This window comes from Azospirillum sp. TSO35-2, from assembly GCF_003116095.1.
Classification (GTDB): Bacteria; Pseudomonadota; Alphaproteobacteria; order Azospirillales; family Azospirillaceae; genus Azospirillum.
The window spans coordinates 233212-290882 of record NZ_LGRA01000018.1 but is presented as its reverse complement, the minus strand read 5'-3'; the positions used below and the strand labels follow the sequence as shown (position 1 = coordinate 290882).

The following is a 57671-nucleotide window of genomic DNA, read 5'->3' as shown; positions in this document are numbered from 1 at the left end:
CCGCGCTGTGGGACCCGCTGGACGTCCGGCGCCTGATGGAGTTGCTGACCTTGCCGCAATCCCCGATTCCTGCCGGCGTCGCGCAGGCCTTCGCCGACGCGTTGGCGAAGGCGCCGGGGGTCGGCGGCCCGGCTTGGCAGGCGGCGTGGCGGTCCGCGCGCGACCGCCGCCGCGACCGGTTGGAGGCGCGTGGCCTGTCCGGGGCCGAATTGGAGCGCCGTCTCGCCGCCGAGGAGCGGGAGTGGCGCGGCTGGCTGGAATCCCCCCGCTTCGACGAGGCGGACGGCGTTCCGGTCACCACCGCCGTCGCCCTGTGCGGGCGGGTGGCGGCCTGGGCCCGCGCCCGCGCCGGGCAGGGCGACGAGATGCTGGGCAGGGTCGCGGCGCAGGCCGACTGCATGGCGGCGGTGGTCGGGGCGGCCGGCTTGGCGCGGCTTCCCAAACCGCAGCTCGACCGCATGCTGGACGCGGTGATCGGCGATGGCGCCGCCATCCCGGCCGGCGGGGCGGAGGCGGCGCCCTGGACGGTGGTGGACGATCCGGGGCAGGTCTGGGGGGTGGCCGGCACCGTGCTGTGGTGGGGCTTCCTCGATCCCGGCATCATCCCCGTCGCCCAGCCCTGGAGCAACGCGGAGCGGGCGGCGCTCGCAGAGGCCGGCTGCCTGCCGGAAACGCCGGAGGCCGCCCTGCGCCGTGAGGCGTGGTCGTGGCGGCTGCCGGTCCTGAACGCCGCCGAGCGGCTGATCCTGGTGAAGCCGCGCACCGTCGCCGGCGAACCGGCGGTGGCGCACCCGCTGTGGCACGAGATCGAACCGGCCGCCGCCGCCGTCCACAGGGTCCACGCGTCGGCCGGGTTGCGGTCCGACCGGGTGGCCTTCGCCGGGCGCACGGTGTCCCGCGGCCCGCTCGACCGCTGCGACCCGGCGCGGCCCCGCCGGCTGTGGCGCGTGCCGGCCGGTGTGGTCCCGACGCGCGGGCGGGAATCGGCGACCAGCCTGGAACGCCTGCTCGGCTGCCCCTTCGCCTGGGTGCTGCACCACGCCGCCGGCATCCGGCCGGGCGCCCTGCGCGCCGTCCCGGACGGGCCGCAACTGGTCGGCACGCTCGCCCACGCGGTGATCGCCGCCCTGTTCGCGGAGCGGCCCGCCTGGCCGCCGGATGACGCCGCCTGCCGCGCGGCGGCCCTGTTCGACCGCCTGCTGCCGGTCCTGGCGGCGCCGCTGCAGCGCCCGGGGGCGGGGCTGGAGCGGGACCGTGCCCGCGCCGCCGTCGCCGAGGCCGCCGGCGCGCTGGCCCGGCTGGCCGGGGACGCCGGGCTGACGGCGCGCGGCTGCGAGGTCGCGGTCGAAGAAACCCTGGCGGACGGCGTGACGGTGGAGGGCATCATCGATCTGCTGCTGGAAGGCCCTGCCGGCGACGGTGCCGCGGCCGGCGGTGGACGTGGCGGCCAACCGGTCATCCTGGATCTGAAATGGAGCGGCAGCGACCGCCACCGTCGCCGGGACATCGCCGAGGGGCGGGCGATCCAGCTCGCCGTCTACGGGCGGCTGGTCGGGCAGGGGCGGCCGGTGCCCGCCGGCTATTTCATGCTGGCGCAACAGCGGCTTCTCGCCTGCACGCCGGACCCGTTCCCGGCCCACCTCCATGTTCCGGGAAGCGATCTGCCGGCGATCTGGCGCGACGCCTGGGACAGCCGGTCGGCGCGGCTGGCGGCGCTGGCGCGGGGCGACATCCTGGCGCCCGGCGTCTGCGACGACGGCGATGATGATGACGCCGCGCTCGCGCTCGCCCTGGCGCCGCCCTGTGGCATCTGCGAATACGGACGCCTGTGCGGCGTCGGGAGCGTCGGCGCATGACCACCCCCTCTCCCATCGACGCGGTGACGGCCAGCGCCGGAACCGGCAAGACCCACCGTCTGACCGACGCCTACCTCGACGCGGTCGCGGCCGGGCTGGCGCCGGGGGCGATCCTCGCCACGACCTTCACCCGCAAGGCGGCGGCCGAACTGCTGGAGCGCATTCGGGGCCGGCTGCTCGCCGACGGGCAGGCGGACGCCGCGCGCGACGTGCTGACCGCCCGCATCGGCACCGTGAACGCCCTGTTCGGCCGCATCGCCGCGGAGTTCGCGCTGGAGGCCGGGCGCTCCCCGGTCGCCGACGTCCTGGGGGAGGAGCGCGGCGCCGCCCTGTTCGCCGCCGCCGCCGATGACGCCATCCGGCGGCACAGCGCCGCCATCGAACCGGCGGCGTGGCGCCTGCGGGTGGAGGATTGGCGCGGTCTGGTCCAGGACATCGGCGCCCACGCCCGGCAGAACGGGATCGCCGCCGGCGACTTGGCGGCGTCGGCGGAACGGTCGCTGCGCGGCTTGCTGGCCCTGCTGCCGGAACCGCGGGCCGATGCGGAGCGGCTCGACCGGGCGCTGGCCGAGGCGATTGGAGCGGCCGTCGCCGCCATCGACGCGGCCGGGGACACCGGCGTGAAGAAGACCGCGGACGCGCTGTCCACGTTGCGGAACGCCGCGGCGCTGGCCGCCGGGCGTCCGCTGCCCTGGGTGGAGTGGGTGCGGCTGACCAAGCTCGATCCCGGAGCCAAATGGAAGGCGGTGGCCCAGGCGGTCGCCGAGGCGGCGTCCGCCCACCCGGCCCATCCGCGCCTGCACGCCGACCTGCGCGCTCTGGTGGACGGGGTGTTCCGCTGCGCCGCCGACGCCATGGACGCGTATGAGCGGTTCAAGCGCGTCCACGGGCTCGTCGACTTCGTCGACCAGGAGCATGAGGCGCTGACCCTGCTGGACCGCCCCGACGTCCGCCGCCGGCTGGCGGAGCGGGTGGAACTGGCGTTGGTCGACGAATTCCAGGACACCAGCCCGATCCAGCTCGCCCTCTTCCTGACCCTGGCCCGGGTGGTGCGGCGGTCGGTCTGGGTCGGCGACGCCAAGCAGGCGATCTACGGCTTCCGCGGCACCGATCCCGCCCTGATCGGCGCGGTGATCGCCTGGGCTCCCGGCGCAAGCGGCGGCACGGCGGAACGGCTGCCGCGGAACTACCGGTCGCGCCCCGGGCTGGTGGCGTTCCACAACGACCTGTTCGGCGCCGCCTTTCCGCCCACCGGCATCCCCCGCGAGGACGCCCTGGTCCCGGCCTGCGAGCGGACGGACGGGCCGGACCAGCCGCCGCCGCTGGAGGTCTGGACCCTGGCGGGCAAGAGCTGGGACATCGCCCTGGAAGCGCTGGCGCAGGGGGTGGCGTCGCTGTTGGCGCTGCCGGACGCGCATCCCGTCGGCGAGCGTGGGCGGACCGACGGGCGGCTACGCCCGATCCGGGGTGCCGACATCGCCATCCTGTGCCGCTCCAACGAGCGTTGCGCCGCCGTGGCCGGGGCGCTTGCCGCCGTCGGGCTCGACGTCGCGGTCGGCCGCCAGGGGCTGATCGCCACGGATGAGGCCGGGTTGGCGCTGGCGGCCCTGCGCTATCTTGTCGATTCCGCCGACACGCTCGCCATGGTGGAGCTGGCGCATGGCGGGACGGCCAGCGCGGCGCAGCCGGCCTGGCTGGAGGAGTGGTTGCAGCCCGACGCCGCCCGGCGCGCGCGGGAGACCTCCCCGGTGCTGCGCGCCCTGGACGCGGCGCGGGCCCGCCTGCTGCACCTGACCCCGGTGGAGGCGCTGGAGGTCGCCATCGTCGCCGGCGGCGTCGCCGAACAGGCCAAGCGCTGGGGCGACGCGGCCGGACGGCTGGCCAACCTCGACGCCCTGCGCGGGCTGGCCCGGACCTACGAGGACGATTGCCGCGCCCGCCACGGGGCGGCCACCGCCGGAGGGCTGATCGGTTTCCTGGCCGGGGTCGCGAAGGGCGGAGACCAACCGCCCAGCACCGATCCCGGCGCGGTCCAGGTGCTGACCTACCACCAGTCCAAGGGGCTGGAATGGCCGGTGGTGATCCTGCTCGACCTTCAGGGCGGGCCGGACCCGTCCCCCTTCGGCCTGTCGGTGGACGGGCCGGCGGAGGGCGTCGATCCCTGGCGCCCGCTGGATGGGCGCTGGCTGCGCTGCTGGCCCTGGCCCTACGACGCGCAGCGCAAGGGCGTGCATCTCGACACCGCCGCCGACGCATCGCCCGAGATGGCCACGGCGCGTGTCCACGCCCACGCGGAGGCGGTTCGCCTGATGTATGTCGGCATGACCCGCGCGCGCGACTACCTGATCCTGGCCGCCCGCCCGAAACAGACCGGCTGGCTCGACGCCCTGGTGGACGGCGGCGGCGCGCCGATCCTGTCCCTGCCGTCCGGCGACGGGCCCGCCGACCTCCAGGTCGGCGACCGGCCGCACCGCGCGGTGGCCCGGATCCTGGCGTCTCCCGCCGACGGGGTGGACGCCGGGCGGGACGCCGCCCCGGACATCGCCGTCTTCACCATGCCCACGCCGCCCGACACGGAGCCCCCGGTCGTCCACCCGCCGTTGCGCGTGGCGCCCAGCCACTGGACCGGAACGGGACAGGCCGCCCCCGCCGCGGTGATCCGCCGGCGTATGGCGCTGGGCGAGCGTCTGCCGCTGCCCGGCGGTGTGGACATGACCCGGCTGGGCGAGGCCATGCACGGCTTCCTCGCCGTCGACCGGCCCGACATCCCGGCGGACCGCCGGCTGGCCCAGGCCCGGCGCCTGCTCGACCGCTGGGCGGTGCCCACCGCCCTGGCGGCGGCCCTGGTCGAGGCCGGCGACCGGCTGTGGCGCGTCCTGGCCCAGCGCTGGCCCGGCGCCACCTGGCGCACCGAGGTCCCCGTGCACGGGCGGCTGGGGCTCCAGCGCGTCACCGGCCGGATCGACCTGCTGCTGGAAACCGCCGACGGGGTGGTGATCGTCGATCACAAGAGCTTCCCCGGCCCCCATGACCAGTGGACCGCCCGCGCGCTGGAACACGCCCCGCAGCTGGCGCTCTACCGCCACCTGGTCGAAGCCGCGACGGAGCGCCCGGTGACCGGCACCGTCATCCACATGCCCGTGGTCGGCACGCTGCTGGAGGTGGCGGAGATATGAGGCGGCGGGACTGCGAACAGGCGCTGAAAAGAAAATCCCCCTTCCACCCCCTATATTATCTACATAAACCAGAATCCTTGTTCCAAATGTCAAAAGCGTGTACCGTCGCATCTTAGTCGCGGGCGGTGGCTTGGAAATTCAACGCCCGCGACCAGACTCTTGCCAGGAGGCACGTATGCGTGACCCGCAAACGCGAACCCACGCCTTATTAGGTTAGGCCGTTATCTCCGCAGTGCGTCGATCGCACTGCGGAGATAACGGTCGCTATTTTCTTTGAATCGCTACGCGATGTAAAGACCTACCCAGCATGTCCGGACATACGACGGCTGAGGAAGTGCCGGACACAGTTTGCACGCCTTAGATGCTTTACATGCTTCAACGAGGCCTCAGCCGACTTGCCAAGTTTAGAGAATTGTACAGGTTTCGGCAACAGGAAACCAAACCAAACCAAACGGTGGAAGCCTAACGTTCTCGTTAAATCATTTAAATAATTTCAAACAGAGGTTGCCCCATGACCCTGACCTACGCAGCGCTCACGCAGGCGGTTGCCAACGATTCCGCGTTCCGTCGTCGTCGCCGTCTTCAGCCGGTCGGTGGGCCGGGTGACAAGCTTCACCCGCCGACCTATCCCGGCGAGGGCAAGAACAACCCGCCGCCGCGCCACGCCTTCGAACGGCGGCGGATCGGCGAGCGCGAGGTGTGGTGTGTTCTGATCGACAGCGTGCAGTCGCAGGCCAACCGGATGGAGGAGGCGCTGCTGGAGGCGGCGCGGGCCGGGCGTATTCCCCTGCCGCGCCTGTCGGTCGATTTCGCCGCCGCCGGGCTGAACAGCATCGGCGAGATCACCTCGCTCGACGCGCCGCACCGGGTGTTCGACGCCATCCTGCGCGACAGCCTGCTGGACGGTAAGCCGTTCCAGAAAAGTCCGCTGGGCGAGCGCCTGAAGCAGGCGACCTCGAAGGATGCGACCGCCATCCTGGAGGCCTCGCCCTCCGCGCTGCTGTTCGGGGTGTGGAACTCCACCGGCGAGGGCGGCGGGCTGGGGGCCAAGTTCCCGCGCGCCGTGGTGTCGGAAATCATCGGCATCGATGTGCCGGTGGACGGCGCTGCGGCAGGAATTCCCGGTATCAATATCCGTACAGTAACGATAAGCGATACGTCGCAGGTGCATAATGCTGAGACATTGATTTCGAGAATTGCGGGCACTGTGCCGGACTCCCGAACGGGCGAGGTCGATGTCCGCACCTCGGCCCGCCGCACCGGCAGCCGCATCGATCCGCTCGGCGTTCTGCGCGGTGTCGAGGTCTTCAAGGGCGACAACGGCTGGGACACCACCGAGAAGAGCGCCGGCAAGGGCGCCAAGAAGGTCCGCCCGTCGGAAATCAACCATGGCAACATCGCGCCGAGCGTGGTCGCGCTCGGCGTGACCTGCGCCTACGCCGAACATTCGGCGGTCATCACGCTGGCCGGTTTGCGGCGCCTGCGGTTCGGCGGTTCGCCGGAGCGCGATCTCGCCGGGCGGGCCCTGATCGCCGCGCTGGGGCTGGTCGCCCTGACCGAGCAGGACGTGCAGGGCTACGCGCTGCGGTCGCGCTGCGATCTGGTGTGCGAGGGGCCGGCGCCGCTGGAGAGGGTCGCCTTCGACGGCACGGTCGAGGCCGTCACCCTGTCGCGCGACGACGCACGTGCCCTGTATGAGGAGGCCTACGCCGCGGCGGTGCGGGCCGGTTTCGCCCTGAACGACCGCCCGGTCGTCCTGCAGCCGCAGGACAAGCTGGTCCACATCGTCCGCGAGAGCATGAGCCGTGCGCTGAACGACGAAGGCGGCGAGAGCGAGGCGTCATGATGCTGGCCATCGAGGTCGAGTATCTGATGGGCGTCGCCTTCGCCGCGCGGACGAGCGATGGCGGCCCCGACTGGCCGCCGCAGCCCGACCGGCTGTTCTCGGCCCTGGTGGCGTCCTGGGGGGCGCGGGGCCAGTCGCCGCTGGAGCGGCGGGCACTCGAATGGCTGGAGGGAAGGCCGGCTCCGCGCATCCAGTGCGGTGCGGCGTACGAACGGGCCCTGGTCGAGGTCTATGTTCCGCCGAACGACTCCCGCAACCTCGGCGCCGTGCCGCAATTCCGCAAGAACCGGCAGCCGCGGCGCTTCCCGGCGTCCCTGCCGCACGCGCCGCTGGTCCGGTTCCTCTGGGCGGAGGCGCCGGAGGCGGCGGTGCTGGACGCCCTCGACGCGCTGGCACGGGACACCAGCTATCTCGGCCATTCCGCCTCGCTGGTGCGGTGCCGGGCGGTGATGGTCGACGCCCCGTCCGGGGAAACCCGCGCGCCGCGCCGTTGCGCCTACCCCGGCCGGCTGGCCGAGCTGGAGCGTTGCTTCAACGCCGACAAGCGGCCGCCCGAGGGCGCTGTGCCACCCGCCGCACCGGCCGCCGCACCGCAGGCCGGGAATGGCGCCGCGTCGGTCTTCGGTTCGGACTGGATCGTGTTTGCCGCCACCGGCGGGCGGGAGCCGGACCCGGTGGCCGCGGCGGTCGCCGCCAAGCTCCTCATCAAGGCGGTTCAGAAGGGCTATGGCGAGCACCGGGCGCCGGCCTGGGTGAGCGGCCACAGCCCGGACGGTGCGCCGTTGACCAGCCCGCATCTGGCCGCGGTCCCGCTGCTGGACGCCGGGTGGCGCTGGTCGCAGGGGCGGCTGATGGGCATGGCGCTGGTGCTGCCGCGAGGGTTGGAACTGGCCAGCCGGCGCGCCCGCGACCCGATGGCGCCCTCCGTCGCCCCCGGTGACGCCGCCGCGCTGGCGGACGAGGAGGACCTGTTCCGCGCGCTCGGTCGCATCCGGGTCGCGGACCGTCCGGGGGTGACGTTGCGGTTGCACGCGCCCGACGTCGGGCTGGATTGGGAGATGCGGCACGAGCCCTCGCCGGCCAAGGCCTCGCTGCGGCCGGAGCGCTACGCCCGGCCGTCCCACCTTTGGGGCAGCGTGACCCCCATCGCGCTCGACCGCCATCCCAAGGCGGACGGCGACCTCGGCGCCATCATCCGCGACGCCTGCGCCCGCATCGGTCTGCCCGAACCGGTGGAGGTGGTGCCGGGCAAGCATTCGGCCTTCACCGGCACCGCCCCGGCGCGCGCCCGGGCCGGCGCCCCGGACTGGACGCGCTGGCGCCAGCCGGGCGCGCTGAAGGGCCGGCCGCTGACCCACGCCGTGATCCGCTTCGCCGAGGCGGTGGCCGGCCCGGTGATGCTGGGCGCCGGCCGCTTTGCCGGGCTGGGCCTGTGCCTTCCCCTCGACCATGGGGACCGCTCATGAGAGACCGATCATGACCCTGCCGCCGCTCTCCCCCGCGGAGTTCCCCGCGGTCTTCGCCGCCATCCATGGCGTGCCCTCTCCCTTTCCCTGGCAGGCCCGTCTGGTCGCCCAGGTGGTCGAGCGGGGCTGGCCGACGGCGCTTGCGCTGCCGACCGGGTCGGGCAAGACCGCCGCCATCGACGTGGCGCTGTTCCATCTGGCGCTGGACGCCGACCGGGGGCCGGACCGCCGGGCGCCGGTGCGCATCGCCTTCGTCGTCGACCGCCGCCTGATCGTCGACGAGGCGTTCGAGCGCGCCGAGCGGATCGCCGCCGCCCTGGAGCGGGCGGCCGGCGACGGTCCGCTGGCCCGCATGGCGGCGCGGCTGCGCTGGCTGGGCTGCGGCGGCCGGCCGCTGGAGGTCGCCCGGCTGCGTGGCGGCATCCCGCGCGAAGACGACTGGGCGCGCACCCCGGCCCAGCCGACCGTCCTGTGTTCGACGGTGGATCAGGTCGGGTCGCGGCTGCTGTTCCGCGGCTACGGCGTGTCCGACGGGATGAAGCCGGTCCATGCCGGGCTGCTCGGCAGCGATTGCCTTCTCCTCCTCGACGAGGCGCATCTGGCCGCTCCGTTCACCCAGACGCTCGACCGCGTCGGCCGGCTCGGCCGTGCGGCGCAGGATGGTGAACCGAGGCGCTGGCAGGTTGTCGGCCTGTCGGCGACGCCGCAAGGCGGCTCGGCCGATCCCTTCCGCCTGCTGGACGACGACCACGCCGACCCGGTTCTCGGTCCCCGTCTGGTGGCGGCGAAGCCGGCGGTGCTGCACCGGCTGGAGCTGTCGGCCAAGGAGGACCCCGGCCCGCACGCCGACGCCTTCGCCAAGGCCGTTCTCGGCCTGCTGGCGGAGCGGCGCTCCGCCGGTGGCGGGGCGTTGCGGCCGCTGGCGGTGGTGGTCAACCGCGTCGCGCTGGCCCGGGCCGTGTTCGACGCGGTGCGCGTCAGACTTGCCGCGGACGAGGCCGCCGCGGGGACGGACACCATCCTGCTGACCGGCCGGATCCGGGACCTGGACCGCAAGGCTCTCATGGATCGACACGCGGAACGCCTGCGGTCCGGTGCGGAGCCGGCCGACCCGCCTCTGATCGTGGTCGCCACCCAGACCATCGAGGCCGGGGCCGACTTCGATTTCGACGGTCTGGTCACCCAGATCGCGCCGCTCGACAGCCTGCGCCAGCGTTTCGGCCGGCTGAACCGCCTGGGCCGTCAAGGCGCGGCGACGGCGGTCATCCTCGCCGCCAGGGACGAGGTTGCGGCGAAGGCCGACGACGCGGTCTATGGCGACCGCGCCCGCAAGACCTGGGACTGGCTCGTCTCCATTGCCGAAAGTCCGGCGTCGGCGAAGGCCGGTGGCAAGGGCAAGGCCGCGTCGGTCGATCCCCGGGTGGATTTCGGCATCGTCGCGATGGATGCGCGGGTCGCCGCCCACGGCGGCGTGGCGGAGCTGTCCGCCGAAAAGCCGGATGCCCCCGTGTTGCGTCCCGCCGATGTGGAGCTGCTGTCCTGGACCGCCCCGATCCCGCACATCGATCCGGAGTTGGCGCCCTTCCTGCACGGACCGAAGACCGGGCCGGCGGACGTCCAGATCGTCTGGCGGGCCGACATCGCGCCGCAGACACCACCCGCCGCCGTTGGCGAACTGCTGATGCTGGTCCCGCCGCACGCGGGGGAGACGCTGGCGGTTCCCATCTGGGCGGCCAAATCCTGGCTGGCGAGGGCCGGCCACGGCCCGGCCACGGCGGTCACCGACCTGGAAGGTGTCCCGGACCCGCAGGCGGGCGAGCGCATCGCCGGCGGGCGCCGGGCCTTCCGCTGGGCCGGGCTGGACACCGCCGCCGTGTACGCGGGCAATCTGCGGCCGGGCGACGTCATCGTCGTGCCCGCGACCTACGGCGGCTGTGACGACCACGGCTGGAAGCCGGCGTCCGCCGAGCGCGTGTCGGACCTGGGTGATGAACGCCCCTGTCCACCCCGGCCGGTGATGCGGGTGCATCCGGAACTGGTGGCGGACGGGCTTCGCGACGGGCTGCTGGCTCTGCTCGGCAACCAGGATCTGGGCGATGACGAACTGCTCGACGCGCTGAAGGCGAAGGGGATCATCGAGGCGACGGAGGGCTGGACCGTCAGCCGGCCGAGCGGCTATGGCGGCCGGATCCTGACCGGCCGGCGGTTGAAAGGCCGGCGCAGCGCGGTGTCCGCCACCGAGGACGACGAGAGCGGAACGCTCACCGGCGACGGCATCGGCCTCGCCCGGCATGGCGAGGATGTCGGCGTGAAGGCGGCGGCGTTCGCCGAGGCCGCCGGCCTGTCCCCGGCACGGGTCGCCGACGTCGCGCTGGCCGCGCGCCTGCACGACGAAGGCAAGGGCGACGCCCGGTTCCAGGCGTGGCTGCGTGGCGGCGACCGCCTCGCGGCGACCATCGCGTCCGACACGCCGCTGGCCAAATCGGCGCGCCGCATGACCGGGCACGAAAGCCGCGCGGCACGCCGGTCGGCGGGGCTTCCCGATCCTTGGCGGCACGAGGTGGCGTCGGTGACGCGGGCGCTCGCCGACCCCAGGCTGGCCGCCGCGCCGGATCCGGAGCTGGTTCTCTGGCTGGTCGGCGTCCACCACGGCTATGGCCGCCCCCTGTTCCCGCACGACGACCCACGGGAGGCGCCCGGCCAGCCGGGGCCGCAGCGTCCGGACTTCGAGTTCGGTGGCCGCGACTGGCCCGGCCTGTTCACGTGCTTGAAGGAGCGGTACGGGCTGTGGGGGCTGGCGCGGCTGGAGGCGGTTCTGCGGCTGGCCGACCATCGCGCGTCCGAAGACGAGGAGAAGGACCGATGACCGCAACCCATCGTCTGGTCGGGCTGGAACCGGGGAACCTGCTCGCCTTCCTGGCGCTGCTGGGAACGCTGCGGGCGCTCGAGGCCCGGGTGCCCGACTGGCGCCCGCGCGTCCACTGGGACGGGGCGCCGCTGCGCCCGGTCCTGACCCTGGCCGCCGCGGCGTCGCAGGAGGACGTCGTGCGGGAGGTGGCCGGGGGGTGCGCCGATCTGGCCCGGGACCATGACTTCGCCGGGGCGTCGGATCTCACCTTCGACCGCCAGCGGGCCAGGGTCCTGCTCGCGGAGGCGTCGGACCATCCCCGGCGCGCCGCGCTGCTCGACGCGCTGTTCACCGACGGCGCGCTGAAGGACGATGGCCGCATCATCGCCTCGCCGCTGTGCGCGATGTTCGGCCAGGGGCATCAGCATTTCCTGACCCGGCTGGCGGAGGTGCCGAAGGGTGTCCTGCCCAAGGGGCTGGCCAAGAAGCGCAACCCGCCCGACCTCAACGCGCCGGGCAAGATCGCCGAGGCGCTGTTCGCCCCATGGGCACGGACGGACGGAACCGACAGCTTCCGCTGGGATCCGGCGGAGGACCGGCGCTACGCCCTGCGCTTCGCCGATCCCTCGACCGACCCCGGCCGCACCGTCCATGGCGCCAACCGCCTCGCCGCCATCGGCCTTGCCGCCCTGCCGGGGGCGGCGGTGGAGCGGCGCGGCCGCACGCGCTTTCTCACGCTCGGCACCACGGTGGACGGCAAGGGCGGTATCGAGCTGCGCTGGCCGATCGGGCGGATCCCGATGTCGCTCGGCGCCTTGCGCGCGGTGATCGCCCATCCGGCGCTGGCCAAGTCGCCACCCGACCGGTCGGCGCTCGCCCGGTTGGGCGTCGTCGAGGTGCGGCGCGCCCGCCGGATCTCCGTCGGCAAATACTTCAACTTCACCCAGGCGGAGGCGCTGGTGCCGGAATAGCCGGGCCGGCGACCTCCTCCAGCCGCGCGACCAGCCGGTCCGCCAGGGCACCGATGTCGGCCGCCCGGAAGCGCGCGCCGGCGTGTTCGAGCCGCAGGGTCAGCGTGTCGCGCGGCACCACCACCAGCGTCAGCGGGTAGCTGGTCCGTCCCCGGTTGCCGACGTCGCGGAAGGACAGGGCGCCGCGCTCGCTCTGCCGCAGGGCGTCGTCGACCGGGTAGTTCTCGAACACCATGACGCTGTCGAACGGCGCCGCGGCCGGATCGGTCCAGCATTGCAGGGCCGGCGGTGGCGCGTGCTCGTGCTGGCGGGCGGCGATGTTGTCGGCCAGCAGCCCGCGCAGCCACGCGCCCTCATCACCCCCATCATCGACCGCGCACACCACCGGCAGGGTGCCGACCAGCAGCCCGGTGACGCCGTCGATGCCCGGCATCTCGATGGAGCGGCCGGACATGGTGGCGCCGAAGGCGACAACGCGCTGCCCGGTCCGTTCGGACAGCGCGCGCAGCCAAGCGGCCTGCACCAGCGTGTTGAGCGTCACCTTCTCCGCCCCGGCGACACGCTGGAGCCGGCGGACGGTGGCCTCGTCGATCAGCCGTTCCACCGCCCCGTCTGGCTCCGACCGGTCCGGCGCGGACAGCACGGCGGACAGCAGGGTCGGGGCGGGCAGGGTCGCCAGCCGGTCGCGCCAATGGGCATGCGCGGCGGCGCGGTCCTGCGCCCGGTTCCAGGCGACCACGTCGCGGCAGCGCGCCGTCGCGGCCGGCACCGCCTCGCCGTCATAGAGGCGCAGCACCTCGCCCAGCAGGCGCGACATGCTCCAGCCGTCGAGCAGCGCGTGATGCCACGTCCACAGGAAGCGGTGGGTCGCCGGCCCGGTGCGGGCCAGCGTGACCCGCATCAGCGGCGCCTGCGTCATGTCGAAGCGGCGGCGGTGCTCGCGGTCGCACAGCGCATCCCAGGCGGCGTCGGCGTCCGGCTCTCCCCGCCAGTCCAGCACGGTGAAGGGCATCTCCGCCATCTTGCGCACCACCATCAGCGGCTCCGGCAGCCCGTCCCAGGCCATGCCGCCGCGCAGCACGTCGTGGCGGGCGACGACGCTGCGCCAGACCGCCGCCAGCCGCTCCACCTCCAGCCCGTCGATGGCGGCCCAGACCTGCACCGTGTAGGCGTCCGACGCCGGGTCGGCCAAGCCGTGGCGCAGCATCGCCGCCTGCATCGGCGTCAGCGGGACGAGATCGGCGATGGCCGGGGCGGGCACCGGTAGCCCGTCGAGCTGCGCCTGGGTCAGCCCGGCGAGCGGGAAGTCGGACGGCGTCGCCTGCCCCGGTTCGGTCGCGGCGCAATGGGCGATCAGCGCCGCCAGCGCCGCCTCGCACGCCGCCATCAGCGCGTCGATCTCCTGATCGGCGAACAGGGCGGTGCTGAAGCGGGCGTGCAGGGTCAGCGCGCCGTCCATCACCTGCCCGTCGATCGACAGCAGGGCGCCCAGCGGCGCGTCGGGGTCGGTGCCGGCGCCGCATTCCTCGGGCGCCGGGCGCCAGGGGCCGTCGGCGGCGGTCGCATCGAACTGGCCGAGATAGTTGAAGGACAGCGCCACCGGCCCGGCCGACAGCGCCGCCCGCGCGTCGGCCGGCCCGAGATGGCGCAGCAGGTTGAAGCCGATGCCGGCGTCGGGCACGGCGCGCAGCGCCTCCTTGACGTGGCGGATCGCGCCATCCCAACCGGGCGGCGGGGCGAGGCGCAGCGGATAGACGCTGGTGAACCAGCCGACCGTCCGGCCGATGTCGAGGTCGGGGAACAACTCCTCCCGGCCATGCCCCTCGACATGGATGGTGACGGCGTCGAGCGACCAGCGGCGGGCGACTGTGCCGGCCAGCGCGGTCAGCAGCAGCGTGTCGATGCGCGTGCGGTAGGCCGCCGGCGCGTCGGTCAGCAGCGCGCGGGTCCGCGCCGGGTCGAGGCGCAGGCTGCGGGTCGCGGCGTGGCGGCGGGTGTTGGCCGCCAGGGACCCCGCCACCGGCAGCGGCGGGCTGTCGAGCGCCGCCCGCCAGCGCGGCAGTTGGTCGAGGAAACGCGGCGTTTCCGCCAGCGCCGCCAGCCGCCGCGCCCACAGGGCGAAGGGCGTGCCGGCCGGCGGCAGCGCGTCGAGCCTGCAGGGGCCTTGCAGGGCGGCCTTCAGATCCTCCAGCAGGATGCGCCAGGACACGCCGTCGACCACCAGATGATGGGCGACCAGGAACAGCCGCTGCCCGCCATCTGCCTTGCGGATCAGCAGCGCCCGCATCAGCGGCCCGCGCGCGAGGTGGAGGTCCGCTTGCGCCGCGTCGCACAGCCGGGTGACCGCGGCATCGTCCGGCGCGTCCGCCTCCTCCAGCGGGATGGTGGCCGGGCCGTCGGCGTGGGTCTGCCGCCACACGCCCGCGGCGTCGCGGGCAAAGCGCAGGCGCAGGGCGTCGTGCCGGCCGGCGACCATGGCGAGCGCCGACGCCAGCCGCGCCGCGTCGACCGGTCCGGTGGCGGCGAGCAGCACCGACTGGTTCCAGCGGTCGCGGCGCGGGATCGGCTGGTCGAAGAACCAGGCCTGGATCGGCGTCAGCGGCGACGGGCCGGCCGGCGCCGCGGCGGTCGCGCCGCGGTCGGCCGGGGCGATTTCCTCCGCCACCAGGGCCAGCGCGGCGATGGTCTGGCGTTCCAGCAACTGCTTGGGCGTCACCCGCAGCCCGGCGGCGCGGGCGCGGGCGACGATCTGCAGGGCGATGATCGAATCGCCGCCGATCTCGAAGAAATTGTCGGTGACGCCGACCCGCTCCGCCCCCAGCGCCTCCCGCCACAGCCGGGCGAGCAGCGTTTCGGCTGGGGTGCGCGGCGCCGCCTGGGCGGCCGACTCCCAGCGCGGCACCGGCAGGGCGGCGCGGTCGAGCTTGCCGGTCGGCGTCACCGGGATGGCGTCCAGCAGCATCAGGCGCGCCGGCACCATGTGGGCGGGCAGCCGCGCCGCCAGCGCGGCGGCGACGGCGGCCGGGTCGGGGCGCTGGCCGGCGACCGGCACCAGATAGCCGACGAGCCGGGTGACGCCGTTCGTCTCCCAGGCGACCACCACCGCCTCGCGCACGCCGGGTTCGGCCGCCAGATGGGCCTCGATCTCGCCCAGCTCGATGCGGAAGCCGCGCAGCTTGACCTGATGGTCGCGGCGGCCGAGGAACTCGACCGTGCCGTCCTCGCGCCAGCGGGCGAGGTCGCCGGTGCGGTAGAGCCGGCCACCGGCGGCGCCGAAGGGGTCGGGGATGAAACGCTCCGCCGTCGCCGCCGGGCGGCCGAGATAGCCGCGGGCCAGACCGCCGCCGCCGATCCACAGCTCCCCGGTCACGCCGATGGCGACCGGGCGCAGGTCGTCGTCCAGGATGTGGGCGCTGCGGTCGCCGACCGGTCGGCCGATCGGCACATAGGCGCTGTCGGGCAGGCTGGCGCCGTCGCCCTTCCACACCAGCGGCGTCACCACCGTCTCGGTCGGGCCGTAGCCGTTGATGGCGTGCCGGGGCCGCAGCGCGCGGAACAGCCGCTCCAGCCCTGCGCGCGGCATCGCCTCCCCGCCGAAGGAATAGAGCTGGACCGGCGGCGGCTCGCCACCCTGCTCCTCGGCCCAGGCGGCAAGCTGTTGCAGGTATTTCGGCGGGAAGCCGGCGTGGGTGACGCGGTGGCGGCGGATGGCGTCGTAGGTCTGCTCGACCGTCCACAGGCTGTCGTCGCGCAGCAGGATGGCGCCGCCGCTGGCCAGCGCGGTCATCCAGCGCTCGTGCGCGCCGTCGAAGGTGAAGGATAGGAAATGCAGCTCGCGGCTGTCCGCCGTCATGTCGTAGACGGCGCCGGTGGCGACGCAATGCATGGCGAGCGGCCCATGCTCCACCGCCACACCCTTCGGCGCGCCGGTCGAGCCGGAGGTGTGGATGACATAGGCGAGGCTGCGCGGGAGGATCGTCACGCCGGGGTCGCCGCCGGGCTCGTCTGTGTCCTCGTCCGGGTCGACCGTCGGCAGATCGTCGAGCGGCGCGCGGGCGATCAGCAGCGACAGGCCGGCGGCATCGCGGATGACGCGCTGGCGCTCAGCCGGGTGGGTGGGGTCGAGGGGTACGAAGGCGGCGCCCGACTTCAGCACCGCCAGGAAGGCGACGATCAGGTCGGGCGAGCGTTCCAGGCAGACGCCGACCCGCCGCTCCGGCCCGGCGCCGCGCGCGATCAGCCGGCGGGCCAGCCGGTTGGCGCGGCGGTCGAGGTCGCCCCGGCTCAGCACCGTCTCGCCGAACAGCACCGCCGGGGCGTCCGGCCGGTCCGCCGCGAGGCGGGCGAGCAGGACCGGCACCGGGTCGGGGGGCGGGTTGGGGGTCGGGCCCGTCCAGGCCGGGTCGAGGCTCCAGCCGGCGATGGCCCGGCTCTCGTCCTCGCTGCGCGGGTCGAAGGCGCGCAGGCTGCGGTCGGGATCGGCGGCGATCTGGGCCAGCAGCCGCAGCCAGCGCCGGAGGATGCGCGAGGCGGCCGTGGCGGTGCCGCGGTGGGCCAGCCGGACCAGGATGGAACCGTCCGGCCGCTCGACGCTGCCGAGCGCCAGGGCGAACTTGGCGGTGCGCACCGGCAGGTCGACCGGCTCCACCGTCAGCCCGTCCAGCCCCTGGAACAACGGCGGCGCCGGCCGGTGGTCGAACATCACCTGCACCAGCGGATGGCTGCCGCGCTCCGGCTTCAGCGCCTCGACGATGCGCTCGAAGGGGAGATCCTGGTGGTCCTGGGCGTCGGCCATCGCCGTGGCGACGCCGTCCAGCCACAGCCGGAACGGCTGCGGCCCGTCGAGGCGGAGACGCAGAGGCAGGGTGTTGACGAAGCAGCCGATCAGCCCTTCGGTCTCGGGTTGGCGCCGGCCGGCGGCCGGCACGCCGACCACCACATCCTCCTGGCCGCTCATCCGTCCCAGCAGCAGGGCGTAGGCGGCGAGCAGCAACGTGAACAGGGTGCAGCCCTGCCGCGCCGCCAGCCCCTTCAAGGCTTCCGCGAGGTCGGGCGGCAGGGTCGCCACCTCTTCGCCGCCCTGGCCGCCCGAATGGCCGCCCATCTGGCCATCGCCACCGCCGCCGGGCAGCGTCAGCAGGGCCGGGGCGCCGGCCAGGGTGGTGCGCCAGAAGGCGGTCTGGCGCTCCGCCTCGCCGGCGTCGAGCCACGCCGCCTGCCACGCCGCGACGTCGGCGTATTGCACCGGCAAGGCGGGCAACTCTGGCGGTTGGCCGGTGGCGGCGGCGCGGTGGGCCTCGACCAGATCGGCCATCAGCAGCGCGATGGAGGCGCCGTCGGCGGCGATGTGGTGCAGCGTCACCACCAGCCAATGCTCGTCCGGCCCCAGCCGCAGCAGGTCGGCGCGCCAGGGCTCCGCCTTCTCCAGGTCGAAGGGGGCGGCGGTCAGGCGTTCGGCCAGCGTCCGGGCGTCGGATTCCCGCTCCACCGCCGGCCGTTCGCGCAGGTCGTGACGGCCGAGTCGCAGCGGTCGCCGCGGCAGCCGCACCGCCTGCGGGGTGCCGTCCGCCCCCTCGCGGTAGGCGGTGTGCAGGATGTCGTGGCGGTCGGCGACGGCGGTCAGCGCGGCCTCCAGCGCCGCGACGTCCAAATCCCCGCGCAGGCGGAAGACGCCCGGCATGTGGTAGGCGGCCGACCGCGGGTCGAGCCGGTGCAACGTCCACAGCCGGCGCTGGGCGGGCGACAGCGCGGCGCGGTCGGCTGGGCCGTCGCGGCGCGGCACCGGCAGCCGGGAAAAGGCGATGCCGCGCGCCCGCAGCGCGTCGAGGAAGGCGCGTCGCTTGTCCGTCGGCAGGCGGGCGAACCCCCGCGCGATGTCGTGCGGGGTGGGGTGAAGCGTGTCGGCCATGGACGCGGAACCGTCTGTCGTGAAGGGGATGCCGGCCGCCGGTTAGGCGGCGGCCCGGTCGAGCCGCCCCGGCTCCGCCTCGCCGTCGCGCAGCGCGCGGGCAAGGGCGGCCGGAGTCGGGTGGTCGAAGACGATGCCCGGCGGCACCTCCACCCCCAGCCGCTCGCGCAGCCGGGCGACCAGCTTGATGACCAGCAGCGAATGGCCGCCGAGGTCGAACAGGTTGTCGGCCATCCCGACCCGCTCGCGCTCCAGCAGCCCGGCGAACAGGCCGGCGATCAGCGATTCCAGCGGCGGTGCCGCTTCGCCGTCCTGCGCCGCAACCGTGACCGGCTCCGCGACCGGCTCCGGTAGGGCGGCGCGGTCGATCTTGCCGTTGCCGAGCCGTGGCAGCCGGTCCAGCACCACCAGCGCGGCGGGGATCATCGCGTCGGGCAGGCGGTCGCGCAGCCCCTGCCGGATCGCCGCCGGGTCGGGCGTGACGCCGGCCGCCGGGACCAGATAGCCGACCAGCCGCTTCTCGCCCTCGCCCCACAGCCGCACCGCGGCCTGGGCGACGCCGGTGACCGCCAGCAACGCCGCCTCGATCTCCGCCGGCTCGACGCGGAAGCCGCGGATCTTCATCTGGTCGTCGACCCGTCCGGCCAGCAGCAACCCGCCGCCGGGCAGCAGCCGGGCGCGGTCGCCGGTGCGGTAGAGCCGCTGGCCCGGCGCCTCCGGATCGGGGCGGAAGGCCGGGTCGTCGGGGCGGTCGAGATAGCCGCGGGCGACCTGGGCGCCGCCGACGAACAGCTCCCCCATTGCCCCCACCGGCACCGGGCGGCCGGCGTCGTCGAGCAGCCGCAGCCGGCTGCCCGCCAGGACTTGGTCGAGCGGCAGGCGCTCCGGCAGCGGCGCGTCCGGCGGCAGCGCGTGGACCATCACGCCGACCGTCGTCTCGGTCGGGCCGTAATGGTTGAAGACACGGCCGCCGGGGGCGACGGCGCGGATGGCCTCCAGCAGTGGCCGGGTGGTCGGCTCGCCGCCCAGGACCAGCGTGCCGGGCAGCGCCGGCGCCGGCGTGTCGAGCAGCGCGGCCAGATGCGACGGCACGATCTTCACGCAGTCGATCGCCGCGTCGGCGATGAAGCGGGCGAAGGCGGCGCCGTCGCTCATCGTCGCCTCGTCCGCCACCACCAGACAGCCGCCGGCCGCCAGCGCCCCGAACAGCGTGGTGTTGCCGAGATCCGCCGCGACGGTGGAGGTCAGGGCAAAGCGCCGGCAGGAGGCGAGGTCGAGCGCCTCCGTGACGGCGGCGGCGTAGGCGGCGAGCTGCGCGTGCTCCACCACCACACCCTTCGGCGTGCCCGTCGAGCCGGAGGTGAACAGGACATAGGCGGCGTCCCGCGGCGCCGGGGCGGGCAGGGCGATGTCGGGTGCGGGTTCGTCCAGCAGGGCGGCGATGTCGTCCGGCGTCAGCACCCGCTGCGGCCGGGCCGCCTCGATCACCGCGCGGCGGCGGGCGTCCGGCCAGTCGGGATCGACCGGCACGGCGGCGCCGCCGGCCCGCATCACCGCGTGCAGCGCGATGACCAGCAGCGCGGAGCGCGGCATCGCCAGCGCCACCCGCCGTTCCGGCCCGACGCCGGCTTGGCGCAGATGGTGGGCCAGCCGGTCCACCCGCCGGTCCAGCTCGCCATAGCTCCAGCACCGCGTGCCCTCCGCCAACGCCGGGGCGTCGGGCTGGTTGGCGGCGAGGTCCGACAGACGCGCGACCAGGGTCGGTCTGGCGGCTGCCGGCGCCGGTCCGGTCAGCGCCGCGTGGTGCCGGCGGTCGCGGTCGCTCAGCAGCGGCAAGGCGCCGACAATGCCGGTGCGATGGCCGGGCAGGGCGGCCAGCGCGGTCAGATACTGGTCGAGCAGTCCCTCCAGAGCCACCGTGTCGAAGCGGGCCGGGTCGCCGTGCAGCGCCACCGCGGTCGGCCGGCCGTCGGCCTGGACGATCTCCAACGTCAGGCCGCAGGGTGGGCGCGGCGCCGGCTGCGCCCGCACCGTCCAGCGCAGCCCGCCGGCGCTCAGCGGCACCGGCTCGTCGGTCAGGGCGAAGGCGACCGCGCCATCCGTCAGGGCGGTGTCCGGGCGATGCTCCTGCGCGTCGCGGTGGGCGTCGAGCGTCGCGGCAATGCCAGCCAGGACGGTGTCGACCGTGGCGTCGGCGGGGATGCTCAGCGTCAGCGGCAAACCGTCCTCGAAGGCGCCGATGCCGTCGGCCAGCATGTCGTAGTCGCGGCGCGGGTCGTTGAGCCACAGCCCGCGGAACGCCTCCTGCCCGGTGATGCGCGCCACCGTGATCCACCACACCGCCTGCAGCGCCGCCTCCACCGGCACGCCGCCGGTCGGTGCCATGGCGGCCAGCGCCGCCGCGACCTGCGGTGGGATGGCGCGGCGGACCGGGGCGGCCTCGTCGGCGGGCCGCACAGGGGCCGGGTAGGGCAGCCGCGGCACGGACAGGCCGTCCAGGCCCAGGCCCGCCCAGTAGGCGCGGCCGTCCGCCGCCTCCTCCGACCCGGCCAGCTCCTCGCGCCACGCGGCGAAGCGGGCGAGGCCGATGCCATCCGCCGGAGTTCCGCCCCGGTAGAGGGCGGCGAGCGCCGGAACCAACCGGGCCAGTCCGCCGCGGTCGCAGACCAGCGGCGACACCGCCAGCGTCAACGTCGCGCGGTCGGCGGCGACGTGGCGCAGCCGGGCGCGGAAGACGCGGCCGGCGGCGTGGTCCAGCGGCTCATCCCCGGCATCGTCGTCCGCCCAACCCGGCCGACCCTCGGCCCGCAAGCCCTGGCGCGGCGTGCGGAAACCCGCCACCGGCAGGACGGCGGTGCGCAGCGCGTCGAAGCGGGCGGCGGCGTCCTCCACCGCCCGGTGCAGCCGGTCACGGTCGAGCGGACCGTCCAGGTCGATGACGATCTCCAGCGGGGCGCCGTCGGGCGCGCCGTTGGCGATGGCGTCCAGGATGTCGCGCTGGCGCGGCGTCAGGGCGATCGACTCCTCCATCACGCCACCTCCACCGCGTCGCGCGGCGCCATGACCGCCTGCCGTTCGACGATGGCGCCCATCGCGACGACGACGCGGCGCGGGCCTTCGAAGGGGTCGCGGGCGTGGGCGGTCAGCATGTTGTCGACCATCACCACGTCGCCGGTCTGCCACTGGAAGCGCAGGGCGCAGGCCTCATAGACCACGCCGATCAGCGCCATCGTCGCGTCGGGGATCGGCTCGCCGTCGCCGAACAGCACGTTGCGGGGGAAGCGGTCGATGCCCGCCAGTTCCAGCAGGTCGGCGCGCACGTCGGGCTCCAGGCAGGCGGGGTGGTGCAGCTGCATCTGGTTGAAGAAGCTGCGCTCCCCGCTCATCGGGTGGCGGATCACCGCCGGGCCGCGGGTGCGGGTCTGCGGCGTCTCGGGGTCGAGCCAGCGCAGGTCGATCCCGCCGGCCGCGCAGCGCACCGCCACCGCGGCACGGTCGTCGGTCTTGAAGAAGTCGCGCCAGCCGACATCCAGCCGCGGGGTGAAGGTGCGGACATAGAGCAGCCCGCGCCGCTCCAGCGTCGCCACCAGATCGGCCGGCAGCCGGCGCAGCATGGCGCGGCAATCGACGATCGGGGTGCAGCCGCCGACCGGGGCGACCTGCTCGGCGAAGAACCACTGCTTGCGCGGCCAGCGGTCGAGATGGCTGCTTTCGTTGTGGTAGAGGATCATCTGCCGCTCCGGATAGGGCGTCGAGCGGTAGGTGTTGCGCCCGCCCTCCTTCTTCGGCAGGTCGCCGTAGGCGCCGAACAGGCCGGTCGGCTCCATCGCCTCGGCGAAGCTCTCGAACGCCTGCGGGCCGGGCAGGGCGAAGCCGCGGAACAGGATCGCGCCGTGGCGCAGCAGCAGATCGTCGATCAGCCCGCGGTTCGCCTGCGCCCAGGCGACCGGGTCGAGGTCGGCGGCCGTCGGTTCGATCACGAGGGGGAACTCGGACCCCGGCGTCAGACAGGAGCGGCGGACCGGTTCGCGGTCGGCCGGCCGGCACGGCGCCGCCGGGCCGCCAAGGCGGGAGAGCTTGCCGGCGCCGGCGCGCCGGGTCGGTTCCACGGGTGTGGTCTGGTCCACGGGTGTGATCTCCTGGACGGTCGAAGAGGGGTCGGCGACGGCGCGTTCCAGCAGCGCCACCCAACCCCGGTGGAGCCGTTGCACGGTCGCGGGCTCGAACAGCGCGGTGGCGAACACCCACTCGACGGTGAGGGACGCGCCATCCGGTTCAAGAAAAAGCGCCATGTCGAATTTGGAGTGGCGCTCCGGCGGCGGCGCCTGGGTGACGGTCAGGCCGGGCAGCTCCAGCGGTCCGCCGGGCACGTTCTGGAGGACGAACAGCGCCTGCACCAGCGGGTTGCGGCCCCGGTCGCGCGGCACGCCGACCGCCTCGACAATGCGGTCGAAGGGCAGGGCGTCGTGCTCGAAGGCGTCCAGCGCGGTTTGCCGGGTCTGGTCGAGCAGCGCGTCGAAGCTCAGCCCCGGCGCGTGGCGGGAGCGCAGCGGCACGACGTTGACGAAGAAGCCGATCAGCCCCTCCAGCTCGCGGGCCGGGCGGCCGGCGGTGTCGGTGCCGACCAGCAGGTCGTCGGCCCCGGTCTCGGCGTGCAGCAGCGCGTTGAAGCAAGCCAGCAGCGCCATGAACGGGGTGGCGCCACGCCCGCGCGCCCACGCCCCGACCCGCGCCACCAGCGCCGGGTCCAGCCGCAGCCGCAGCGCGTCGCCGCGGGTGGAGGCGACCGCCGGCCGCGGCCGGTCGGCCGGCAGCGCCAGCGTCGTCGGCGCACCGGCCAGCCGGTCGCGCCAGAAGGCGGTTTCCCGCTCCAGCCGCGCTCCCGACAGCAGCGCCCGCTGCCACACCGCATAATCGGCGTACTGCACCGGCAGCGGCGTCCAGTCCGGCGCCACTCCCGCCTGCGCCGCCCGGTAGGCGGTGGCGAGGTCGCGGCCGAGCACGCCGACCGACCAGCCGTCGGCGATCATGTGGTGCATGGCGAACAGCAGGCGGTGCGTCCGCCCGTCCATCCGCAGCAGCCGGGCGCGCAGCAGGGGGCCGGCGGCGAGGTCGATCGGGCTGCGGGCGTGTTCCTCCTCCAGCGCGCGGGCGCAAGCTTGCCGCTCCTCCGCCGGCAGGCCGGACAGGTCGTCGAGCGGCAGCGGCACCGACATCGCGGCGACGGCGACCGCCACCGGCTCCTCGTCCTGCTCGGGGTAGGCGGTGCGCAGGATCTCGTGGCGGGCGACCACCGCGTTCAGCGCGGTTTCCAGCGCCGCCGGGTCGAGGTCGCCGGTCAGGGTCAGCGTCGCCGCCATCAGGTAGGCGGCACCGCCGCCGGACAGCCGGTCGACCAGCCACAGCCGTTGCTGCGCCGGCGACAGCGGCATCGCCGCGCGCCGTTCCACCGGGCGCAGCGGCGGGTCGTCCGACAGGGCGGCCTCGCCCACCGCGTCGAGCCGGGCCGCCAGCGTCCGCAGGGTCGGCGCCTCGAACACCGCGCGCAGCGGCAGGCCGGCCCAGCCCGCGCGCCGCAGCCGGGCGACCAGCCTTGCGGCGAGCAGCGAGTGGCCGCCGAGCGCGAAGAAATCGCCGTCGCGGCCGACGACCGCCTCCGGCAGCAGCTCCCGCCACAGCGCGGCGAGCCGCGTTTCGGTGTCGGTGGCCGGTGCCTCGGCGGCGGTTTCCGCGCCGGGCGTCGGATCGGGCAGCGCCTTGCGGTCGAGCTTGCCGTTGGCGTTGCGCGGCCACACCGTCACCCGCACCCAGCGGCTGGGCACCATGTAGGGCGGCAGGCACCCGGCGGCGTGGTGGGCAAGATCGGGGCCGAGGTCCGGATCCGGGACGGCGCCGTCGGCCGGCTCCCACCAGGCGGTCAGATGCTCGGCGCGGAGCTGCACCACGGCGCGGCGGACGGCGGGATGACGCTCCAGCGCCGCCTCGACCTCGCCGGCCTCGATGCGGAAGCCGCGCAGCTTCAGTTGGAAGTCGCGGCGCCCGGCCCACTCCAACAGCCCGCCGGCCGACCAGCGGCCGAGGTCGCCGGTGCGGTAGAGCCGGGCGCCGGGCGGCCCCTGCGGGTCGGGAACGAAGGCAGCGGCGGTGCGGCGCGGGTCGCCGAGATAGCCGCGCCCGACGCCGATCCCGCCGACGGCGATCTCGCCGACCGTGCCGACCGGCACCGGGTTCAAATCTCCGTCGACCACCCGCAGCTCCGCCCCCGCCGTCGGTCGGCCGATCGGGATGACCGCCCCGGCCTCGGGCGCGGCGTGGAGCGGGTGGAAGGCGACGTCGTCGGCGCATTCCGCCGGGCCGTAGGCGTTCATCAGCGGGATGGCGGGGTAGGCGTCGAACCACGCCCGCGCGTCGGCGGCGCCCAGCGCCTCGCCGGTCGGCAGCACCCAGCGCAGGGCGGGCAGCGGCCGGGGGCGTCCGTCCGCACCGCGGCTGTCGGCCAGCGCCCGCATCAGCGACGGCACCGGTTCGACCAGCGTCACGCCGGCCGCCGCCAGCCGGTCGAGCAGCGCGTCGGGGTCGCGCACCACCGCGTCGGGGATGATCTCCACCACGGCCCCCAGCAGCGGCGCGGTCAGCGTCTGCCACACCGAGATGTCGAAGCAGGACGGCGCCGTCTGGGCGATGACGTCGCGCTCGCTCAAGCCCAGCGGCTCCAGCTTGGCCAGCATGTTGTTCAGCATGCCGTCGCGGCTGACCATCGCCGCCTTCGGCGTGCCGGTGGAGCCGGAGGTGAACAGCACATAGGCGCGCTGGTCGCCGTGCGCCGGCGCGGTCGGCAAAGACCCGTCGTCGGCGCGCGCCAGCAGGTCGGCCGGGGTCAGCGCCGGCAGGGCGCAGGCGATGGACGGATCGCGGACGACCAGCGGACGCCCCCTCCGCTCGGCGGCCTGCTCGACCAGCTGGGCCCAGCGCGCCGGCGGGTGGCCGGGGTCGAGCGGCAGCCAGGCACCGCCGGCCCGCAGCACGGCGACCATCAGGCACAGCAGCTCCAGCCCGCGCGGGGCCAGCAGCGCGACGGCGTCGTCGGCCCGCACACCGCTGGCGACGAGGCCGCGCGCCAGCCGTTCCGACCGCTGCCACAACACGCCATAGCTCAGGCTGGCGCCGTCGCAGCGGGCGGCGACGCGGTCGGGATGGGCGGCGACCCGCGCCGCCACGCGTTCGACCCAGCCGGGCGTCAGGGCGTAGGGCGCCGGGTTGCGGCCCCAGCCGCGCAGGCTCCGCGCCTCCGCCTCGCCCATGCGGGGCAGGGCGGCGAGCGGCGTCCCGGCGCCCTGGGCGAGGGCGAGCAGCGCGGCGCGGAAGCCGTCGGCCAGCCGGTCCAGCGCGTCGGCGTCGATCCGGCGGGCGTCGGCGTCGATGGTGGCGCTCAGCCGACCACCGGATTGGTCGCCGGGGAATACCTCCACCGTCAGGGCGTAGTGGGTGCGTTCGACATTGGCGCGCTGGCGCAGGTCGAGCGCGCCGACGCGGCGGCGCCGGCCCTCCTGCATCGGCAGGTTCTGGAACACCAGCAGCGTGTCGAACAGCGATCCCACGCCGGCCGCGGCCTGGATGTCGGCCAGCGCGCTGTGCTCATGCTCGCGCATCGCCGCGTTGTCGGCCTGGATGCCGCGCAGATAGTCGCCGAGCGTCCGGTTGCCCGCCGCCCGGACCCGCAGCGGCAGCGTGTTGATGAAGACGCCCAGCATGCGCTCGGCGCCCTCCAGCTCGGCCGGCCGCCCGGCGGAGGTGACGCCGAACAGCACGTCGTCACGGCCGGCGCGGGCGGCGAGCACCAGCCCCCAGGCGCCCTGCAGCAGCGTGTTCAGCGTCACGCCCAGCCCGCGGGCGGCGGCGGTCAGCCTCGCGGTCTCCGCCTCGTCGAGCGTGACGGTCCGGCCGAGCGGGATCGCTGGTGCGGTCTGCGGGGCGGCCCCCAAGGCAACCTCGGCCAGCATCGGCAGCGGCGTGGTGCCGTCCACCCCATCCAGGAAGTCGCGCCAGAACCGGGCGGATTGCCGGCCGTCCTGACGCTCCAGCCAGGCGACGTGGTCGCGGAAGGGGCGGCGGGTCGGCAGCGCCGGCGCCTCTCCGGCCAGCCGGGCGCGGTAGCGCTCCAGCACCTCGTCGACCAGCAGGATGGAGCACCAGCCGTCGACCACCAGATGATGGCGGCTCCACACCAGCCAGCGGCGGTTTGGCCCGGCCCCGATCAGCGCCAGCCGCATCAGCGGCGCGCGGTCGAGCGTGAAGCCGCGCGCCCGGTCCTCCACCAGGAAGGCGGCGAGCGCGGCCTCGCGGGCGTCGTCGGGCAGGTCGCTCCAGTCGCGCCGGGCGACGGGCAGCGCGGCGGCGCGCTCCACCAGTTGCAGCGGCCGGTCGATGCCCTCCCAGCGGAAGGCGGTGCGCAGGATCGGGTTGGCGGTGACGGCGTCCTGCCACGCGGCGGTGAACAGCTCGGCATCGAACGGCCCGTCGGCTTCGATCACCAGCTGGTTGATGTAGGCGCCGTCCGCCGGATCGAGCAGGCTGTGGAACAGCAGCCCCTGTTGCAGCGAGGACAGCGGGTAGGCGTCCTCCAGTTCCGGCCGTTCGGTGTGCAACGCTGCCAGCGCTGTCGCGTCGAGGCCGCTCAGCGCGAAGGGCGCGGCATCGGACGGTGCAACCGGAGCCGCCGGTCTGCCGGCCGGCAGGGCTGCAACCATCGCCGCGATGGTGCGTTTCTGGAAGAACAGCTTGGGCTTCAGCGCCAGTCCCTTCGGCCGTGCCTTGGCGATCACCTGCAAGGCCAGGATGGAATCGCCGCCGATGGCGAAGAAATCCTCGTCCACCCCGACCGAGGGCCGGTTCAGCACCTCGGCCCAGACGGCGGCCAGCGCCGCTTCGGCGGGCGACAGGGTGCGGTCGGTGGCGGCGCTGGCGGTTGCGGCTTCGGCGTCCTCCGGCAGCGCCTTGCGGTCGATCTTGCCGTTGGGCAGGCGGGGCAGCGCGCCCAGCGCCCGCAGCGTCGCCGGCACCATCGCGTCCGGCAGCTCGGCGGCCATGGCGGCGCGCAACGCCTCGCCGTCCAGGCTTGCCGGAGTGACGAACGCGGCGAGCCGCAACCCGTCGCCGGTTTTGGCAGGGCGGGCGACGGCGACCGCCTCGGCGACGCCGGGCTGGCGGCGCAGCCACGCCTCGACCTCGCCCAGCTCGACGCGGAAGCCGCGGATCTTCACCTGATCGTCGGCGCGGCCCAGAAACGCGATCCGCCCGTCGGTGCCCATCCGCGCCCGGTCGCCGGTGCGGTAGAGCCGGCCGCCCTGCCCCCACGGATCGGGCACGAAGCGGTCGGCGGTCAGCGCCGGGCGGCCGAGATAGCCCGCCGCGACGCCGGGGCCGCCGATGGCCAACTCGCCCACGACGCCCAGCGGAACCGGGTCGCCGTGGCGGTCCAGCACCACGGCGCGGACGCCGGGCAGCGGGACGCCAATCGGCATGGTGGTGGCCGGCACGGCGGCGGCGGGATCCTCCGGCGCCTCGGCGGTCAGGCAGCCGACGGTGGTCTCGGTCGGGCCGTAATGGTTCAGCACGCGGCAGCCGGGGGCCAGCGCCCGCAGCCGGGCGACGAAGCCGCCGTCCAGCGCCTCGCCGCCCAGCACCAGGCAGCGGCGCGGCAGCAGCCGGGCCGGGTCGGCGACCGCCATCAGGGCGGCGAGGTGCGACGGCACGATCTTCAGCGCGTCGACCGGCCGTTCGGCGAGGTGGCGGGCCAGCGCCTCGGGATCGTCGGCCAGCGCCGGGGCAATCACCCGCAGCGTCCGCCCGCCGAGCAGGGCGCCGAACCACGCGGTGTAGCCGAGGTCCGCCGTCACCGAGGCCAGCGTCGCCAGCGTGGCGTCGTCCGGCAGCGCCATCGCCGCCAGCACGCCCCGGGCGTAAGTGGCGAGGTTGCCCTGGGTGACGACCACGCCCTTCGGCGCCCCGGTGGAACCGGAGGTGTAGATCAGGTAGGCCGGCAGCTCGGGCAACGCCGGCACGGCGCCGGCCGCAGGGTCCGGCGACGCGCCCCCGGGATCGCCGGCGATGTCGAGCCACGCCGCCGTCCCCAGCCAGTCCGGCGCCGCGCCCGGCCCGACCACGGCACGGGCACCGCTGTCGGCCGCCATGTAGGCGAGCCGGGCATTTGGCAGCGCCGGGTCGAGGCAAAGATAGGCCGCCCCCGCCTTCCACGCCGCGATCATGCCGACCGCCAGCGCCGCGCCGCGCGGCAGCCACAGCCCGACACGGTCGCCGGGCCGCAAGCCCGCCGCGCGCAAGTGTCGCGCCAGCCGGTCGGCCGCGGCGTCGAGGTCGGCGTAGCTCAGGCGGCGGTCGCCGTCCTCCACCGCCGTACGGCCGGGGTGGTTGGCGACGCCGGCCTCGAACAGCGACAGCGCCGTGGTGGGTGCGGCCTCCGCGGGGGCGTGGCGCAGCGCCCGGTCGGCCTCACCGGCGACCGCCTCCAGCCGCGAGATCGGCGCCTCCGGATCGGCGAGCGCGCGGTCGAGCAGGGCGAGGAAGCCGCGCCGCATCCGCTCGGCCGTGTCCGGGGCGAACAGCGCCGGGTCCTGGCGCCACTGTCCGGTCAGCCGGTCGCCGCCATCCACCCAGCGCAGGTTCAGCGCGTTGGCGGCGCCGCGCTGGTGGGCGAACAGCTGGCGCCGGACATGGCGGTTGACGGCGGTGCGCTCGCCGACCGGCACATAGGTCGTCATGTGGTGGAACAGCGGCCCCGGGGTGCCGGCCAGCGCGGTGATGCGGGCCAGCGGCAGCCGGCGGTGCCGCAGCAGCGCCGTCAGCGTCCGCTGCGCCTCGCGCGCCACCGTGGCGAAGGCCGGGTCGCCGCGGAGATCCGCCGGCCAGGGCAGGGCGTTCAGCGTGTAGCCGATCATCGCCCGGTCCGCCGCCCCCTGGCGGCCGGACACCGGCGTGCCGATCAGCACGCGGTCCTCGCCGCTCCAGCGGTGCAGGAAAACCTGGAAGACCGCGGTCAGCAGCGGAAAGACGCCGACGCCCAGCCGCTCCGCCGTCGCCCGCAACCGCCCGGTGGCGGTCTCGTCGAGCAGGAGGTCGGTTTCCGCCGTCGTGTCCGGCCGGACGATGCGGTCGGTCGGCAGCGCCGGCGGCGGCGCCCTGTCGGCGAGACGGTCGCGCCAGAAGGCCTCCAGCCTCGCCGCCTCCGGCCCCGATTGCCGGGCGCGCTGGCGCTCCAGCCACGCCCGATAGCGCCCGGTGGGCGGCAGGGCGGGTGCAACGCCGGCGCTCAGCGCCTCATAGGCGGTGAAGGCCTGGTCGCACAGGATCTCGAAGGACAGGTAATCGCCGGCGATGTGGTGCAGGACCACCAGCAGATGGAGCCGCTCCCCACCATCGCCGCTGCCGTTGCGCTCCGCCAGCAGCCGCACCCGGCAGGCGACGCCCTGGTCGAGCGGCAGCGGCGCATCGGCCTCGCGCTCCAGCCACGCGCGGCGCGTCTCGTCGGTCAGCGGCGGCACCTCCTGGACGGTCAGGTCGGGGGCGAGGCCGGTCCGCAATTCCATCACCGGCGTGCCGTCGTCGGCCTCGCGGTAGGCGCTGCTCAACGCCTCGTGCCCGGCGATGACCCGGGCGAAGGCGTCAGCCAGCCGCCGCGGGTCGGTGCCGGGGGCCAGCTCCGCCGCGTAGGTCATGTTGTAGGCGGGATCCCCCGGCGCCAGACGCCAAGCCGTCCACAGCGCGCGCTGCTCCTCGCCGAGCGGCACGGTCATCGTCATCATGCTGTCCATCGCGGCGGCCCCCTCACGCTGCCGGAAGGTCGGGGGAGCGGACCGGGTCGGCCATCGCCACCACCACCTTGCGTGCGCCGGAGAAGGGCTCCCGCCCATGGGCGGCCAGCATGTTGTCGAGCATCATCACGTCGCCCTCCTGCCACGGGAAGGCGCGGGTGCAGCCGTCCAGCACGGCGCGGATGTGGTCCAGCGCCGCATCCTCGATGGGGGAGCCGTCGCCGTAGAAGACGTGGCGCGGCAGCTCCGACAGGTCGTCGACCACCGCCAGCAGGCTCTCGCGCACCGCCGGCGGCAGGTTGGAGACGTGGAACAGGTGGGCCTGGTTGAACCACACCATCTCGGCGGTGTCGGGGTGGCGGGCGATCGCTTGGCAGATCTGGCGGGTGCGCAGCTCGCCATCGTTGGTCCATTCCCAGGCGATGGCGTTGGCGCGGCAGAACCGCTCGACCTCCGCCGGGTCGTCGGTGTTGAAGGCGCGCTGCCAGGGCAGGTCCAGCCCGTTGCCGTAATTGCGCACATACATCAGCCGCTTGGCGGCGAAGCGGGCGCGGATGTCCGGGTCGATGCGCTGGTAGACCAGCCGGCTGTCGGCGATCGGCGTCGCCCCGCCGGTTGCGGCGGCCGTCACGCAGTGGAACCAGATCGTCCGCGGCCATTGCAGGGTGTAGGCCTGCTCGTTGTGCAGCGGGATCGACTGGTGCGCCGGGTATTCGGTGGAGGTGTAGACGCCCTTGTCCACCGCCGACCGCGGGGTCGATCCGAAATCATAGTCGAGCAGCGTCCGGCCGAAGCTCTCGGCGAAGGCGCGGAAGGGCGCGTCGCCGTGCAGCCCGAAGCCGCGGAACAGCAGCCCGCCGGCCCGGGGCAGCCGTTCGCGCACCACGGCGTGGATCGCCGGCAGCAGCGCGCGCCAGCCGTCCTCCCCGCCGTTCAGGGCCGCCGCCGGAACGCCGTCAGCGGGGGTCACCAGCAGTGGCAGGTCGCTGCCGGGAAGCAGCGGCCGCACCGTCAGGGCATCGGGCTGTGCGAGGGGGCTCAGGGTGGGAAGACGCTGGTCCATCGGTCGATTCGTTCCGTCCGTTCGAGGGAAGGCGGCAGAAACTTCTTTACTGAGAGTAAGAATCGTTCTCAATCTGTGTGGCCGCGTTGCGCCTGCCGATGGGGGTGGCGGCAATCGCGGCGGGCGTACTGGCGGCTGTGGGTGCGCGCCAGGGGAGTTGGCGAAAGACGCCACACACGGTGCGGGTATAGCTCCGCACCCCCTGCATCCGAACCGGACGTTAGCGTACAACAAATCGACTTGCAAATGAGAATCAATCTCATTATGCAAGAAAGCGCGGCGCGATCTTCCCGACGCGCTTTCTCCCAACAGCATCCCCTCCCGCGACCCAAAGGAGCTTCGGCATGAGCTGGGACAGCCCCGACACACGCTTCCACGTCGTCGTGAACGAGGAGGAGCAGTACTCGATCTGGCCGGACCACAAGCCGGTCCCGGCGGGTTGGCGGACGGTCGGCGTCAGCGGCCCGAAGGAGGACTGCCTCGCCCACATCGAACGGGTGTGGACCGACATGCGCCCGCTCAGCCTGCGCCGCGCGCTGGACGAGGCCGCCGCCTGATCCCCCATCACCCGAGGGAGCGCTTTCCATGATCGACGCGACGAACGCCGTACCCGGCGCCGCACTGGGCGCCTCTGCGGCCCCCTTCGGCCTCGACGGTTTCCGCGCCCAGCCGCCGATCCGCCTGCGCGACGACCCGATCCTGCGCCGGCAGGAGGCGCGCGAATCGAACGCGCGCTCCTACCCCCGGCGCATCCCGCTGGTGCTGACCGAGGCGCGCGGCGTCTACCTGCGCGACAGCGCCGGGCAGCTCTACATCGATTGCCTGGCCGGGGCCGGCACGCTGGCGCTGGGCCACAACCACCCGGACGTGGTCGCGGCGCTGCGGGCGACGCTGGACAGCGGGCTGCCGCTGCACACGCTGGACCTGACCACCCCGGTCAAGGACCGGTTCGTCGAGGAGCTGTTCGCCGCCCTGCCGCCGGCCTTCGCCGGCAACGCCCGCATCCAGTTCTGCGGCCCGACCGGCGCCGACGGGATCGAGGCGGCGATCAAGCTGACCCGCACCGCCACCGGGCGCCGCACCATCGTCGGTTTCTCCGGCGGCTACCACGGCATGACCCAGGGCGCGCTGGCGATCATGGGCAATCTGGGGCCGAAGCGGCCACTGGGCGGCGTCGGCGGCGACGTGCACATGCTGCCCTATCCCTACGACCACCGCTGCCCCTTCGGGCTGGGCGGCGAGGCCGGGGTGGACGCCGGGCTGGCGCTGGTCGAGCAGATGCTGAGCGACCCCGAATCCGGGATCGTCACCCCCGCCGCCGTGGTGGTGGAGGTGGTGCAGGGCGAGGGCGGCGTGGTGCCGGCGCCGGTGCGCTGGCTGCAGGGGCTGCGCCGGCTGACCCGCGCCCACGGCGTGCCGCTGGTGATCGACGAGGTGCAGACCGGGCTGGGCCGCACCGGCCGGCTGTTCGCCTTCGAACATTCCGGGATCGAACCGGACGTGGTCGTGCTGTCCAAGGCGATCGGCGGCGGGCTGCCGCTGTCGGTGGTGGTCTACCACGCCGATCTCGACCGCTGGGGCCCCGGTGCCCACGCCGGGACCTTCCGCGGCAACCAGTTGGCGATGGCCGCCGGGCTGGAAACCCTGCGCCGCATCCGCGCCGACCGGCTGGACGAGCAGGCCGCCGTCCTGGGCGCCCGGCTGACCGGGCATTTGCGCGCCATCCAGGCGGACCATCCCTGCCTGGGCGACGTGCGGGGACCGGGGTTGATGATCGGCGTCGAGATCGTCGACGAGCGTCGGCCGCCGTCGCGGCTGGGCGCCCGTCCCGCCGACGGCGACCTCGCCCGGTCCCTGCAACGTCATTGTCTGGAACAGGGCGTGATCCTGGAGCTGGGCGGCCGCCACGGCGCGGTGGTGCGCTTCCTGCCGCCGCTGATCGTCACCGCCGCCGAGCTGGACGAGGTCGCCGACCGCTTTCGCACCGCCCTGCGCCTGGCGCTCGCCGACCGCTCGGCCGGCGTCCGCGCCGCGGCGGAATAGGCGGGCCGAACAATGCGAGTAAGTCTTAATTGCATCATAGGGAGGCCGGCATGAGCGACACGCTGCGACGGGCGGCCCCGGCCCCGGGCATCGAGCGGACCGCGCCGCTGTCCTTCGCGCAGGAGCGGCTGTGGCTGCTTCAGCGCCTGGACCCGGCCGACACCGCCTACAACCTGACCCGCGCCTTCCGGCTGAGCGGCGCGCTGGACGTGCCGGCGCTGGAACGGGCGCTGGAGGCGCTGGTCTGGCGCCACGCCATCCTGCGCACCCGTTTCGAGGAGCGCGACGGCGCGCCGGTCCAGGCCGTGCTGTCGCGTCCGACGCTGGGCCTGACGCCGGAGACGGGCGCCCTGGACGACGAAGCCCTGGCCCGGCGGATCCGGACGGAGACGCGGCGGCCCTTCGACCTCGCCGCCGGACCGCCGCTGCGCGCCACCCTGCTGCCGCTGGCCGGCGGCGACGCCGCGCTGGTGCTGGCGATGCATCACATCCTGTCGGATGGCCCGTCCAACCCGATCCTGGCGCGCGACCTGCTGACCGCCTACCGCGCGGCCCTGCTGGATGAGGACGCGGCCCCCGCCGCCCTGCTGCCGCCGCTGCCGGTGCAATACGCCGACTACGCCGTCGAGCAGCGGGGCGACGCCGCGCTGGCGCGGACCGAACGGGCGGTCGACCGGGCGGTGGCGAGCCTCGGCACCGGCATCCCGGCGCTCGACCTGCCGACCGACCGGCCGCGCCCGGCGGTTCGCGGCAGCGACGGGGCGCGGGTCGAGTTCCCGCTGTCCGCCGCCATCGTCCGCGACCTGCGCGCCCTCGCCCGCGCGGAGAGTTGCACGCCCTTCATCCTGCTGCTGGCGGCGTGGCAGGCCCTGCTCGGCCGCTGGTCGGGACAGAGCGATTTCGCCGTCGGCGTGCCCAACGCCGGCCGGGCCGACGAGGCGTATGAACCGCTGGTCGGCTTCTTCGTCGACACCCAGATCTTCCGCGCCCGGCTGTCGCCCGGTCTGACCGGCCGGCTGCTGTGCCGGCGCCTGCGGGCCGAGGCTTTGGCGGCGCTCGACGACGGCGCCGCGCCGGTCGAACGGCTGCTGGAACGGCTGGCGCCGGCGCGCGATCCCGGCCGCACGCCGCTGTTCCAGACGCTGCTGAACGTCCGGATGGAGGCGCCCGCCCGCCTGCGCCTGCCGGGACTGACCGTCGAGGCGATCCCGGTGCCGGAGACGACGGCCAAGGTCGATCTGGCGCTCGACGTCGCCATCGGCGAGGACGGCGTGCTCTGCGCGCTCGATTACGCCACCGACCTGTTCGACGCCGCTACGGTGGAGCGGCTGGCCGCCGGCTTCCGCACGTTGCTGGCCGGGCTGCTCGCCGACCCTGACGCCGCGCTGGCGGCGCTGCCGCTGCTCGACCCGGCGCCGCGGGAGGCGGAGCTGACCGACTGGAACCGCACCGCGCTGCCGCTCGACCCGGCGGAGGACATGCTCGCCCGCTTCGAGCGGGTTGCCGCCGACCTGCCGGACTGCGTCGCCGCCGTCTTCGGCGAGACGGCGCTGACCTACCGGGCGCTGAACGCGCGGGCCAACCGGCTGGCGCGCTGGCTGGCGGCGCGCGGGGTGACGACCGACCGCCTGGTGGCGGTGGCGCTGCCGCGCGGGGCCGACCTGCTGGTGGCGTTGCTGGCTATCCACAAGGCGGGCGGCGCCTATCTGCCGCTCGACCCCGACCAGCCGGCGGCGCGCAACGCCCCCATCCGGGCGCACGCCGCCCCCACCCTGGTGATCGACACGCCGCTGGACGAGTGCGCCGTCGGATTCGAGCGCCTGGACGACGGCAACCTCGGCCGGCCGGTGCACCCGCGCCAGCTCGCCTACACGCTCTACACCTCCGGCTCGACCGGCGTGCCGAAGGGCGTGCAGATCGACCGGCACGCCTTCGCCAATTTCCTCCACGCCATGCAGGAGCCGGTCGGGCTGACCGCCGACGACCGTTTGCTGGCGGTGACGACGCTGGGCTTCGACATCGCCGGGCTGGAGCTGTTCCTGCCGCTGGTCACCGGCGCCCGCGTCGTCGTCGCCACGCGGGAGGAGGCGCTCGACCCGCAAGCGCTCGCCCGGCTGATCGAGCGCCACGGCATCACCACGCTGCAAGCCACGCCCGCCACTTGGCGCATGCTGCTGGACGCGACCGAACGGGGTGGGCCGGCTGTCGGGCCGGGCCTGCGCGCGCTGTGCGGCGGCGAGGCGCTGGGCGCCGATCTGGCGCGCCGGCTGCTGGCGCGCGGCGTCGGCCTGCTGAACCTCTACGGCCCGACCGAAACCACGGTCTGGTCAGCGGCGTGGCCGGTGGAGCGGGTGGGGGAGGGCGAGGCGACGATCCCGATCGGCCACGCCATCGCCAACAACCGCCTGCACATCCTGGACGACCGGCTGGAGCCGGTGCCGCCGGGCGTCGTCGGCGACCTGTGGATCGGCGGGCTCGGGCTGGCGCGCGGCTATGGCCGCCAGCCCGCCTTGACCGCCGCGGCCTTCGTGCCCAACCCGTTCCCGGACGCCGACGCTCCCGGCTGCGGGCCGGGCAGCCGGCTGTACCGCACCGGCGATCGCGCCCGCCGCCGTGGCGACGGCGCCATTGAGTTCCTCGGCCGCCGCGACCACCAGATGAAGGTGCGCGGCTTCCGCATCGAGGCGGCGGAGGTCGAGGCGGCGCTGGACAGCCACCCGCGGGTGCGCCAGTCCGTCGTCGTCGCCCACGGCTCGGCGGTCGGCGAGGCGCTGCTCTGCGCCTATCTGGTGACGGCGGACGGCACCGAGCCGCCCGACCTGCGCGCCCATCTGGCGGCTCGCCTGCCCGGCTATATGGTTCCCTCGGTCTGTGTGGTGCTGGACCGGCTGCCGCTGAACGCCAACAGCAAGATCGACCGCAGGGCGCTGCCGGCGCCCTCCGCCGCCACGTGCCCCGCCGCCTTCGAGGCGCCGGCCACCGACACCGAAGCCCGTCTGGCCGCGCTGTGGGAAGAGGTGCTGGAGTGCCGTGGCCTGGGCGCCACCGACGATTTCTTCCGGCTGGGCGGCCATTCGCTGCGGCTGGTCCGCTTGCAGACCCGCATCCGCAGCGTCTTCGGCCCCGACCTGCCGCTGGGTGACCTGCTCCGCGCCCCGACCGTCCGCGCCATGGCCGCGCTGATCGAGGCGGCGGGCGTCGCCGACGACGCGGCCGACCTCGCCTTCATGGCCGGGCTGCTCGACGCGCCGGACGCCGCCTCCGGTGATGGCGAGGCGGCGCGATGAGCCTGCTGCTCCCCCTTCTGCGCCGCTTCCGCTGGCGCATGCCGCTGGCGTTGCTGCTGGGGGCCGCCGGGGCGCTGGCCGGCCTGTCGGTGATCGCGCTGGTCAACCGGCTGATCGCCGGCACCGCCGCGCCCGACGCGCCGACCCTGGCGCTGATCGCGCTGCTGCTGGCGGCGGTGTTCGGCTGCGGCTTCGCCGCCCAGGCCATCCTGACCGCGCTCGGCCACCGGGTGGTGTGCGAGATGCGGACCGGCACGGTCAAGCGGCTGCTCGACACCGATGTCGAGCGGCTGGAGGCGATCGGCGTCCCGGCGCTCTACGCCACCCTGACCAAGGACATCACCGCGGTCGGGCAGGCGTTCAACCGGCTGCCCTTCGTCTTCTGCAACGCGGTGCTGGTGCTGGGCGGCTTCGCCTATCTGGCGTGGCTGTCCTGGCAACTCGTCCTGCTCAGCGCCGCGGTGATCGGGCTGGGCGTGGCGGTGGCCTATGGCTGGGTGTCGGCGATGCGCCGCCTGATGATCGAGGTGCGCGAGACCGACGACCGTCTGTTCGCCGGCTACCGCGGCGCGGTGGAGGGCCGCAACGAGCTGGCGCTGAACGCCGCCCGCAAGCGGGTCTTCCACCGCCACGACGTCACCGCCGCCGCCGAGCGTGCCCGCGCGACCGAGACGCGCGCCGACCGCTATTGGGTGATGAGCCTGAGCTGGACCGCGCTGGTCATCCTCGGCCTGATCGCCGGCATCTTCGCCGCCGGCGCGGCGCTGGGCCTGCCGCGCGAGCACACCGCCGGCTTCGTGCTGGTGCTGATGTTCCTGCGCATGCCGCTGAACGATCTGGTCGGCACCCTGCCGATCCTGCTGTCCGGCACCGTCGCGCTGGCGAAGGTCGAGGCGCTGCGGCTGGAGCCGCACCGGGCGGATTTCGGCCCCGGTCCCGGTGGGCTGGCGGCCCTGCACCCGGTGCTGCCGGTCCGCGGCGCGCTGCTGAGCCTGTCCGGCGTCGTCCACGACCACCCGGCGCAAGGCGACGAGCCCGGCTTCCACCTCGGCCCGGTCGACCTGACGGTGGAGGCGGGGGAGACGCTGTTCATCGTCGGCGGCAACGGCGGCGGCAAGTCGACGCTGCTGACCCTGCTCGCCGGCCTGCGCCGCCCGACCGCCGGCACCATCCGCCTCGCCGGGCTGGAGGTGACGGAAGAACGGCGCGGCTGGCACCGCGAGCAGGTCAGCGCCGTCTTCTCCGCCCCGCACCTGTTCGAACGGCTGGTCGGTCCCGGCGGCCGGCTGGACGAGGAGCTGGCGCGGGCCTTCCTGCGCCGGCTGCGGCTGGACCGCAAGGTGACGCTGGACGGCGACCGGCTGTCCGACATCCGGCTGTCGCAGGGGCAGCGCAAGCGTCTGGCCCTGCTGTCGGCGGTGGTGGAGGAACGGCCGATCCTGCTGCTCGACGAATGGGCCGCCGACCAGGACCCGGTGTTCCGCCGCTTCTTCTACGAGGAGCTGCTGCCCGAGTTGAAGCGCGGCGGCCGCACCATCGTCGCCGTCAGCCACGACGACCGCTACTTCCACGTCGCCGACCGCGTGCTGCGCTGCGACGCCGGCGTGCTGACGCCCTGGTCGCCGGCCACCGCGTGGTCCGATCCGGCGGAAACCCCGCCCCGCCCGGCGCGGGCGGTCCCCTGATGCCGAGTGTCCTGATTCCGGCCGCCACGCCATCCCGCTCAAACACCCCGGCCGTGCCCATCGCGGACCGGCCCAAGGAGGCGCCTTCGATGACCGCCGATCCCATCCTCACCACCGCGCCCGGCGGCGCCCCGGCGCTCTGCCGCGCGCTCGGCCGCCCGTTCCGTTCCTCGTGGAGCGGGGCGGAGCTGACGGTCCGGCTGGACGACGCCGTGCAGCAGCGCTGGCGGCTCGACCGCGACGGCGCCGCCCCGGCGCTGACGCTGGTCGAGGACGTCGCGGCGGGCGACACCCGGCGGCTGGCGGCGCTGGCCGCGCTGGAGGCCGCCTTCGTCCAGGCCGATGACCCGGCGACCCTGCGCCTGCTGGCGCCCGACGCCCTGGCCGAGGCGCTGTGCCGGGACGGCGTCGCTCAGGAGGATGCGGGCGGGGCGCCGCTGGCCGCGGCCGCCACGCTGTTCCAGCGCCCGGACCTGTGGCTGCTGGGGGCGGGGTCGACCGGCTATCCGCAGACGCACGTCGTCTCCAACGGCCGCTACCACCCGCGCCGGGCGCCCAAGCCGCGCGGCACGCTCTACGCCCGCCACATCCCCTGGCTCGACCGCACGCTGTCCTTCCGCGTCGTCGACCTCGACCAGGATCTGGAGCGCTTCCATCGCTGGCAGAACGACCCGCGCGTCGCGGTCTTCTGGCAGGAGGAGGGCGATCTCGCCAAGCACCGCGCCTATCTGGAGGCGCAGTTGTCCGACCCCCACACCATGCCGCTGATCGCCAGCCTGGACGGCGAGCCCTTCGGCTATTTCGAGGTCTATTGGGCCAAGGAAAACCGCATCGGCGCCTTCTACGACGCGCAGGATTACGACCGCGGCTGGCATGTGCTGATCGGCGAGGCGCAGGTGCGCGGCCGGGCCCATGTCAGCGCGTGGCTGCCGTCGCTGGTGCATTTCATGTTCCTCGACGACGCCCGCACCCAGCGCATCGTCGGCGAGCCGCGCGCCGACCACCACCAGCAGATCCGCAACCTCGACCGCTCCGGCTTCGCCAAGGTCAAGGAGTTCGACTTCCCGCACAAGCGGGCGATGCTGGTCATGCTGCTGCGCGAACGCTTCTTCGCCGACCGGCTGTGGCTGCCGCGCGCCGACCCGGTGGTGCCGCCCTCCGCCGTTCCATCCTCCGTGGCGCGGGGGGCCTGAGCCATGCACGGGATCCCCGCGCTGATCGGCGGCGGCAACACCGGTGACGGCGCCTGCGCCCTCGTCGGCGTCGGCTTCGGCCCGTCGAACCTGGCGCTGGCGGTGGCCCTGCGCGAGGCGGGCGTCGACCTCGGCTGCCGCTTCCTGGAAAAGCGCGACCGCTTCGTCTGGCACGGCAACATGCTGCTGCATGGCAGCCGGATGCAGATCTCCTTCCTGAAGGATCTGGTGTCGCTGCGCGATCCGACCAGCCGCTACAGCTTCCTCAACTACCTGCACGGCCAGGGCCGCCTGCAGGACTTCATCAACCTGCGGACCTTCTATCCCAGCCGGCGCGAGTTCAACGACTACCTCGCCTGGGTCGCCGCCGACTTCGACGACCAGTGCGAGTACGGGCTGGAGGCGACCGCCGTCGAGCCGGAACGGACCGGCGAGGGCGTGTCGCGCCTGCGCGTCCACGCGCGCGACCGGATGGGGCGCGAACGCTCCTGGCTGACCCGCAACGTCGTGATCGGCGCCGGCGCGACGCCGAAGGTGCCGGAACCGTTCCTGGAGCTGGTGGGGAAGGCGGCGTCCGGCGGGCCGCTGGTGGTCCATTCCAACGACTATCTGGCGGCGGCCGACGCGCTGGCGCGGGCCGGGCGGGTGGCGGTGATCGGGCTGGGGCAGAGCGCCGCCGAAATCTTCCTCGACCTGCACGGCCGCGGCGTCGCGGTGGATGTGATCGCACGCGGTCCGGCGATGCGGCCGGCCGACAGCAGCCCCTTCGCCAACCAGGTCTTCGACGCCGGCTACACCGACTATCTCTACGGCCTGCCGCCGGGCGAGCGCGAGGCGCTGCTGCGCGCCTTCCACAACACCAACTACGCCGTCGTCGATCCCGAGCTGATCGACGCGATCTACGGCATCCTCTACCAGCAGAAGGTCGAACGGTCGGACCGCCACCGCATGCTGACCCGCCACGACATCCTGGCGGCCCGTGCGGACGCCCGTGCGGACAGTGTGGCCGGCGTCGTGCTGGATCTCGCCGGCCTCGACCATGGCGGGCGCGACAGCCGGCGCTACGGCGCGGTGGTGCTCGCCACCGGCTACCGGCGGCACATCCACCGCGACCTGCTGCGACCGATGGAACCCTGGCTGACCGACGGCGAGGTCGGGCGCGACTACCGCCTGCCCACCGTGCCCGGCTGCACCGCCGGCATTTATCTCCAGGGCTGCTGCGAGGCCACCCACGGGCTGAGCGACACCCTGCTCTCCATCCTGCCGATCCGCGCGCAAGAGATCGCCCAGGGAATCGCCGCGGGCCTGACGGGGGGCCGCGGCATGGACATCCGCACATTGATGAAGGGGGACCATCGGAATGAAGACCATCGGGCAGCCCGGGCGCCTTGAGAACAACGACAGGGGACGCGTCCGCCTGCTGGGGTCGGTTGCCGCCGCAGCCCTGCTGCTGCCGGCCATCGCACTGGCCCAATCCACCACGCCGTCGACGGGGTCGGCCGGCGGGACCGCCGCGACGTCGGACAGCATGACGCTGCCGGCGATCGACGTCAGTGCCGACCGCCAGCGCGACGCCAACCCGCCGACCACCGTCGGGTCCAAGCTGCCGCTGGCCCCGCGCGAGGTGCCGCAGACCGTCACCACGGTGCCGCGCGAACGCATTGAGGAACAGAAGCTCATCACGCTGGAGGACGCCCTGCGCCAGACGCCGGGCGTGACGGTGGAGCCGATCGACGGCAACCGCCTGAACTTCTACGCGCGCGGTTTCGAGATCACCAACCTGCAGTTCAACGGCGTGCCGACCACGCTGGACGACCGCATCTTCGTGCCGCCCGATCTGGCGATGTACGAGCGGGTGGAGGTGCTGAAGGGACCGGCCGGCCTGCTGAACGGCATGGGCGGGCCGGGCGGCGCGGTCAACCTGGTGCGCAAGCTGCCCAAGAAGACGCTGGAAGGCTATGGCGAACTGACCGCCGGCACCTATTCCAACTACCGGGGCGAGGGCGACATCACCGGTCCGCTGAACGAGTCCGGCACGCTGCGCGGCCGGTTCGTCGGCGCCTACCAGGACCGCAACGGCTTCCAGGACTGGACGGAGCAGCGCCGCGGCCTCGGCTATGGCAGCATCGCCGCCGACCTGACGCCGGACACCACGCTGACCGCCGGCGCCTGGTACCAGCGCATGAGCTACAAGGGCGCCTGGAACCTGCCGGCCTACGCCTCGGTCGTCGGCGGGAAAGCGCAGCTGAAGCTGCTCGACGTGCCGCGCTCCACCTCGCTGGGCGAGGACTGGAACCTCGACGTCTTCACCACCAAGGGCGGCTTCGCCGACCTGGAGCACCGCTTCGACAACGGCTGGGCGGTGAAGCTGGCGACCCACTACATCGACAACGACATGGACCGGACGATGGCGTACGCCTACACCCCGGTCACGCCCGGGGTGAACCGGACGACGCTGTACGCCCAGAAGGTCCGCTACGACCAGCAGCAGATCGGCGCCGACCTGTCGGCCACCGGCAATTTCGGGCTGTTCGGCCTGAGCCACGAGGCGGTCGTCGGCGCCAACTACGAGCGGGTCAAGTTCCGCAACCGTTCGGCCAACGCCGTCGGCAGCTGGTCGGCGACGCAGAACATCTTTTCGCCCGACGCCTCGGTCGCCGAGCCGGCGTGGCGCGACTGGCAGCGCGACAACACCACCGTCACCGACAGCTGGGGCACCTACGGCGTGCTGCGCCTGCGGCTGGCCGAACCGCTGCGCCTGATCGCCGGCGGGCGGATGAACTGGTGGCAGACCAAGGTCGACACCGACATCCCGGCCGGCACGGCGGACAGCAGCGCCTCGGTCCGCGGCAAGGTCACGCCCTACGCCGGCCTCGTCTACGACGTGAACTCCACCTACGCGCTCTACACCAGCGTCTCGCAGGTCTACGAGCCGCAATCCTACGTCGACGCCGCCGGCAAGGTGCTGGAGCCGCTGAAGGGCCGCCAGTACGAGGCCGGCATCAAGGCCGATTACCTCGGCGGCCGCCTGCACGCCACCGCGTCGGTCTTCCACATCGAGGAGGAGAACCGCCCGCAGGCCGACACGCGCTACCCCAACCAGTCGATCTACGTCTCCGGCGGCAAGGCGCGCAGCCGCGGCGTCGAGCTGGACCTGTCGGGCGAGATCCTGCCGGGCTGGGACGTCTACGCCGGCTACACCTTCACCCGCGCCAAGAGCCTGGACAGCAGCGAGAACGCGGCCAGCGCCTTCACCGCCATCGCGCCGACGCACCAGGTGAAGCTGTGGACCAACTACCGCCTGCCGGAATCGATCGACGACAAGCTGAGCGTCGGCGGCGGCATCAACGCCCAGACCTCAATGTACAACGAGTTCCCGTCGCTGAACTACGCCCGCCTGACCCAGGGCGGCTACGCGACGGTCGACGCCCGCATCGCCTATGACGTGACGGAGAAGGTGACGACGGCGATCAACGTCAAGAACCTGTTCGACCGCACCTATTACCAGCGCATCGGCACGCCGCAGTCCGGCAACATCTACGGCGAGCCGCGCACCGTCCTGCTGACCCTGCGGGCGAAGCTGTGATGGCAACGGGCGTGACGGCGACCGCCGGCACCACGCGGGGGCGCTCGCGCCTCCGCGCCGCGCTGCGGGTGACGGCGGCGGTCTTCGGCGCCTACGCCTTCGCCTGGGGCATCGCCGCCTTCGGGTCGGCGCTGGGGGCGCTCGCCGGCCTTGCCCCGGCGGAGGCGGTGACGGCGGCCAGCCTGCTGGCGCTGCTCGTCCTGCCGGTGGCGGCGTTGTGGGCCTTCGCGGTGCCGCGCGCGGTCATGGGCTGGGTTCTGCTGGGCGGCGGCGGGGCGCTGATGACCGGCGTCGCCTGCGCCGTGCGGATGGCGCTGCCATGAGCCGGGTCGGCGGGCCGAACCGTGGGACGCCGAGGAAAGGCAAGCTGATCAGCCCGGCCCTGCGCGCCGCGATGCTGTGGCCGCACACCTGGGCGGGGGTGACGCTCGGCGGGTTGCTGATGCTGGTCTTCTTCATGGGCTCGCTGGCGGTCTTCGCGCAGGAGATCGACCGCTGGATGATGCCGGCGACGCGGGTGGAGGCGGCTGGCGTGCCGATCTCGCTCGACCATCTGTCGCTCGACCGGGCGGTGCGGCCGGTGGTGGAGCGGCTGGCGGCGGGACGGGCGGTGCGCGACTGGTACGTGCAGTTGCCGGAGCCGCGGCGGCCGGTGATGGCGCTGCGGGTGCGCACCGACCAGGGCAACGCCGGCGGCATGGCGACGGTCGACGGCACGCTGCTGCCGCCGGTGGGGACGCTGGGCGCCAGCTCCTTCTTCTACCCGCTGCATTACAGCCTGCATCTGCGGGCCGGCTTCGTCGGCTACTGGATCGTGTCCTTCGCGTCGGTGGCGATGCTGGTCGGGCTGATCTCCGGCGTCATCATCCACGCGCGGATCTTCAAGGACTTCTTCACCTTCCGCAGCTGGGGGCAGGTCCGGCGCTCGCTGCTCGACCTGCACAATCTGACCGGCGTGCTGGTGCTGCCCTTCCACCTGATGATCACCGTCACCGGGATCGTCATCATCCTGCCGATCGTGCTGCCGGCCGGGGTGCAGACGCTTTACGGCGGCGACATCGACCGGTTCTACACCGACGCGCTCGGCGGTTACGAGCGGCCGCGCACCGGCATCCCGGCGCCGCTCGCCCCGCTCGATCCGATGGTGGCGGAGGCCAGGCGCCTGTGGGGCGGCGGCGAGCCGGCGGTGATCTTCGTCCACAACGCGGGCGACGCGGCGTCCTACGTCCGCATCAACCGCGACACCGGCGACCGCATCAGCCTGGACGTCGAGCCGGTCTATTTCGACGGCGTGACCGGGGCGCTGCTGCAGCACCGGCGGCCGGGGCCGATGGTGGCGACGCACCGGGTGCTGTCGGGGCTGCATTTCGCCGCCTTCGAGCATTGGCCGCTGCGCTGGCTCTATTTCCTGTTCGGGCTGTCCGGCTGCGTCCTGATCGGCACCGGCATGCTGCACTGGATGGAGAAGCGCCGCGTCGCGCACGGCGTGCGGCCGGGGGTCGGCTGGCGCACCGTCGCCGCGGCGACCTGCGGCACCACCACCGGCCTGCTGATCGCCACCCTGGCGATGATGCTGGCCAACCGGCTGCTGCCGGCCGCGGTGCCGTCGCGCGAGCTGGTCGAGGTTGCCGTCTTTTTCCTGAGCTGGATCGGGGCCGGCCTCCACGCCGGCGTGCGCACCGTCGGCAACCCGCCATGGAGCGGCCAATGCACGGCGGTCGCCGGGCTGGCGGCGGCCTGTGTGCTGCTGAACTGGATCACCACCGGCGAGCATCCGGTCCGGGCGCTAGCCGGGGGGGACTGGGCGATCCTCGGCGTCGACGGCGTGCTCGCCCTGACCGCGCTGGCGTCGTGGCGGGTGGCCCGGCGCCTTGCCCATCGGCCAATGCGGATGGTCGCGCCGACGAACGCCGAGGTGTCCGACCATGCTTGACGGGCTTTTGCTGCTGGCCGGGTTCGTCCTGGCCTATCTCGGCTTCGCGGCCGTCGCCCTGACGCTGGAGCGGCACTGGCGCGACCTGATCGACCGCCGGCGTGGGCCGTTGCGCCGCACCGTGGTCCGCCTGCGGCTGTCGGGCACGGTCTGCGCGGTTGCGGCGCTGGTCGTCGCCATCCAGCGCGACGGTGCCGCCTTCGGGGTCTTGCTGTGGCTGCTGCTGCTGACGGTGGGAGCGCTGGCGGTCGCCGCCACCATCACCTGGCGGACGGCGCCGCGCCTTCAGCCGGACGGCCGCCCCGCATCCTCCCCCCGCGCCGGCCGGGGAGAGGGCCGCTTCGGGAGCCGGAGCCCCTGAAGCGGCGGGGTTGCGCGCCGGCCGGTTACGCCGCGCTGTCGAGATGAACGCCCTCGACGCCGTGCCCGTGCATCGGGTCGAGATGGAGCGTCTGCACCGTGTGGGCGAAGTCGTCGACCGCCGACACCACGTCGGCGTTCGTCGTGACGGCGCTGTCGACGGCCGTGTGCTGCATCAGGTGATGCTGCCACAGGGCGGTGCCGTCGCCGCTGGTGCCGGCGGTGGCGGTGGAGCCGTCGGCCGACGATCCGGACTGCGCCGCGAGACGGTCGTGCCAATGGCTCGGCGCATCGCCGGCCGTGGCGTCCGCGGTGCTGGTGGCCGTCGTCGTGGTGGCCGTCGCGGTGTCGGTCGAGGTCTGCGCGCCGGCGCCGTCGCTCCTGTGCTCCTGGTGGAGCACGGCCTGGATCTGATGCAGGACGCCCTGGACGGTGGCGGTGGTTTCACCGGTGGCGTCGGCCAGGATCTTGACCAGCGGGTCGGCGGGCGGCTGATGCGCCGCCTTGTCGTCCACCTTGTCGTCCGCTGCGTTCGAGGCCGTGTTCGAGGCCGTATCGGAGGTGGTCGAGGTGGTGTCGGACGACGCGGTGGTCGTCGCGTCGGTGGTGGTCGTGTCCGTCTTGGCGTCGGCGATGGCCTTTTCCACGGCGGTGTAGGCGGCCTTCAGCTCCGCCACCGCGCTGTCGGACAGGGTGGGCAGGGTGGCCGTCGGGTGTGTGGCGCTGCCGGTGGTGTCGCTGGACGCCGTGCCGGTCCCGGCGGTGTCCGGCTGGGTGGCGTGGTGAAAGGGCTGGTGGGACCGGAACTCGGCGACTGCGCTGTCGGCTGTGGTGGTTTCGGACGCCGTGTCGGCGATGGCCTTGGACATCACGGTTTTGAGCGGATCAGTAGCAAAGTTGGTAGCCATTGGAAGTCTCCAAGCATTTCAGCCGAACACCCGATGAAGACGACGGGACGCATCCTGCGTCTTCCTTGTCGACATCAGGCCATCGCTTGCGATGGTCTTCAGCTCTCGTCTGCAGCCCTTGTCAGGCCGCCCGGTGACGATATGCGGGGTATTTGCGACAGATAAATCGGAATCTTCGTTCGGCTGATCTTTGCCACCGCTTGTGACGATGATCGGACAGAGTGCGTGACACGAAGTGGATGTCTTGATAGATCAAGTAAAGACTTGCCGGATTGGCGCACTTCCACATTCATTCTACGGCGCACGACGAGATTCCTGCGCGAAAATTTTGTGGTGCCGGAATTGTCACCGCGGCGTGACTAACCCGTTTTTGCAGTGACACCCGACCGGTGGTCGGCGCCATGCCGTGGGACGTGAACTTCTTCACAGACGGGACCCGCATCGGTCGACCAGGATGGCGTCTCACCCCAGCGCACGGATCGCCACCATGCTCCAGCCGATCGTAAAGAACGCCATCGTCAACGGAAAGCGCACCAGCCTGAAGCTGGAAGCGCCGATCTGGGACGCCGTGGACGAGATTTGCCGGATCGAAGGCCTCACCCCGTCCGAACTGTTCTCCGGCGTGGCCGAGCGGTCGGGCGAGAATCTGGCGTCGGCGGTGCGGGTGCTGGTGATGGTCTATTTCCGCCAGGCCGCGACCGAGCGCGGCCATCGGGATGCCGGCCACGGCGCCGGCGACCCGCTCATCGGCTGGCAGGCGGACCGACTGCCGAGGGGTGGAAAGGCGACCGACGGCACGGCCGAGAGCCTTCACCTGTAGGTCGGCAAAGGCCGGGGCGGTCGTCTCGGCAAAGGAAGTCGCGCAGGTGCTGGTCCGCTGACGCCGGTTCCCGTCCGCCGTCGGGGTTGGACGGCGGACGGGAACCGTGATGTCAAAGCGCCGGCCAGGTTTCCGCCACCAGCCGGCGGACCTCGTCGGCGCTGTCGGCCATCAGCGCCGCTTCGGCGACGCGGCGGCAGTCGTCCAGCCGCAGGGTGCGGATGAAGGCCTTCAGGTCGGCGATCACCGCCGGCGTCGCCGACAGCTCCGTCACGCCCAGCCCGATCAGCAGCGGCGCGGCCATCGGGTCGGAGGCGGAGCCGCCGCACACCGCCACCATCCGGCCGAGCCCCGACGCGCCGGCCACCGTCTGGCGGATCAGCCGCAGCACGCCCGGATGCAGCGCGTCGAGCTGGGCCGCGACGTGCGGGTTGCCGCGGTCCATCGCCAGCACATACTGGGTCAGGTCGTTGGTGCCGATCGACAGGAAATCCGCCACCGTGCAGATGCGGTCGGCGATCAGCGCCGCGGCCGGCACCTCGATCATCGCGCCGACGTCGATCGGTTCGGCGCGGCCGAGCGTCGCCCGCTCCTCGTCCACCATCGCGCGGACGGCCTGGAGTTCCGAGGGGGAGGTGATCATCGGCACCATGATGCGGCAGACGCCGACCGGCTTCACCCGCAGGATGGCGCGGATCTGGGCGCGCAGCAGCTCCGGCTCGCGCAGGCCGACGCGGACGCCGCGCAGGCCCAGCACCGGGTTCTCTTCCTTCGGCAGCGGCAGGTAGGGCAGCGGCTTGTCGCCGCCGACGTCCAGCGTGCGGATGATCACCGGGCGCCCACCCAGCGCGTCGGCGATCTGCTGGTACTGCCGGTGCTGCTCGTCCTCGGTCGGGGCGGACTGGCGTTCCAGGAACAGGAACTCGGTCCGCAGCAGGCCGCAGCCCTCCGCCCCCTCGGCCACCGCGACCGGGGCGTCGCTGACCCGGCCCAGGTTGGCGAAGACCTCGATGCGGGTGCCGTCGGCGGTGCGGCAGTCCTCGCTGGCGGTGCGGCGGTTGACCTCGCGCCGGGCGATGCGGGCGGCGACGGCCTTGCGGGTGGTGTCCAGCGCCTCCTCGGGCGGGAAGACGTGCAGTTCGCCGCGGTTGCCGTCCAGCACGACGGGGGCGCCGTCCGGCACCCGTTCCACCTGCCGGCCGAGCGCCACGATGGTCGGCACCCCCAGCGCCGCCGCCAGGATCACCGCGTGGGAGGTCGGGCCGCCGTGGACCATGCCGATGCCGGCCAGCCGTCCCGCCGGCACCCCGGCGAGATCGGAGGGCAGGATTTCGTCGGCGAGCACGACGCTGCCGGCCGGCAGTTCCGCCAGGCCGACGCTCGGCGCCTTGCCGGCCAACGCGGCCAGCACCTGCTGCTCCAGGTCGCGCAGGTCGGCGGCGCGCTCCGCCATGCGCGGATCGGCCATGGCGGCCAGCACCTCGGCCTGGCCCTGGGTGACGCGCTGCCACGCCCATCCGGCGCTCTTGCCGGCGCGGATGTCGGCGAGGGCGCCGTCCAGCAGTTCGGGGTCGTCGAGCAGTTCGCGATGCGCCTGGAAGATGGCGGCGTGTTCCGGCATCCGCCGGGCGGCGTCGGCGAGGCCGGCGATCACGCTGTCGAGCGCCCGGTGCAGCCGCGGTTCCTCGACCGCCGGGCCGTCGCCCTGTTCCACCACCCGGACCGCGGTGCGGAACCGGCGGACGGCGGTGCCCACCGTCACGCCGGGGACCGCGATGGTTCCCTTCACCAGCACCTCTTCCCCGGCGGCGAAGGGCGGGCCGATCTCCTCCTCGGCGGGAGCCGGAGTCGGGGCGGATCGCGGCGCGGCGGCCGGTGCCGCGGCGGCGCCCTCGACGACCGGGTCGCCCAGGCCGCTGCCGATCAGCCCGGCGATGGTCTCCACCACGCCCTGGGCGCCGGGGCCGGCGGCGCGCACCGTCAGCTCGTCGCCCAGCACGGTGCCCAGCCCCATCAGCGCCACCACGCTCTTGGCGTTGACGCTGCGGCCGCGGCACAGGATCGTCACCGCGCCGGGGTGGGCCTTCGCCGCGGCGACCAGGGCCGCGGCCGGGCGGGCGTGCAGCCCGTGGGCGATGGGCAGCCGCACCGTGCGCTCGGCCGAGTCGGCCGAGGACGCGCCCACCGGGGCCTCGGACGGGGCGGCACCGGCGCTGCCGCCATGGACGGTCATCACCGGGACGCCGGCCGCGACCTCGCGGTTGACGGTCTGGCCGTCGACGGTGAAGCCGTCGTTCACCACCACCATCATGCTGACGAGGCTGTGGGCGCGGCGTCCCACCGTGTCCATGTCGAAGGAGATCAGCAGGTCGCCGGTCTTCACCGCCTGCCCGTCGGCGGCATGGGCGGTGAAGCCCTCGCCGTTCAGGCCGACGGTGTCGACGCCCAGATGAAGCAGCACCTCCGCGCCCGTGGTGCTGCGCACCGTGCAGGCGTGGCGGGCGCGGTGGATCGACAGCACGACGCCGTCGCAGGGGCTGCGCAGCTCGTTCACGGTCGGGTCGATGGCCATCCCGGTGCCGACCAGCCCCTGGGCAAAGGCGGGATCGGGCACCTCGTCCAGCGGCATGGCCCAGCCGGCGAGCGGTGCGGCAAGCGTGATCGCGGTCATGATGGTCTTTTCCTCTCCGGTGACGGTTCGACCCAGACGGGTGCCCTTCCGTGCCATTCGACGAGCGTGCGCAGACGTCGCATATCCCGTGTGCGATCGAAGTTATAGATTGTCAAAGGTCTCCTGCGGGGAAAGCCGATCGCCCTGCGGCCAATCGGCGCTGCCGAGACGCTTTTGGGATAGGCTGCATGTCAACCCGCCTATGCCCTGAAACCTCAGGGGATCTGTGTTGTAGTCTCGCTTGCGGCCATATGGTCGGGCCGTCGGACAACTCGCGGGAGACCCGCCATGGTATTGGACCCCTTCGCCTTTCTGCAAAAAATCGGCAAATCCCTGATGCTTCCGGTGGCGGTGTTGCCGGTGGCCGGCCTGCTTCTCGGCATCGGCGCGGCCAATTTCGAGTGGATGCCGCCGCTGCTGTCGATGCTGATGAAGAATTCCGGCGACGTGATCTTCGGGAACCTCCCGCTGATCTTCGCCATCGGCGTGGCGCTCGGCTTCACCGAGAATGACGGCGTGTCGGCCATCGCCGCCACCATCGGCTACATCGTGATGCTGGCCACGCTGGGGGTGATGACCGGGGTCTGGGGCATGGAGCCCAAGGTCATCATGGGCATCAAGTCGATGGAGACCGGCGTCTTCGGCGGCATCCTGGCCGGCGGTCTGGCGGCGGCGATGTTCAACCGCTATTACAAGATCGTGCTGCCACCCTATCTGGGCTTCTTCGGCGGCAAGCGATTCGTGCCCATCATCACCGCGCTGGCCGCCATCGTGCTGGGCTGCCTGCTGTCGGTGATCTGGCCGCCGATCCAGGAGGGCATCAACAGCTTCTCGCGCTGGGCGGCGGTGGGCGATCCGCGCCTGGCGGCGACCATCTACGGCTTCGTCGAACGTCTGCTGATCCCGTTCGGCCTGCACCACATCTGGAACGTGCCCTTCTTCTTCGAGATCGGCTCCTTCCAGACCGCGGCCGGCCAGGTGGTGCACGGCGACATCAACCGCTATTTCGCCGGCGACCCGACCGCCGGCATCCTGTCCGGCGCCTTCCTGTTCAAGATGTTCGGCTTGCCGGCGGCGGCCATCGCCATGTGGCATGCGGCCCGGCCGGAAAACCGGGTGCGGGTCGGCGGCATCATGATCTCGGCGGCGCTGACCTCGTTCCTGACCGGCATCACCGAGCCGATCGAGTTCTCGTTCCTGTTCCTGGCGCCGGTGCTCTACCTGATCCACGCCGTGCTGGCCGCCACCTCGCAGTTCCTGATGAACTCGCTGGGTGCCCACATGGGCTTCACCTTCTCGCAGGGCGGCATCGACTTCGTCCTGTTCAACGTGCTCAGCCCCTATTCGCAGAAATGGTGGCTGGTCCTGATCCTGGGACCGGTCTACGCCGGCCTCTACTACGTCGTGTTCCGCTACACCATCACGGCGCTCGACCTGAAGACCCCGGGACGGGAGGAGGTGACCGAGGAGGCCGCCGCCACCGCCACCGCCACCGGCAGCGAGCGGGCGCGCGACCTCGTGCTGGCCTTCGGCGGGCGGGGGAACATCGCCAACCTCGACGCCTGCATCACCCGGCTGCGGGTGGTGGTGCGCGACCCGGCCCGCGTCGACGAGGGCAAGCTGCGCGGCATGGGCGCGTCCGGCGTCCTGCGGGTGCGCGACAGCGTGCAGGCGGTGTTCGGCACCCTGTCGGAGAATCTGAAGACCGAGATGCAGGAGTATCTGCGCTCGACCAGCGCCGACAACGACGCGGCGCCGGTCGCGGCCCCCGTGGTCGTCGCCGCGTCTCCGGCCGCGGCCGCCCCGGTCGCCCTGCCGACCGATCAGGCCGCCCGCCTGCGCGAGGCGCTGGGCGGGGCCGGCAACATCCGGGACCTCGCGGCCTTCGCCACCACCCGGCTGCGGGTGGAACTGGTCGACGCCGGCAAGACCAACGCGGACGCGCTGAAGCGCGCCGGCGTGCGCGCGGTGATCGGGCTGGGCGCCAACGGCCTGGACCTGATCGTCGGCAACGAGGCCGACGCCCTGGCCGAGGCCCTGGCCCTGCAGGGCGGCCGGCGGGCGGCGCAGTAGCCGTTGGGCCGGTGACGGGCGGCGCGGCCTGCGCCGCCCGCCGGCTCTCTGGTATTGGACTGGTCTCATGACGCTGCCTCTCCAGCCCGGCCGCTCGCCGCAAGCGGTGGCGGTCCAACGATGATCCGGGCCTATCCTACCAATGGACGCTGGCCTCCGTCCAGATAAGGTATTATATTGGTATCTCGCGTCGCCACACTGCGAGAGCCGCCATGCCCGAGCCGCAGCCTCCCCATCCCCCGTCACAGCCCCTGCCGTTGATGGCGCTGGAAGCCGCCGAGGCGCCCGATGTGGTGGCCCGGCAGATCGAACGCTGCGGTCCGGCCTTCGCGGAACTGGGCCAGCGTCTGCGCCGGCAGCCGCCGCGCTTCGTGGTGACCTGCGCGCGGGGCAGTTCCGACCACGCCTCGGCCTACGGCAAGTACCTGATCGAAACGCGGATGGGCCGGGCGGTGGCTTCCATCGGCCCGTCGATCGCCTCGGTCTATGGCGGTCATCTCAGCCTGGAGGGCGCGCTGTTCGTCGCCGTGTCGCAGTCGGGGCGCAGTCCCGACCTGCTGCGGCTGGTGGAGGCGGCGAAGGCGGGCGGGGCGCTGGTGGTCGGCTTCGTCAACGCCGAGGACTCGCCGCTCGCCGGGCTGTGCGACCACTTCATGCCGCTGACCGCCGGGCCGGAGCGCAGCGTGGCGGCGACCAAGTCTTGCATCGCCTCGCTCGCCGCCTATCTGCAGTTGGTCGCCCATTGGCAGGACGATGCCGGGCTGAAGGCGACGCTGGCCGCCCTGCCGCGGACGCTGGAGACGGCGCGCGGGCTGGACTGGCGGCCGGCGCTGATGCCGCTCGCCACGGTGCAGAGCCTCTATGTGCTGGGGCGCGGCGTCGGCTTCGGCGCGGCGCTGGAGATGGCGCTGAAGTTCAAGGAAACCTGCCGCCTGCACGCCGAAGCCTTCAGCGCCGCCGAGGTGGTGCACGGCCCGCTGGCGCTGGTCGGCCCCGGTTTCCCGGTGCTGGCCCTGACCCAGGCCGACGCGGCGGAACCGCACACCCGCGCGGTGGTGGAGCGCATCGTCGGGCTCGGCGCCAGCGTCGCCACCAACGAGGCCGGGCTGGCCGGCACCACCCCGCTGCCCACCCCTCCCGGCGTCGCGCCGGAGGCGTTGCCGCTCGCGGCGTTGCAGAGCTTCTACGGCGCGGTTTATGACGTGGCCCGCGCCCGCGGGCTCGATCCCGACAGCCCGCCCCACCTCAGCAAAGTGACGAAGACCGTCTGATGCGACAGCTTCTGACCGGCGCCCGGATCTTCACGGGCGACACCATCCTGGACGACCGCAGCCTGCTGGTCGGGGATGGCCGAATCCTCGACATCGTCGCCGCCGGCCGGGTGCCCCCGGCGGTGGACCGGGTGGTGCCGCTGGCGGCGGGCGACCTGCTGGCGCCCGGCTTCCTCGACATCCAGGTCAACGGCGGCGGCGGCGTGCTGTTCAACGAACGGCCGGACGCGGCGGGGGCGCTGGCCATCGCCGCGGCGCACCGGCGGTTCGGCACCACCGGCCTGCTGCCGACCGTCATCACCGACACCCCCGACTGCCACCGCGCCGCGGCGGAAGCGGCGGTGCAGGCGGTGGCACGGCCGGACGGCGGCGTGCTGGGGCTCCATTTCGAAGGCCCCTTCATCAGCCCGCAACGCGTCGGCGCCCATGACCCGCGCTTCGTCCGCGCGCCGGACGAGGAGGATCTGGCCTTCCTCTGCGCCCTGCCGGGACGGATGCCGGGCGGGCGGGTGCTGCTGACGCTGGCGCCGGAATGCGTGGAGGATTCGGCGCTGTCGCGGCTGCTGGCCGCCGGCGTGATCCTGTCGGTCGGCCACACCATGGCGAGCGCCGAGCGGGTGGTGGAGGCGCTGGATCTGGGCATGCGCGGCGTCACCCACCTCTACAACGCCATGCCCGGCATCGCCAACCGCCAGCCCGGCCCGGCCGGCGCCGCGCTGGGCGACGGGCGGCCCTGGTGCGGGCTGATCGTCGACGGGTATCATGTGCACCCACTGATGCTGCGCGCGGCGCTGGCCGCCCGGCCGCGCGGCCGGATGATGCTGGTGACCGACGCGATGCCGCCGACCGGCACCGACGCCACCAGCTTCGAATTGAACGGGCGGACCATCTACCGCCGCGACGGCCGGCTGGTGCTGGCCGACGGCACGCTGGCCGGCGCCGACCTCGACATGGCCGCCGCGGTCCGCAACGCCGGTCGCCTGATCGGCCTGCCGCTGGAGGAATGCCTGCGCATGGCCTCGCTCTACCCGGCGGAGTTCCTCGGGCTGGCGGGGGAGCGCGGCCGGGTGGCGCCGGGCTGGCGGGCCGATCTGGTGCTGCTGCGATCCGACCTGACGGTGCGCGGCACCTGGCTGGCGGGGACGTGGCAGGGGGTGGAGTGAGGGGCAGGCCCCTCCCTCAACCGCCCAGCGCCATGATGTCCAGCCCATCCTCGACCACCCGCACCCGCAGCGCCGTCAGGTCCGGCAGGCACAGGTTCTCGCCCAGCTCCGCCGCCGGCAGGGTCGTGGTCAGGGCGATCACCCAGGCGCCCGCGGCGTGTCCGGCCTCCAGCCCCGGCGGGGCGTCTTCGAACACCACGGTGTCCCGCGGGTCGAAGCCCAGCGCCTCGGCGGCGGTGCGGTAGCCTTCCGGGTGGGGCTTGCCGTGGGTGACGTTGTCGGCGCCGACCAGCAGGTCGGGCAGGGGCAGGCCGGCCTGTCGGATGCGGGTGCGCGCCATGTCCTGCGGGGCGGAGGTCACCACCGCCCAGCGGTCGCGCGGCAGCGACCGCAGCAGCTCCAGCGCGCCGCGGACGGCGATGACGCCTTCGGTGTCGTTGGTGTAGCGCTCCTCCACCAGCCGCACCTCCTCCTCGATGTCGGCCCCGGCGGGGGCGAAGCGGCGGACGGTTTCGATGCTGCGGCGGCCGTGGCAGACCGCCAGGATGGCGTCCGGGTCCAGGTCGTGCCGGGCGGCCCAGCCGCGCCACGCCCGCTCCACCGGGCCTTTGGTGTCGATCAGGGTGCCGTCCATGTCGAACAGGATGGCGCGGACACGGAACGGGGTGTCGGACTGTGGCTTCATCATGCGCTTTCGGGACAGGGCTGCCGGTGCGGGCGGGGGCAGGGGCGTTCAAACCAGGGGGCGTTCAGACCAGGGACAGTTCCACGACGAAGTCGTAGGCGTCGCCGCGGTAATGCGAACGCACGAACTCCAGCGGGGTTCCGTCCTCCAGGAAGGTGCGCCGCTCGATATAGAGAGCCGGTGCCCCATCGGGAACCCCGAGCAGCGCGGCTTGGTCGGCCGGCAGGCGAATGGCAGACAAGCGTTGCAGCGCCCGGAACGGCGGGTGGCCCAGCCCGCGCAGCGTCTCGTACAGCGATCCCTGCACCAGATCGGGCGAGGGCAGGATGCTCGTCGGCAGGGCGCTGAGCTCGATGGCGAGCGGCGTGCCGTCGGCCAGCCGCAGCCGGTGCAGCCGCACCACCTCCGCCCCCGGCCGCAGGCCGAGCGCCATCGCCTCCTCCGGCGTGGCGGCGGCGACCGAGCGGTTGAGCCAGCGCGATCCCGGATTGAGGCCGCGGGCGCCGATGTCCTCGGTGAAGCTGGTCAGGGCGGACAGCCGCTGTTCCACATGCGGGCTGCGGTTGATGAAGGTGCCGGCGCCCTGGCGCTGGTGCAGCAGCCCTTCCGCGATCAGCTCGCGCAGCGCCTTGCGCACGGTGACGCGGGAGACGCCGAACGCCTCCGCCAGCTCGCGCTCGCCCGGCAAGGCGTCCTGGTCGGTCAGCCGCCCGTCGACGATCAGGCTGCGCAGGTGGCGCGCGAGCTGGAGATAGAGCGGCAGGGGCAGGGCGTCCGACAGTGCGTTCGGATCGAAGGCAGCCATCGTGGCTGCGGCGGTCGGCATCGGCAACCACTCCCAGGGCCGGAGGTCGGATGTGATGATACCACTAACAGGCCAATGTTCAACAGCCTGTGCCCCAGCCCTGTTGCGCGCCGTTGGTTGTGTGTCGTTGGTATGACCAGATAGCAGTTGCGTGCGGTCGATCTTTTGCTATGCTGCCCGAACAGTCCAATCTAATACCACCGGCGTGGGACGCAACAACGGCGCGGGGGCGGGCATGGCGAGCGGTACGGAAGATGCGGCGCACCGGTTCCGCGGCCTGGATGTCTGGCCGACCGGCGATCTGCTGACCGCGCTGTGGGAAGGGCAGACGCGGGCGCTCGCCGCCTGCCTGCCCGTCCTCCCGGCACTCGCCACCGCGACCGCCGCCGCGGCGGACCGGCTGGCCGGTGGGCGCGGCCGGCTGGTCTATGCCGGCGCCGGCTCTTCCGGCATGGTGGCGGCGCTCGACGCGCTGGATCTCGGCCCGACCTTCGACTGGCCGGCGGCGCGGCTGGTGCTGCTGATCGCCGGCGGGCTCGACCTGTCGCGCGGGCTGTCCGGCGCCGCCGAGGACGACGAGGATGCCGGGCGTGCCGACCTCGCCGCGGCCGGGGGTGGTCCCGACGATGTGGTGATCGGCGTGTCGGCCAGCGGCAACAGCGCCTACACCGTCGGCATCCTGCGCGCGGCGCGCGAGCGCGGTGCGCTGACCCTGGGCGTCGCCAGCAGCGCCGGTTCCCCGCTGATCGCGGCGGCGGAGCATCCGATCCTGATCGCCACCGGGCCGGAGGTGATCGCCGGCTCCACCCGGCTGGGCGCCGGGACGGCGCAGAAGGTGGTGCTGAACCTGTTTTCGACCGGCGTCATGACCGCGCTGGGCAACGTCCACGACAATTTGATGATCAACGTCCGTCCGGAGAACGCTAAACTCCGTCGCCGCTGCGCCGCGATGGTCGCACGCATCGCCGGGGTGGACGAAACCGCCGCCGCGGCGGCGCTGGAACGCCACGGCGACGTGCGCCGGGCGGTGCTGGGGCTGGCGGGGGCGGACGAACCGCTGATCGACCGGCTGCTGCGCGAGGAGGGCGGCAACCTGCGCCGGGCGATGGCGCGGGCCGCCGGACACCGGGATTCCGCCATCTGAACATCCAAGCCTGACACAATCGTCTGAAGAGGAGTCGTCCGAATGTCCACCGACCGTTTCTCGGGCGTCCAGAGGCTGGGGCGGGCGCTGATGCTGCCCATCGCGGTGCTGCCCATCGCGGGCCTGCTGCTGCGCCTCGGCCAACCGGATTTGCTGAACATCGCCTTCATCGCGGCCGCGGGCGACGCCGTCTTCTCCAACCTCGGCCTGCTGTTCGCGGTGGGCATCGCCGTCGGCTTCGCCCGCGAGAACCACGGCGCCGCCGGTCTGGCCGGCGCGGTCGGCTATTTCGTGGCGGTCAAGGGCGCGGTGGTGCTGAGCGGCGTGGCGCCCGATCTGGTCGCCAAGATGTCCAGCCGGATCAGCATCCCGGTCGGCATCCTGATCGGCATCATCGCCGGCCAGCTCTACAACCGCTACAAGGACATCAAGCTGCCGGACTATCTCGCCTTCTTCGGCGGCCGGCGCTTCGTCCCCATCGTGACCGGTCTGGCCGCGCTCGGCATCGCCATCCTGTTCGGCTATGGCTGGCCCGCCGTCGACGCCGGGCTGACCGGGCTGACCACCGGCGTGCTGGGCCTGGGCAAGCTCGGCCTGTTCCTCTACGGCGTGCTGAACCGGGTGCTGATCATCACCGGCCTGCACCACATCATCAACAACATCGCGTGGTTCCTGCTGGGCGACTACCAGGGCGTGACCGGCGACCTGAACCGCTTCTTCAAGGGCGATCCGACGGCCGGCGCCTTCATGGCCGGCTTCTTCCCGGTGATGATGTTCGGCCTGCCCGCCGCCTGCCTCGCCATGTACCACACCGCCAAGCCGGAGAACCGGGCGGCGGTCGGCGGCGTGCTGCTGTCGATGGCGCTGACCGCCTTCCTCACCGGCGTGACCGAGCCGGTCGAGTTCGCCTTCATCTTCCTCGCCCCCGTCCTGTTTGCCGTCCATGCGGTGCTGACCGGGGTGGCGATGGTGCTGATGGACGTGCTGAACGTGAAGCTCGGCTTCGGCTTCTCGGCCGGGCTGTTCGACTATGTGCTGAACTACGGCAAGGCGACCAACCCGATCCTGCTGCTGCCGATCGG

General features: G+C 73.5%; 30 protein-coding genes (2 of these 30 only partly in view). 22 read left to right on the top strand and 8 right to left on the bottom strand.

Annotated elements, in window-relative coordinates; translation table 11 throughout:
* The 6 genes from TSO352_RS12200 to TSO352_RS12175 form a co-directional block, all read left to right on the top strand.
* A protein-coding gene (locus TSO352_RS12200; RefSeq protein WP_109107609.1) for a PD-(D/E)XK nuclease family protein crosses the window boundary here: on the top strand, positions 1–1856 show its 3' portion. 856 nt of this gene lie to the left of the window's left edge; the window shows 1856 of its 2712 coding nt (coding positions 857–2712); its start codon lies beyond the left edge, outside the window; it ends in the stop codon at positions 1854–1856.
* Positions 1853–5032 carry a UvrD-helicase domain-containing protein gene (locus TSO352_RS12195; protein WP_109107608.1) on the top strand — a complete coding sequence of 1060 codons (3180 nt, stop codon included), beginning with the start codon at positions 1853–1855 and terminating at the stop codon, positions 5030–5032. The genes TSO352_RS12200 and TSO352_RS12195 overlap by 4 nt, the downstream gene beginning before the upstream one ends.
* 511 nt (positions 5033–5543) lie before the next feature.
* Complete coding sequence (gene cas7u / locus TSO352_RS33915; RefSeq protein ID WP_109107607.1) at positions 5544–6878, top strand: type I-U CRISPR-associated RAMP protein Csb1/Cas7u; 1335 nt, start codon at positions 5544–5546, stop codon at positions 6876–6878.
* Complete coding sequence (csb2, locus tag TSO352_RS12185) at positions 6875–8344, top strand: type I-U CRISPR-associated protein Csb2 (protein ID WP_109107606.1); 1470 nt, start codon at positions 6875–6877, stop codon at positions 8342–8344. Before cas7u ends, csb2 begins: the two co-directional genes overlap by 4 nt.
* A gap of 10 nt (positions 8345–8354) precedes the next feature.
* Positions 8355–11210 (top strand): type I-U CRISPR-associated helicase/endonuclease Cas3, encoded by a 2856-nt coding sequence (cas3u, locus tag TSO352_RS12180; RefSeq protein WP_158284574.1) that lies wholly within the window; start codon positions 8355–8357, stop codon positions 11208–11210.
* Complete coding sequence (locus tag TSO352_RS12175) at positions 11207–12163, top strand: hypothetical protein (protein WP_109107604.1); 957 nt, start codon at positions 11207–11209, stop codon at positions 12161–12163. Before cas3u ends, TSO352_RS12175 begins: the two co-directional genes overlap by 4 nt.
* On the opposite strand, the gene TSO352_RS12170 is transcribed toward TSO352_RS12175, so the two are convergent.
* From TSO352_RS12170 to TSO352_RS12155, 4 genes are read right to left on the bottom strand one after another with little or no spacing between them, the layout of a single operon-like run.
* Positions 12132–18071 carry a non-ribosomal peptide synthetase gene (locus tag TSO352_RS12170; protein WP_109107603.1) on the bottom strand — a complete coding sequence of 1980 codons (5940 nt, stop codon included), beginning with the start codon at positions 18069–18071 and terminating at the stop codon, positions 12132–12134. The two genes, TSO352_RS12175 and TSO352_RS12170, sit on opposite strands and share 32 nt — an antisense overlap.
* 42 nt (positions 18072–18113) lie before the next feature.
* Positions 18114–21101 carry an amino acid adenylation domain-containing protein gene (locus tag TSO352_RS12165; protein WP_109107602.1) on the bottom strand — a complete coding sequence of 996 codons (2988 nt, stop codon included), beginning with the start codon at positions 21099–21101 and terminating at the stop codon, positions 18114–18116.
* Positions 21101–29899: a non-ribosomal peptide synthetase gene (locus tag TSO352_RS12160; RefSeq protein ID WP_199231577.1), complete on the bottom strand. Its 8799-nt coding sequence runs from the start codon at positions 29897–29899 to the stop codon at positions 21101–21103. The genes TSO352_RS12165 and TSO352_RS12160 overlap by 1 nt, the downstream gene beginning before the upstream one ends.
* Before the next feature lie 13 nt (positions 29900–29912).
* A complete protein-coding gene (locus TSO352_RS12155) occupies positions 29913–30962 on the bottom strand; it encodes a TauD/TfdA family dioxygenase (protein ID WP_109107601.1) in 1050 nt (349 codons plus the stop codon).
* Between the two features lie 344 nt (positions 30963–31306).
* Between TSO352_RS12155 and TSO352_RS12150 the strand changes: the two genes are divergently transcribed.
* The 10 genes from TSO352_RS12150 to TSO352_RS12105 all read left to right on the top strand — a co-directional run bounded on the left by TSO352_RS12150 (position 31307) and on the right by TSO352_RS12105 (position 45050).
* A complete protein-coding gene (locus tag TSO352_RS12150; protein WP_109107600.1) occupies positions 31307–31519 on the top strand; it encodes an MbtH family NRPS accessory protein in 213 nt (70 codons plus the stop codon).
* Between the two features lie 28 nt (positions 31520–31547).
* Complete coding sequence (locus TSO352_RS12145; protein ID WP_109107599.1) at positions 31548–33005, top strand: diaminobutyrate--2-oxoglutarate transaminase; 1458 nt, start codon at positions 31548–31550, stop codon at positions 33003–33005.
* Between the two features lie 50 nt (positions 33006–33055).
* Positions 33056–36292, top strand: coding sequence for a non-ribosomal peptide synthetase (locus TSO352_RS12140; protein WP_109107598.1), 3237 nt, complete (start codon positions 33056–33058; stop codon positions 36290–36292).
* Entirely contained in the window at positions 36289–37977 is a 1689-nt protein-coding gene (locus TSO352_RS12135; RefSeq protein ID WP_109107597.1) for a cyclic peptide export ABC transporter, read from the top strand. Before TSO352_RS12140 ends, TSO352_RS12135 begins: the two co-directional genes overlap by 4 nt.
* Before the next feature lie 89 nt (positions 37978–38066).
* A complete protein-coding gene (locus TSO352_RS12130; RefSeq protein WP_199231576.1) occupies positions 38067–39170 on the top strand; it encodes a GNAT family N-acetyltransferase in 1104 nt (367 codons plus the stop codon).
* Between the two features lie 3 nt (positions 39171–39173).
* A complete protein-coding gene (locus tag TSO352_RS12125; protein WP_109107595.1) occupies positions 39174–40562 on the top strand; it encodes a lysine N(6)-hydroxylase/L-ornithine N(5)-oxygenase family protein in 1389 nt (462 codons plus the stop codon).
* Positions 40531–42756 carry a TonB-dependent siderophore receptor gene (locus tag TSO352_RS12120; RefSeq protein ID WP_109107594.1) on the top strand — a complete coding sequence of 742 codons (2226 nt, stop codon included), beginning with the start codon at positions 40531–40533 and terminating at the stop codon, positions 42754–42756. The genes TSO352_RS12125 and TSO352_RS12120 overlap by 32 nt, the downstream gene beginning before the upstream one ends.
* Complete coding sequence (locus TSO352_RS12115) at positions 42756–43079, top strand: hypothetical protein (RefSeq protein WP_199231575.1); 324 nt, start codon at positions 42756–42758, stop codon at positions 43077–43079. Before TSO352_RS12120 ends, TSO352_RS12115 begins: the two co-directional genes overlap by 1 nt.
* Positions 43076–44689 carry a PepSY-associated TM helix domain-containing protein gene (locus TSO352_RS12110; protein WP_109107593.1) on the top strand — a complete coding sequence of 538 codons (1614 nt, stop codon included), beginning with the start codon at positions 43076–43078 and terminating at the stop codon, positions 44687–44689. Before TSO352_RS12115 ends, TSO352_RS12110 begins: the two co-directional genes overlap by 4 nt.
* A complete protein-coding gene (locus TSO352_RS12105) occupies positions 44682–45050 on the top strand; it encodes a DUF3325 domain-containing protein (RefSeq protein ID WP_109107592.1) in 369 nt (122 codons plus the stop codon). Before TSO352_RS12110 ends, TSO352_RS12105 begins: the two co-directional genes overlap by 8 nt.
* A gap of 25 nt (positions 45051–45075) precedes the next feature.
* On the opposite strand, the gene TSO352_RS12100 is transcribed toward TSO352_RS12105, so the two are convergent.
* On the bottom strand, positions 45076–45918 hold the full coding sequence (locus TSO352_RS12100; protein ID WP_109107591.1) for a hypothetical protein: 843 nt from the start codon (positions 45916–45918) through the stop codon (positions 45076–45078).
* Between the two features lie 526 nt (positions 45919–46444).
* On the opposite strand from TSO352_RS12100, the gene TSO352_RS12095 reads away from it, so the two are divergent.
* On the top strand, positions 46445–46777 hold the full coding sequence (locus tag TSO352_RS12095; RefSeq protein ID WP_109107590.1) for a ribbon-helix-helix domain-containing protein: 333 nt from the start codon (positions 46445–46447) through the stop codon (positions 46775–46777).
* 112 nt (positions 46778–46889) lie between these two features.
* Here TSO352_RS12095 and ptsP read toward each other — a convergent pair whose 3' ends face one another.
* Positions 46890–49448, bottom strand: coding sequence for a phosphoenolpyruvate--protein phosphotransferase (gene ptsP / locus TSO352_RS12090; protein WP_109107589.1), 2559 nt, complete (start codon positions 49446–49448; stop codon positions 46890–46892).
* A gap of 288 nt (positions 49449–49736) precedes the next feature.
* On the opposite strand from ptsP, the gene ptsG reads away from it, so the two are divergent.
* From ptsG to nagA, 3 genes are all read left to right on the top strand, one after another.
* Positions 49737–51521 carry a PTS glucose transporter subunit IIBC gene (gene ptsG / locus TSO352_RS12085; protein WP_109107588.1) on the top strand — a complete coding sequence of 595 codons (1785 nt, stop codon included), beginning with the start codon at positions 49737–49739 and terminating at the stop codon, positions 51519–51521.
* Positions 51522–51733: 212 nt separating this feature from the next.
* Positions 51734–52792: an SIS domain-containing protein gene (locus TSO352_RS12080; protein WP_109107587.1), complete on the top strand. Its 1059-nt coding sequence runs from the start codon at positions 51734–51736 to the stop codon at positions 52790–52792.
* Positions 52792–53955 carry an N-acetylglucosamine-6-phosphate deacetylase gene (gene nagA, locus TSO352_RS12075; protein WP_109107586.1) on the top strand — a complete coding sequence of 388 codons (1164 nt, stop codon included), beginning with the start codon at positions 52792–52794 and terminating at the stop codon, positions 53953–53955. The genes TSO352_RS12080 and nagA overlap by 1 nt, the downstream gene beginning before the upstream one ends.
* 16 nt (positions 53956–53971) lie before the next feature.
* Here the strand turns inward: nagA and TSO352_RS12070 are convergent, their stop codons facing one another.
* Together TSO352_RS12070 and TSO352_RS12065 are read right to left on the bottom strand one after the other, a co-directional pair.
* Positions 53972–54643, bottom strand: coding sequence for an HAD-IA family hydrolase (locus tag TSO352_RS12070; protein ID WP_247872056.1), 672 nt, complete (start codon positions 54641–54643; stop codon positions 53972–53974).
* A 61-nt stretch (positions 54644–54704) separates the two neighbouring features.
* On the bottom strand, positions 54705–55466 hold the full coding sequence (locus tag TSO352_RS12065; RefSeq protein WP_109107585.1) for a GntR family transcriptional regulator: 762 nt from the start codon (positions 55464–55466) through the stop codon (positions 54705–54707).
* A gap of 214 nt (positions 55467–55680) precedes the next feature.
* Here TSO352_RS12065 and TSO352_RS12060 point away from each other — a divergent pair, with 214 nt between their 5' ends.
* Both TSO352_RS12060 and nagE read left to right on the top strand, forming a co-directional pair.
* Positions 55681–56589: an N-acetylmuramic acid 6-phosphate etherase gene (locus TSO352_RS12060; protein ID WP_109108287.1), complete on the top strand. Its 909-nt coding sequence runs from the start codon at positions 55681–55683 to the stop codon at positions 56587–56589.
* Positions 56590–56631: 42 nt separating this feature from the next.
* Positions 56632–57671, top strand: partial view of an N-acetylglucosamine-specific PTS transporter subunit IIBC gene (gene nagE / locus TSO352_RS12055; protein ID WP_109107584.1) — the 5' portion only. Its footprint extends 418 nt past the window's final position; the window shows 1040 of its 1458 coding nt (coding positions 1–1040); it begins with the start codon at positions 56632–56634; the stop codon falls past the right edge of the window.

Excerpts from the sequence above, each read along its gene's own strand:
- TSO352_RS12195 (WP_109107608.1), top strand. The coding sequence starts at position 1,853 with ATGACCACCCCCTCTCCCATCGACGCGGTGACGGCCAGCGCCGGAACC.
- cas7u (WP_109107607.1), top strand. The coding sequence starts at position 5,544 with ATGACCCTGACCTACGCAGCGCTCACGCAGGCGGTTGCCAACGATTCC.
- csb2 (WP_109107606.1), top strand. The coding sequence starts at position 6,875 with ATGATGCTGGCCATCGAGGTCGAGTATCTGATGGGCGTCGCCTTCGCC.
- cas3u (WP_158284574.1), top strand. The coding sequence starts at position 8,355 with ATGACCCTGCCGCCGCTCTCCCCCGCGGAGTTCCCCGCGGTCTTCGCC.
- TSO352_RS12175 (WP_109107604.1), top strand. The coding sequence starts at position 11,207 with ATGACCGCAACCCATCGTCTGGTCGGGCTGGAACCGGGGAACCTGCTC.
- TSO352_RS12170 (WP_109107603.1), bottom strand. The coding sequence starts at position 18,071 with ATGGCCGACACGCTTCACCCCACCCCGCACGACATCGCGCGGGGGTTC.
- TSO352_RS12165 (WP_109107602.1), bottom strand. The coding sequence starts at position 21,101 with ATGGAGGAGTCGATCGCCCTGACGCCGCGCCAGCGCGACATCCTGGAC.
- TSO352_RS12160 (WP_199231577.1), bottom strand. The coding sequence starts at position 29,899 with ATGGACAGCATGATGACGATGACCGTGCCGCTCGGCGAGGAGCAGCGC.
- TSO352_RS12155 (WP_109107601.1), bottom strand. The coding sequence starts at position 30,962 with ATGGACCAGCGTCTTCCCACCCTGAGCCCCCTCGCACAGCCCGATGCC.
- TSO352_RS12150 (WP_109107600.1), top strand. The coding sequence starts at position 31,307 with ATGAGCTGGGACAGCCCCGACACACGCTTCCACGTCGTCGTGAACGAG.
- TSO352_RS12145 (WP_109107599.1), top strand. The coding sequence starts at position 31,548 with ATGATCGACGCGACGAACGCCGTACCCGGCGCCGCACTGGGCGCCTCT.
- TSO352_RS12140 (WP_109107598.1), top strand. The coding sequence starts at position 33,056 with ATGAGCGACACGCTGCGACGGGCGGCCCCGGCCCCGGGCATCGAGCGG.
- TSO352_RS12135 (WP_109107597.1), top strand. The coding sequence starts at position 36,289 with ATGAGCCTGCTGCTCCCCCTTCTGCGCCGCTTCCGCTGGCGCATGCCG.
- TSO352_RS12130 (WP_199231576.1), top strand. The coding sequence starts at position 38,067 with ATGACCGCCGATCCCATCCTCACCACCGCGCCCGGCGGCGCCCCGGCG.
- TSO352_RS12125 (WP_109107595.1), top strand. The coding sequence starts at position 39,174 with ATGCACGGGATCCCCGCGCTGATCGGCGGCGGCAACACCGGTGACGGC.
- TSO352_RS12120 (WP_109107594.1), top strand. The coding sequence starts at position 40,531 with ATGAAGACCATCGGGCAGCCCGGGCGCCTTGAGAACAACGACAGGGGA.
- TSO352_RS12115 (WP_199231575.1), top strand. The coding sequence starts at position 42,756 with ATGGCAACGGGCGTGACGGCGACCGCCGGCACCACGCGGGGGCGCTCG.
- TSO352_RS12110 (WP_109107593.1), top strand. The coding sequence starts at position 43,076 with ATGAGCCGGGTCGGCGGGCCGAACCGTGGGACGCCGAGGAAAGGCAAG.
- TSO352_RS12105 (WP_109107592.1), top strand. The coding sequence starts at position 44,682 with ATGCTTGACGGGCTTTTGCTGCTGGCCGGGTTCGTCCTGGCCTATCTC.
- TSO352_RS12100 (WP_109107591.1), bottom strand. The coding sequence starts at position 45,918 with ATGTCCAAGGCCATCGCCGACACGGCGTCCGAAACCACCACAGCCGAC.
- TSO352_RS12095 (WP_109107590.1), top strand. The coding sequence starts at position 46,445 with ATGCTCCAGCCGATCGTAAAGAACGCCATCGTCAACGGAAAGCGCACC.
- ptsP (WP_109107589.1), bottom strand. The coding sequence starts at position 49,448 with ATGACCGCGATCACGCTTGCCGCACCGCTCGCCGGCTGGGCCATGCCG.
- ptsG (WP_109107588.1), top strand. The coding sequence starts at position 49,737 with ATGGTATTGGACCCCTTCGCCTTTCTGCAAAAAATCGGCAAATCCCTG.
- TSO352_RS12080 (WP_109107587.1), top strand. The coding sequence starts at position 51,734 with ATGCCCGAGCCGCAGCCTCCCCATCCCCCGTCACAGCCCCTGCCGTTG.
- nagA (WP_109107586.1), top strand. The coding sequence starts at position 52,792 with ATGCGACAGCTTCTGACCGGCGCCCGGATCTTCACGGGCGACACCATC.
- TSO352_RS12070 (WP_247872056.1), bottom strand. The coding sequence starts at position 54,643 with ATGATGAAGCCACAGTCCGACACCCCGTTCCGTGTCCGCGCCATCCTG.
- TSO352_RS12065 (WP_109107585.1), bottom strand. The coding sequence starts at position 55,466 with ATGCCGACCGCCGCAGCCACGATGGCTGCCTTCGATCCGAACGCACTG.
- TSO352_RS12060 (WP_109108287.1), top strand. The coding sequence starts at position 55,681 with ATGGCGAGCGGTACGGAAGATGCGGCGCACCGGTTCCGCGGCCTGGAT.